The organism is Streptomyces sp. NPDC003943 (genome assembly GCF_053605265.1).
Genome location: NZ_JBSGIW010000055.1, coordinates 1 through 53,023 on the forward strand (window position 1 = coordinate 1; position 53,023 = coordinate 53,023).

General features: G+C 72.9%; 46 protein-coding genes and 2 pseudogenes. 28 read left to right on the plus strand and 20 right to left on the minus strand.

The window, feature by feature from the left end; genetic code table 11:
• Nucleotides 1–1,570, minus strand: a 1,570-nt coding sequence (locus ACWEV0_RS22110) for a hypothetical protein (RefSeq protein WP_453151093.1), incomplete at its 3' end; no start/stop codon positions are given.
• A 312-nt stretch (nt 1,571–1,882) separates the two neighbouring features.
• Between ACWEV0_RS22110 and lipB the strand changes: the two genes are divergently transcribed.
• From lipB to ACWEV0_RS22130, 4 genes are all read left to right on the plus strand, one after another.
• Nucleotides 1,883–2,716, plus strand: a complete 834-nt coding sequence (gene lipB / locus ACWEV0_RS22115) for a lipoyl(octanoyl) transferase LipB (protein ID WP_453151094.1) — start codon at nt 1,883–1,885, stop codon at nt 2,714–2,716.
• 101 nt (nt 2,717–2,817) lie between these two features.
• The gene (gene lipA, locus ACWEV0_RS22120; RefSeq protein WP_453151096.1) at nt 2,818–3,786 is read left to right on the plus strand and encodes a lipoyl synthase; all 969 of its coding nucleotides are present in this window, start codon (nt 2,818–2,820) and stop codon (nt 3,784–3,786) included.
• Between the two features lie 165 nt (nt 3,787–3,951).
• Nucleotides 3,952–4,161: an SCO2195 family GlnR-regulated protein gene (locus tag ACWEV0_RS22125; protein ID WP_453151097.1), complete on the plus strand. Its 210-nt coding sequence runs from the start codon at nt 3,952–3,954 to the stop codon at nt 4,159–4,161.
• Between the two features lie 10 nt (nt 4,162–4,171).
• Nucleotides 4,172–4,885, plus strand: coding sequence for a DUF4191 domain-containing protein (locus tag ACWEV0_RS22130; RefSeq protein WP_453151098.1), 714 nt, complete (start codon nt 4,172–4,174; stop codon nt 4,883–4,885).
• Nucleotides 4,886–4,996: 111 nt separating this feature from the next.
• On the opposite strand, the gene ACWEV0_RS22135 is transcribed toward ACWEV0_RS22130, so the two are convergent.
• Nucleotides 4,997–5,464: an RDD family protein gene (locus ACWEV0_RS22135; protein ID WP_453151099.1), complete on the minus strand. Its 468-nt coding sequence runs from the start codon at nt 5,462–5,464 to the stop codon at nt 4,997–4,999.
• Between the two features lie 221 nt (nt 5,465–5,685).
• On the opposite strand from ACWEV0_RS22135, the gene glnA reads away from it, so the two are divergent.
• The 3 genes from glnA (at nt 5,686) to ACWEV0_RS22150 (ending at nt 9,300) form a co-directional block, all read left to right on the plus strand.
• Entirely contained in the window at nt 5,686–7,110 is a 1,425-nt protein-coding gene (glnA, locus tag ACWEV0_RS22140) for a type I glutamate--ammonia ligase (RefSeq protein WP_453151101.1), read from the plus strand.
• A gap of 262 nt (nt 7,111–7,372) precedes the next feature.
• Nucleotides 7,373–8,092: a tRNA-dependent cyclodipeptide synthase gene (locus ACWEV0_RS22145; RefSeq protein ID WP_453151103.1), complete on the plus strand. Its 720-nt coding sequence runs from the start codon at nt 7,373–7,375 to the stop codon at nt 8,090–8,092.
• Nucleotides 8,089–9,300: a cytochrome P450 gene (locus ACWEV0_RS22150; protein ID WP_453151104.1), complete on the plus strand. Its 1,212-nt coding sequence runs from the start codon at nt 8,089–8,091 to the stop codon at nt 9,298–9,300. The genes ACWEV0_RS22145 and ACWEV0_RS22150 overlap by 4 nt, the downstream gene beginning before the upstream one ends.
• Nucleotides 9,301–9,356: 56 nt before the next feature.
• On the opposite strand, the gene ACWEV0_RS22155 is transcribed toward ACWEV0_RS22150, so the two are convergent.
• Entirely contained in the window at nt 9,357–9,632 is a 276-nt protein-coding gene (locus ACWEV0_RS22155) for a hypothetical protein (RefSeq protein WP_453151105.1), read from the minus strand.
• A gap of 218 nt (nt 9,633–9,850) precedes the next feature.
• Between ACWEV0_RS22155 and ACWEV0_RS22160 the strand changes: the two genes are divergently transcribed.
• Complete coding sequence (locus ACWEV0_RS22160; RefSeq protein WP_453151107.1) at nt 9,851–10,210, plus strand: arsenate reductase family protein; 360 nt, start codon at nt 9,851–9,853, stop codon at nt 10,208–10,210.
• A gap of 53 nt (nt 10,211–10,263) precedes the next feature.
• Here ACWEV0_RS22160 and ACWEV0_RS22165 read toward each other — a convergent pair whose 3' ends face one another.
• A complete protein-coding gene (locus tag ACWEV0_RS22165) occupies nt 10,264–11,133 on the minus strand; it encodes an alpha/beta fold hydrolase (protein ID WP_453151108.1) in 870 nt (289 codons plus the stop codon).
• A gap of 69 nt (nt 11,134–11,202) precedes the next feature.
• On the opposite strand from ACWEV0_RS22165, the gene ACWEV0_RS22170 reads away from it, so the two are divergent.
• Nucleotides 11,203–11,691: a MarR family transcriptional regulator gene (locus ACWEV0_RS22170; protein ID WP_453151109.1), complete on the plus strand. Its 489-nt coding sequence runs from the start codon at nt 11,203–11,205 to the stop codon at nt 11,689–11,691.
• Here the strand turns inward: ACWEV0_RS22170 and ACWEV0_RS22175 are convergent.
• The gene (locus ACWEV0_RS22175; RefSeq protein WP_453151110.1) at nt 11,630–12,550 is read right to left on the minus strand and encodes a Gfo/Idh/MocA family protein; all 921 of its coding nucleotides are present in this window, start codon (nt 12,548–12,550) and stop codon (nt 11,630–11,632) included. The genes ACWEV0_RS22170 and ACWEV0_RS22175 overlap by 62 nt on opposite strands.
• A 341-nt stretch (nt 12,551–12,891) precedes the next feature.
• On the opposite strand from ACWEV0_RS22175, the gene ACWEV0_RS22180 reads away from it, so the two are divergent.
• The 5 genes from ACWEV0_RS22180 to ACWEV0_RS22200 all read left to right on the plus strand — a co-directional run bounded on the left by ACWEV0_RS22180 (nt 12,892) and on the right by ACWEV0_RS22200 (nt 18,488).
• Nucleotides 12,892–14,307, plus strand: a complete 1,416-nt coding sequence (locus ACWEV0_RS22180) for a hypothetical protein (RefSeq protein WP_453151111.1) — start codon at nt 12,892–12,894, stop codon at nt 14,305–14,307.
• Nucleotides 14,304–15,467, plus strand: coding sequence for an ARPP-2 domain-containing protein (locus tag ACWEV0_RS22185; protein WP_453151112.1), 1,164 nt, complete (start codon nt 14,304–14,306; stop codon nt 15,465–15,467). Before ACWEV0_RS22180 ends, ACWEV0_RS22185 begins: the two co-directional genes overlap by 4 nt.
• A gap of 136 nt (nt 15,468–15,603) precedes the next feature.
• Entirely contained in the window at nt 15,604–16,635 is a 1,032-nt protein-coding gene (gene glnII, locus ACWEV0_RS22190) for a glutamine synthetase (RefSeq protein WP_453151113.1), read from the plus strand.
• Nucleotides 16,636–16,726: 91 nt separating this feature from the next.
• Complete coding sequence (locus ACWEV0_RS22195) at nt 16,727–17,641, plus strand: DUF6891 domain-containing protein (protein ID WP_453151114.1); 915 nt, start codon at nt 16,727–16,729, stop codon at nt 17,639–17,641.
• A gap of 310 nt (nt 17,642–17,951) precedes the next feature.
• Nucleotides 17,952–18,488 (plus strand): winged helix-turn-helix domain-containing protein, encoded by a 537-nt coding sequence (locus tag ACWEV0_RS22200; RefSeq protein ID WP_453151116.1) that lies wholly within the window; start codon nt 17,952–17,954, stop codon nt 18,486–18,488.
• A 7-nt stretch (nt 18,489–18,495) separates the two neighbouring features.
• Here ACWEV0_RS22200 and ACWEV0_RS22205 read toward each other — a convergent pair whose 3' ends face one another.
• Both ACWEV0_RS22205 and ACWEV0_RS22210 read right to left on the minus strand, forming a co-directional pair.
• Nucleotides 18,496–19,929 (minus strand): PepSY-associated TM helix domain-containing protein, encoded by a 1,434-nt coding sequence (locus tag ACWEV0_RS22205; RefSeq protein ID WP_453151117.1) that lies wholly within the window; start codon nt 19,927–19,929, stop codon nt 18,496–18,498.
• A 46-nt stretch (nt 19,930–19,975) separates the two neighbouring features.
• The gene (locus tag ACWEV0_RS22210; RefSeq protein WP_453151118.1) at nt 19,976–20,686 is read right to left on the minus strand and encodes a hypothetical protein; all 711 of its coding nucleotides are present in this window, start codon (nt 20,684–20,686) and stop codon (nt 19,976–19,978) included.
• Between the two features lie 130 nt (nt 20,687–20,816).
• On the opposite strand from ACWEV0_RS22210, the gene ACWEV0_RS22215 reads away from it, so the two are divergent.
• From ACWEV0_RS22215 to ACWEV0_RS22230, 4 genes are all read left to right on the plus strand, one after another.
• Nucleotides 20,817–21,617 (plus strand): tyrosine-protein phosphatase, encoded by an 801-nt coding sequence (locus ACWEV0_RS22215; protein WP_453151119.1) that lies wholly within the window; start codon nt 20,817–20,819, stop codon nt 21,615–21,617.
• Nucleotides 21,618–21,731: 114 nt separating this feature from the next.
• Nucleotides 21,732–23,669 (plus strand): hypothetical protein, encoded by a 1,938-nt coding sequence (locus tag ACWEV0_RS22220; RefSeq protein ID WP_453151120.1) that lies wholly within the window; start codon nt 21,732–21,734, stop codon nt 23,667–23,669.
• An 85-nt stretch (nt 23,670–23,754) separates the two neighbouring features.
• On the plus strand, nt 23,755–24,642 hold the full coding sequence (locus tag ACWEV0_RS22225) for a metal-dependent hydrolase (RefSeq protein ID WP_453151121.1): 888 nt from the start codon (nt 23,755–23,757) through the stop codon (nt 24,640–24,642).
• Complete coding sequence (locus tag ACWEV0_RS22230; protein ID WP_453151122.1) at nt 24,642–25,715, plus strand: PDR/VanB family oxidoreductase; 1,074 nt, start codon at nt 24,642–24,644, stop codon at nt 25,713–25,715. Before ACWEV0_RS22225 ends, ACWEV0_RS22230 begins: the two co-directional genes overlap by 1 nt.
• A gap of 3 nt (nt 25,716–25,718) precedes the next feature.
• Here the strand turns inward: ACWEV0_RS22230 and ACWEV0_RS22235 are convergent, their stop codons facing one another.
• Entirely contained in the window at nt 25,719–26,039 is a 321-nt protein-coding gene (locus tag ACWEV0_RS22235) for a hypothetical protein (RefSeq protein WP_453151123.1), read from the minus strand.
• A gap of 38 nt (nt 26,040–26,077) precedes the next feature.
• Here ACWEV0_RS22235 and ACWEV0_RS22240 point away from each other — a divergent pair, with 38 nt between their 5' ends.
• Nucleotides 26,078–26,803 carry a TetR/AcrR family transcriptional regulator gene (locus ACWEV0_RS22240; RefSeq protein WP_453151124.1) on the plus strand — a complete coding sequence of 242 codons (726 nt, stop codon included), beginning with the start codon at nt 26,078–26,080 and terminating at the stop codon, nt 26,801–26,803.
• Here the strand turns inward: ACWEV0_RS22240 and ACWEV0_RS22245 are convergent.
• Nucleotides 26,788–27,120 (minus strand): 5-carboxymethyl-2-hydroxymuconate Delta-isomerase, encoded by a 333-nt coding sequence (locus ACWEV0_RS22245; RefSeq protein WP_453151125.1) that lies wholly within the window; start codon nt 27,118–27,120, stop codon nt 26,788–26,790. The two genes, ACWEV0_RS22240 and ACWEV0_RS22245, sit on opposite strands and share 16 nt — an antisense overlap.
• 59 nt (nt 27,121–27,179) lie before the next feature.
• Between ACWEV0_RS22245 and ACWEV0_RS22250 the strand changes: the two genes are divergently transcribed.
• Nucleotides 27,180–27,701 carry an N-acetyltransferase family protein gene (locus ACWEV0_RS22250; RefSeq protein ID WP_453151126.1) on the plus strand — a complete coding sequence of 174 codons (522 nt, stop codon included), beginning with the start codon at nt 27,180–27,182 and terminating at the stop codon, nt 27,699–27,701.
• A gap of 34 nt (nt 27,702–27,735) precedes the next feature.
• Here ACWEV0_RS22250 and pulA read toward each other — a convergent pair whose 3' ends face one another.
• The 6 genes and pseudogenes from pulA to ACWEV0_RS22280 all read right to left on the minus strand — a co-directional run.
• A complete protein-coding gene (pulA, locus tag ACWEV0_RS22255; RefSeq protein ID WP_453151127.1) occupies nt 27,736–33,045 on the minus strand; it encodes a pullulanase-type alpha-1,6-glucosidase in 5,310 nt (1,769 codons plus the stop codon).
• A 74-nt stretch (nt 33,046–33,119) separates the two neighbouring features.
• Entirely contained in the window at nt 33,120–34,823 is a 1,704-nt protein-coding gene (locus tag ACWEV0_RS22260; protein WP_453151128.1) for a carbohydrate-binding module family 20 domain-containing protein, read from the minus strand.
• 160 nt (nt 34,824–34,983) lie between these two features.
• The gene (locus ACWEV0_RS22265) at nt 34,984–36,063 is read right to left on the minus strand and encodes a LacI family DNA-binding transcriptional regulator (RefSeq protein WP_453151130.1); all 1,080 of its coding nucleotides are present in this window, start codon (nt 36,061–36,063) and stop codon (nt 34,984–34,986) included.
• Nucleotides 36,051–37,727 (minus strand): glycoside hydrolase family 13 protein, encoded by a 1,677-nt coding sequence (locus ACWEV0_RS22270; protein ID WP_453151132.1) that lies wholly within the window; start codon nt 37,725–37,727, stop codon nt 36,051–36,053. Before ACWEV0_RS22270 ends, ACWEV0_RS22265 begins: the two co-directional genes overlap by 13 nt.
• A gap of 81 nt (nt 37,728–37,808) precedes the next feature.
• The gene (locus ACWEV0_RS22275; RefSeq protein WP_453151134.1) at nt 37,809–38,687 is read right to left on the minus strand and encodes a sugar ABC transporter permease; all 879 of its coding nucleotides are present in this window, start codon (nt 38,685–38,687) and stop codon (nt 37,809–37,811) included.
• Nucleotides 38,684–39,634, minus strand: a pseudogene (locus ACWEV0_RS22280) (carbohydrate ABC transporter permease); the annotation flags it as partial. The pseudogene ACWEV0_RS22280 and the gene ACWEV0_RS22275, both read right to left, overlap by 4 nt.
• 379 nt (nt 39,635–40,013) lie before the next feature.
• Between ACWEV0_RS22280 and ACWEV0_RS22285 the strand changes: the two are divergent.
• The gene (locus ACWEV0_RS22285) at nt 40,014–40,736 is read left to right on the plus strand and encodes a carbon-nitrogen hydrolase family protein (RefSeq protein ID WP_453151136.1); all 723 of its coding nucleotides are present in this window, start codon (nt 40,014–40,016) and stop codon (nt 40,734–40,736) included.
• A gap of 95 nt (nt 40,737–40,831) precedes the next feature.
• On the opposite strand, the gene ACWEV0_RS22290 is transcribed toward ACWEV0_RS22285, so the two are convergent.
• On the minus strand, nt 40,832–43,024 hold the full coding sequence (locus ACWEV0_RS22290; RefSeq protein ID WP_453151137.1) for a M4 family metallopeptidase: 2,193 nt from the start codon (nt 43,022–43,024) through the stop codon (nt 40,832–40,834).
• Between the two features lie 144 nt (nt 43,025–43,168).
• Here ACWEV0_RS22290 and ACWEV0_RS22295 point away from each other — a divergent pair, with 144 nt between their 5' ends.
• The 3 genes from ACWEV0_RS22295 (at nt 43,169) to ACWEV0_RS22305 (ending at nt 46,714) form a co-directional block, all read left to right on the plus strand.
• The gene (locus ACWEV0_RS22295; RefSeq protein WP_453151138.1) at nt 43,169–44,134 is read left to right on the plus strand and encodes a LysR family transcriptional regulator; all 966 of its coding nucleotides are present in this window, start codon (nt 43,169–43,171) and stop codon (nt 44,132–44,134) included.
• A gap of 42 nt (nt 44,135–44,176) precedes the next feature.
• Nucleotides 44,177–45,397 carry a PP2C family protein-serine/threonine phosphatase gene (locus tag ACWEV0_RS22300; RefSeq protein ID WP_453151139.1) on the plus strand — a complete coding sequence of 407 codons (1,221 nt, stop codon included), beginning with the start codon at nt 44,177–44,179 and terminating at the stop codon, nt 45,395–45,397.
• A gap of 75 nt (nt 45,398–45,472) precedes the next feature.
• The gene (locus ACWEV0_RS22305; protein ID WP_453151141.1) at nt 45,473–46,714 is read left to right on the plus strand and encodes a serine hydrolase domain-containing protein; all 1,242 of its coding nucleotides are present in this window, start codon (nt 45,473–45,475) and stop codon (nt 46,712–46,714) included.
• A 39-nt stretch (nt 46,715–46,753) separates the two neighbouring features.
• Here the strand turns inward: ACWEV0_RS22305 and ACWEV0_RS22310 are convergent, their stop codons facing one another.
• The 3 genes from ACWEV0_RS22310 to ACWEV0_RS22320 form a co-directional block, all read right to left on the minus strand.
• Nucleotides 46,754–47,554, minus strand: a complete 801-nt coding sequence (locus ACWEV0_RS22310) for an EI24 domain-containing protein (protein ID WP_453151142.1) — start codon at nt 47,552–47,554, stop codon at nt 46,754–46,756.
• Nucleotides 47,555–47,682: 128 nt separating this feature from the next.
• Nucleotides 47,683–48,105, minus strand: coding sequence for an organic hydroperoxide resistance protein (locus tag ACWEV0_RS22315; protein ID WP_453151143.1), 423 nt, complete (start codon nt 48,103–48,105; stop codon nt 47,683–47,685).
• Nucleotides 48,106–48,197: 92 nt separating this feature from the next.
• Nucleotides 48,198–49,217, minus strand: a complete 1,020-nt coding sequence (locus ACWEV0_RS22320) for an NADP-dependent oxidoreductase (protein ID WP_453151144.1) — start codon at nt 49,215–49,217, stop codon at nt 48,198–48,200.
• An 89-nt stretch (nt 49,218–49,306) separates the two neighbouring features.
• Between ACWEV0_RS22320 and ACWEV0_RS22325 the strand changes: the two genes are divergently transcribed.
• Complete coding sequence (locus tag ACWEV0_RS22325; RefSeq protein ID WP_453151145.1) at nt 49,307–49,753, plus strand: MarR family winged helix-turn-helix transcriptional regulator; 447 nt, start codon at nt 49,307–49,309, stop codon at nt 49,751–49,753.
• Between the two features lie 28 nt (nt 49,754–49,781).
• Here the strand turns inward: ACWEV0_RS22325 and ACWEV0_RS22330 are convergent, their stop codons facing one another.
• Nucleotides 49,782–50,609: an SCO2400 family protein gene (locus tag ACWEV0_RS22330; protein WP_453151147.1), complete on the minus strand. Its 828-nt coding sequence runs from the start codon at nt 50,607–50,609 to the stop codon at nt 49,782–49,784.
• A 122-nt stretch (nt 50,610–50,731) separates the two neighbouring features.
• Between ACWEV0_RS22330 and ACWEV0_RS22335 the strand changes: the two genes are divergently transcribed.
• The 3 genes and pseudogenes from ACWEV0_RS22335 to ACWEV0_RS22345 all read left to right on the plus strand — a co-directional run.
• Entirely contained in the window at nt 50,732–51,307 is a 576-nt protein-coding gene (locus ACWEV0_RS22335; RefSeq protein ID WP_453151148.1) for a hypothetical protein, read from the plus strand.
• 330 nt (nt 51,308–51,637) lie between these two features.
• On the plus strand, nt 51,638–52,771 hold the full coding sequence (gene mreB / locus ACWEV0_RS22340) for a rod shape-determining protein MreB (RefSeq protein WP_453151149.1): 1,134 nt from the start codon (nt 51,638–51,640) through the stop codon (nt 52,769–52,771).
• A gap of 43 nt (nt 52,772–52,814) precedes the next feature.
• Nucleotides 52,815–53,023, plus strand: a pseudogene (locus ACWEV0_RS22345) (histidine kinase); the annotation flags it as partial.

A 53,023-nucleotide genomic window follows, 5' to 3' on the forward strand; every position in this document is an offset into this window, starting at 1 on the left:
CCCCGGGCGTGCCGGGGTCGCCGGGGCCGAGGATGACGTCCAGCCGCCACTCGCTCGCGTTGTCCAGCGGGATCAGCGCGCCGCGCACCCTGTCGCGGTACGTGCGGGCCGCCGGGGCGTCGCGGTAGGGCTCCAGGCGGCGCTCGAAGTCCCGGATGTATTCGACCGCGCGGGCCGAGCGCATCTCGGAGGCCTGTTGCGCCGCCTCCGCGCCGAGCGCGCACGCCTGGTCCAGTTCGCCGAGGGCGAGGCGGGCGGAGGCGAGGACGACGCGGCAGAAGAGGCGGCTGCGGGCGAAGCCGGGGCCGCGGAGCTGGAGGGCGCGTTCGGCGTGCTGGGCGGCGGCGCGGTACTGCTGGAGGTCGCGGTGGCAGTGGCCGAACTCGTCGGCGAGCTGCGCCTCGTCGAAGGAGCGGGCCCAGTAGGGCACCTCGTCGCCGGGCCGGGCGGCCTCCAGGGCGCGTTCGGCGCGGGCGAGCGCGGACCCGCAGGCGCGGGACTCGCCGAGGACGGCGTGCCCGCGCGCCTCGACGGAGTGCAGCAGGGCCTGCACGACGGGCGGCGCGGCGGCGCCGACGCCCTGCTGGGCGACCCGGGCGAGCTGGACGGCCTCGCGGCCGTGGCCGAGGTAGACGGCCTGGTGGCTCATGGTGACGAGGACGTACGAGCCGTAGGCCCGGTCCCCGGCTGCCTGGGCGAGCCGCAGCGCCTGCACGAAGTACCGCTGGGCGAGGCCGTGCGCGGCGATGTCGTACGACGTCCAGCCGGCGAGGCGGGTGAGGTCGGCCACGGCACCGAAGAGCCGGCGCCCGACGCTCTCGCCGTACGTACCGCGCAGCATCGGCTCGGCCTCGTGCTCCAGGTAGCGGACCAGGGCCTGCCGGGCGTGCCCGCCGCCGTACGCGTGGTCGAGGGTGCGGAACAGCTCGCCGACCGAGCGCAGCGCGGCGACGTCGCCGCTGGTCACCCGCTGCCCGGGGCCCCGGTCGGTGCCGCGCTGGCGGGGCACGGAGTAGCGCCCCTGCAGCGGCACCCGCGGTTCCGGGCCACCGGGGCCGCCCAGTCCGCCAGGGCCGCCCAGGCCGCCCGGACCTCCGGCGGGGCCGCTCGGTTCGCCGCGCGCCACCCGTTCGTCGGCCCGCCCGATCAGCCAGTCCCGGCTCGGCACGACGAGCCCGGCCGGCGTGAAGGCGATCTTGCGGAGCTCCGCGTGGCTCCCGGAGTCCTTGCGCCACAGCCCGCTGACGATGTCCACGGCCTCCTCGGGCGTCGCCGCGAACTCCAGGCCCGCGTAGACCGGCGCGCACGCGTCCAGCCCGAGGTCCTGCGCGGAGAGCCGGCGGCCGAGGCGGCGGGTGAAGACCTCGGCGATCAGGGCGGGGGTGGTGCCGCGCGGCTGCTGGCCGCGCAGCCAGCGGGTCACCGAGGTCTTGTCGTACCGCAGGTCGAGCCCGTGCTCGAGGCCGAGCTGGTCGACGCGTCTGGCGAGCCCGGCGTTGGAGAAGCCTGCTTCGGCGATGAGCGCGGCGAGCTGGCGGTTCGGCATGCGCTGCGAGGGTCGTTCCGTCATCAGCTGTGCGGTCTCCTGCCTTCCGGGCCCGGGGTGGCAGCCCGTACGGACCCTCGTGGCCCTCATGGAACGGCGTGAATTTAGCGGCACTAGCCGCCCTTACCGCCACCTTCGCCCCACATTCATCCGATCGTGTGAGGATTGGCTCGTCGCTGACGCAGGGGACGTAGGGGCCCTCACACACCTGCCGGAGGGCCGTCCGGCGTACCGCCGTACAGTGGCATGGGCGCGATTGACGCATGGTGCCGAGCCGGCTCCCGCCCCGGGACGATCCCCGGAACCCGGCCCCGGCACCCAGGAGGAGGCTTTGCCGTGAGTGAGCTGCGATTCGTCCGTCTGGGCTTCGGCGCGGACGCCGTCGACTACCAAGTGGCGTGGGACAAGCAGCGCGAGGTGCACGCCGCCCGGTTCGCCGACGAGGTCGAGGACACGTGTCTGCTCCTGGAGCACCCGCCGGTCTACACCGCGGGCCGGCGCACCGAGGACAGCGAGCGCCCGCTGGACGGGACGCCGGTGGTGGACGTCGACCGCGGCGGCAAGATCACCTGGCACGGCCCCGGCCAGCTGGTCGGCTACCCGATCATGAAGCTGCCCCGTCCGGTCGACGTCGTGGCCCACGTACGCCGTCTGGAGGAGGCGCTGATCCGCACCGCCGCCGAGTTCGGCGTGGAGACCAGCCGGGTCGAGGGCCGCAGCGGCGTGTGGGTGCTCGGCGACCCGGTCGAGCAGCGGCCGCAGTTCGGCGGGCTGTCGCTCGACTTCGACCCGCGGCTGCACGACGACGAGTTCGACCCGCGCATGAACGGCCCGGAGTACGCCCCGTCCAACGCCGGCCAGCGCCGCGAGGACCGCAAGCTCGCGGCCATCGGCATCCGGGTCGCCAAGGGCGTGACGATGCACGGCTTCGCCCTCAACGTGAACCCGGACAACACCTGGTTCGACCGGATCATCCCGTGCGGCATCCGCGACGCGGGCGTGGCCTCGCTCGCGAACGAGCTGGGCCGGGACGTCACGATCGAGGAGGTGCTCCCGGTCGTCGAGAAGCACCTGCGCGAGGTGATGGCGGAAGCGGTGCTGAAGCCGCGGGAGATCGAGCGCGACAGCGCGGGCGAGAGCGCGCGCGAGACGGAGCGGGCCTCGGCCTGAGGAATGCCCACCCATGGCCACGGGTTGGCCAACGGTGAAGGCATAGGAAGCAACGGGCGTACCCTGGTGTACGCCGAAGAATCGAAGCTACAGGAGCCGATGTGTCCGCAGTCGCACCCGACGGACGCAAGATGCTGCGCCTGGAGGTCCGGAACAGCCAGACCCCCATCGAGCGCAAGCCCGAGTGGATCAAGACCCGGGCGAAGATGGGACCGGAGTACAACAAGCTCCAGGGTCTCGTGAAGAGCGAGGGTCTGCACACGGTCTGCCAGGAGGCGGGCTGTCCCAACATCTTCGAGTGCTGGGAGGACCGCGAGGCGACCTTCCTCATCGGCGGCGACCAGTGCACCCGCCGCTGCGACTTCTGCCAGATCGACACCGGCAAGCCGCAGGCCCTCGACCGTGACGAGCCGCGCCGCGTCGGCGAGTCCGTCGTCACGATGGACCTGAACTACGCCACCATCACCGGCGTCGCCCGCGACGACCTGGAGGACGGCGGCGCCTGGCTGTACGCGGAGACCGTGCGCCAGATCCACCAGCAGACCGCCGAGCGCGCCGCCGGCCGCACCAAGGTCGAACTGCTCGCGCCCGACTTCAACGCGGTGCCGGAGCTCCTGGCGGAGGTCTTCGCCTCCCGCCCCGAGGTCTTCGCGCACAACGTCGAGACCGTGCCCCGGATCTTCAAGCGGATCCGCCCCGGCTTCCGCTACGAGCGCTCGCTCGACGTCATCACCAAGGCCCGCGACTACGGTCTGGTCACGAAGTCCAACCTGATCCTCGGCATGGGCGAGACCCGCGAGGAGATCAGCGAGGCCCTGCAGCACCTGCACGACGCGGGCTGCGAGCTGATCACGATCACGCAGTACCTGCGCCCGTCGGTCCGGCACCACCCCGTGGAGCGCTGGGTCAAGCCGGACGAGTTCGTGGAGCTGAAGGAGGAGGCCGAGGAGATCGGCTTCTCCGGTGTGATGTCGGGCCCGCTGGTCCGTTCGTCGTACCGCGCGGGCCGGCTTTACCAGCAGGCGATCGAGCGCCGTGGCGCGGTGGACAACGCCACGCAGGCCGTCTGAGCCGCCGCTTCGCGCATGACGCACGACCTGATGCGGCCTTCCGTGCTCACGGAGGGCCGCATCAGGCTTTCATCAGTGTTTGACCGCCGGGTCACGCCCTGGTAACACCGATCTGTGAGGCTGTTCTCACTCACCGCCACCGAGCGCTCACGGAGGCTCTCGCCCATGCAGGCCGCGCATATCCGAGCCCACGCGTTCCCGTCCGTCACCGATGCCCTCAGGGCCGTCGAGACCCTGCTGCTCGCCCGTGGGCAGCGCACCGCCCGGCGCAACGCCTGGACCTCCGTCCTGGAGGACCGTCGCCGCGCGAAGGACCGCGTGGAGGCCCAAAACGTGATGGAGGCCGTGGCCGGCCGGGCATCCCGGGCCACGTAGACTTCAGGACATGGCGAGGAAGGCAAACACGGGCGGCGCTGACGCCGCCGCGAACCCCGGGCGACTGAAGCAGATCGCCCTCACGTACAAGATGACCCGGAAGGCCGACCCCAAGGTCGGGCTCGTCGTCGCGGGCGTGGGCATCGTCGTACTCGGTGTCCTCCTCGGAATCGGCTTCGCGATCGGTCACCCGGTCTACCTGGGCATCCTCGGTTTCGTCCTGGCGTTCCTGGCCATGGCGATCGTCTTCGGCCGGCGTGCCGAGAAGGCTGCCTTCGGCCAGATGGAGGGCCAGCCCGGCGCCGCCGCGGCGGTCCTGCAGAACGTCGGGCGCGGCTGGACCGTGACCCCGGCCGTGGCGATGAACCGCAGCCAGGACGTCGTGCACCGCGCGGTCGGCCGCGCCGGCATCGTCCTGGTCGCGGAGGGCAACCCGAACCGGGTGAGGTCGCTGCTCGCGGCCGAGAAGAAGAAGATGGCCCGGATCGTCGTCGACGTGCCGGTGACCGACATCGTCGTCGGCAACGACGAGGAAGCCGGCCAGGTGCCGCTCAAGAAGATCCGCACGAAGATGCTGAAGCTTCCGCGGGTCCTCGCCGGCCCCCAGGTGACGGCGGCCAACGACCGGCTGCGCGCGATGGGCGACCTGATGAGCAACATGCCGCTGCCGAAGGGCCCGATGCCGAAGGGCATGCGGATGCCGCGCGGCGGAAAGATGCGCTGAGCGTACGGGTCGAACGAGTCACACGAGTCGTACGAATACGAGAGGGGCGCCCCGGACTGTTCCGGGGCGCCCCTCTCGTCGTTCTTTCGTGGGTCCAGACGCGTACGTGGGTCAGACGCGGACCTGGACGGCGCCGGAGAAGCGGTCGTGCAGGCCGCGCCCGTCGCGGTCCCAGATGAGGGCCGGGATCGCGAGGCAGACCAGGGCGCTGCGCAGGGCGACCCGGAGGACGCCGAGGCGGCCACCGTGCACGGAGACGACGCGCAGCCGGAAGAGCAGCTTGCCCGGCGTGGCGCCGACGGTGCCGACGGTCAGCGCACTCAGGACGAACAGGATGAGCACGGCCCAGTTGCCGGTCGACTGTCCGTAGTGGTGGGTGATGAGACCGTATGCGATCAGCATGCAGAGGGCCCAGTCGACGGCGAGTGCGCCGAGACGGCGGCCGGGGCGGGCGATCGAGCCGGGCCCCTCCTCGGGCAGACCGAGCTGCTGCCCGCGGTAGCCGAAGTCCACGCCTGCTTCTTCGGCCGCGGCGCGGGGGCCGGAGAGCCATGATCCGAGTGCTTGCCTGTTGTCCACCCGACCACGGTACTGCGCCCGTTTTTGATCACTTCGGCCTGGGTCGGCGGGCGCGCGCGGCGCGGTTCGGCACACCCGGGCCGGTTAACTTCGACGAAACAAATGGGTCATGCTTGAGAAATGCCGCATGCCTATGGTCGGGTCCAGCGTGAGCCACCGCACTGGCCACATGACCGAGCTGCAACCCCGCCCCTCCCCGGGCCGGGAGTAGGAGGAGTTGGATGTCCGAGAAGCACGGGTTCCAGAACGCCGACGAGGTCAACAAGTTCATCAAGGACAACGACGTCAAGATGGTCGACGTCCGGTTCTGTGACCTTCCGGGCGTGATGCAGCACTTCACGATCCCGGCGACGGCCTTCGACCCGGCGGAGGAGCTCGCCTTCGACGGTTCGTCGATCCGCGGTTTCCAGGCCATCCACGAGTCCGACATGGCGCTCCGCGCCGACCTGTCGACGGCGCGCGTGGACCCCTTCCGCCGCGACAAGACGCTGAACATCAACTTCTTCATCCACGACCCGATCACGGGCGAGCAGTACAGCCGTGACCCGCGCAACATCGCGAAGAAGGCCGAGGCGTACCTCGCCTCCACCGGCATCGCCGACACCGCGTACTTCGGCCCCGAGGCCGAGTTCTACGTGTTCGACTCGGTCCGCTTCGAGACCTCCGCGAACCAGGGCTTCTACCACATCGACTCCGAGGCCGGCGCCTGGAACACCGGTGCGGAGGAGAACAACCGCGGTTACAAGGTCCGCTACAAGGGCGGCTACTTCCCGGCCCCGCCGGTCGACCACTTCGCCGACCTGCGCTCGGAGATCTCCCTGGAGCTGGAGAACGTCGGCCTGAAGGTCGAGCGCCAGCACCACGAGGTCGGCACCGCCGGCCAGGCCGAGATCAACTACCGGTTCAACACACTGCTCGCCGCGGCCGACGACCTGATGCTCTTCAAGTACATCGTGAAGAACGTCGCCTGGCGCAACGGCAAGACCGCGACCTTCATGCCGAAGCCGATCTTCGGCGACAACGGCTCGGGCATGCACGTCCACCAGTCGCTGTGGTCGAACGGCGACCCGCTGTTCTACGACGAGGCCGGCTACGCGGGCCTGTCGGACACCGCCCGCTACTACATCGGCGGCATCCTCAAGCACGCCCCGTCGCTGCTCGCCTTCACCAACCCGACGGTGAACTCGTACCACCGCCTGGTCCCGGGCTTCGAGGCCCCGGTCAACATGGTGTACTCGCAGCGCAACCGCTCCGCCGCCATGCGCATCCCGATCACGGGCTCGAACCCGAAGGCCAAGCGCGTCGAGTTCCGCGCGCCGGACCCGTCCTCGAACCCGTACCTCGCCTTCTCGGCGCTGCTCCTCGCGGGCCTCGACGGCATCAAGAACAAGATCGAGCCGCTGGAGCCGATCGACAAGGACCTCTACGAGCTGGCTCCGGAGGAGCACGCCAACGTCCCGCAGGTCCCGACCAACCTCGAGGCCGTCCTCTCCGCCCTGGAGGAGGACAACGAGTACCTGCAGGCCGGCGGTGTCTTCACCTCCGACCTGATCGAGACCTGGATCGACTACAAGCGGACCAACGAGATCGCCCCGATCCAGCTCCGCCCGCACCCGCACGAGTTCGAGCTCTACTTCGACCTCTAAGCCGCGGCTGCAGAGACCGTCTGACGAGGGCCGTCATCCCGGAGACTCCGGGGTGGCGGCCCTCGCCGCTTGCCGGAGGCGCGAGGTGGAGCAGGCGGGCTCCGACGTGACGAGAATGCGAACGGACGACGAAATCATGTGCCTACCCGCGAGTAGTAGTTTCACTCTCCGCGACTGATCGCTAACGTGTGGTCGTCGCTGCCGCCACACCCGGAGCACAGGGCTCCGCTGGGACTAGTGGCGCGATGAGGATTTGCCGAACGTGACTCAGGCGGCACTTGCCCCTGCGGAGACGCTCAGACTTCAGCCGTATACCGACCACTGCCGCGTCATCGCCGACGAGGGCGCGCACGTGGTCATCGGCGTCTCACCGGGGAACAGCTATTTCACCGCTCAGCGACTGCGCGATCTGGCGCGCTGGGGGTTGGACCACTTCGAGAAGGTCGACTTCGTCCACACGGATCTGCATGTGGCGGAGATGTACGAGGCACTCGGGTACGGGGCCGACGAGGCACGGCGGAAGGCCGTGAAGAACCTGCGGGGGGTGCGGGCGAAGGTCGCGGCGGCCGTGGCGGACGTGGATCCCGAGGGGCGGCGGCTGCGGGCGCGGGGGATGTCGGAGTTCGAGGGGATTCCGGCGTACCAGGAGCTGCACCGGCAGGTGCTCGCCGCGGTGGCCGAGGACGCGGTGGTACGGGAGACGTGTGACGCGCTGACCGGGATCTTCCTGAAGGGGAAGGTCGGTCCCGGTCAGGAGGTCACCGCGCGGCAGCGGGAGGTGTGCCGGGCGTACATCTGCGCCGAGGTGCCGCTGTTCCTGGACACGCCCGCGATCCTCGGGGTGCCGTCCTCGCTGAACTGCTACCACCAGGCGCTTCCGCTGGCCGACCTGCTGTACGCCCGGGGGTCCGGGCTGCGGGCCTCGCGCAACCAGGGCCACGGCATCGTCACACCCGTCGACATCGAAGGAGATCCGCGATGAGCACCATGACCGCGAACGGCGCGCCCACCGCGAACGAACCGCTCGCCTTCCCCTTCGACTGGGACGGCACCCGGCTGCCCGCCGAGGTCGAGGCGCTGCGCGCCGCGCCGGTGACGAGGGTGCGGACGATCGCCGGCGCGGACGCCTGGCTGGTCTCCTCGTACGGGCTGTGCAAGCAGGTCCTGGAGGACCCGCGGTTCAGCCTGAAGGACACCTCGGCGCCGGGGGCGCCGCGGCAGTACGCGCTGACGATTCCACCGCACGTCGTGAACAACATGGGCAACATCACCGGGGCCGGGCTGCGCAAAGCCGTGATGAAGGCGCTGAATCCGAAGGCGCCGGGGCTTGAGGAGTGGCTGCGGGAGCGGGCCGGGACGCTGGTGGACGCGCTGGTCGCCGAGGGGGCGCCCGGGGAGCTGCGGGGCGGCTTCGCGGATCCGTACTCGGCGGGGCTGCACTGCCGGATGCTGGGCATCCCGGAGGAGGACGGGCCCCGGCTGCTGCGGAGCCTGGACGTCGCCTTCATGAACGCGCCGCGCGAGATCGAGGCGGCGCGGCTCAACTGGGACCGCGACATCGCGTACATGACGGAGCGGCTGGACGATCCGGCGACCGGCGGGCTGATGGCGGAGCTCGCGGCGCTGCGCGACGATCCGGAGTACGCGCATCTGACGGACGAGATGCTGGCGACGGTCGGCGTGACGCTGTTCGGCGCCGGGGTGATCTCGACCTCGGGCTTCCTGACGATGGCGCTGGTGTCGGTGCTGACCCGGCCGGACGTGCGGGAGGCGCTGGCCGGCGGTGGCGGCCGGGTCGCCGGGGCGATGGACGAGCTGCTGCGGGTCAACCTGTCGATCGGGGACGGGCTGCCTCGGCTCGCCCTTGAGGACGTGCAGCTCGGGGACGTGCTGGTGCGGGCGGGTGAGCTGGTGCTCGTGCTCGTGGAGGCGGCGAACCACGATCCGGAGCACTTCGAGGACCCGGCCGTCTTCCGGCCGGGCCGGGAGAACGCCGCCGACCATCTGTCGTTCGGCGGCGGCCGGCACTACTGCCCGGCGACCGCGCTCGGCAAGCGGCATGCCGAGATCGCCCTGGAGACGCTCCTGGAGCGGCTGCCGGACGTGCGGCTCGCGGTGCCGGTCGAACAGCTGGTGTGGCGCACCAACTTCATGAAGCGGCTGCCCGAGCGGCTGCCCGTCGCCTGGTGACACCGCGGTGGTGAAGGGGTGCTGCCCGGCGCGAGGCCGGGCAGCACCCGCGGGGGTCAGCGGCTGTAGCGGATCAGGGCTCGGACCATGTGGCAGGTGGTGTCGGACGGCGGGTGGATGCCGAGCTGGGCGGCGGTCGTGCGTATCCGCGCGTTGGTGGCCCGGGACGGCAGATAGACGCCCGCGTCGAGCAGGGCGATGGCGAGGCGCATGGCCTTCAGCCGGCGGTTGTGGGTGACGTACCACTCGCGGGGGCGGCCCGCGGGGAGCGGCTGCTTCCGGAGGGGCTTCCAGGGTTCGATGGACGGTGTCCTGAGCGTGGCTACGGCCATGGGCGACCTCCTGACGAACGGGGGTGGGGGCCCTCCCCGGGACCCTCACCTTCACCCTCGATTTTACTGGCCACCACTGACAATCGCCCCTGGCCAGACGGGCTTTGGCGGTGTGTTTGCAGGGCGGCGCGGGGGCGCGTCGGGGCGGTCCGGGCCGCATGGGGAGGTGCGTTACGAGGGGTGCGTTCGGGGATGCGGCCGGCGGTACGTTGGAGGGCATGGAGATCTGGATCAACCCCGCCTGTTCCAAGTGCCGCAGCGCACTGACCCTGCTGGACGCCGAGGGCGCCGACTACACCGTGCGCCGCTACCTGGAGGACGTGCCGTCGCCGGACGAGATCCGGGCCGTGCTCGACCGGCTCGGTCTGGAGCCGTGGGACATCACGCGCACCCAGGAGGCGGACGCCAAGGAGCTCGGGCTCAAGGACTGGCCCAAGGACGCGGCGAACCGCGACCGCTGGGTGGAGGCGCTCGCGAAGCACCCGAAGCTGATCCAGCGGCCGATCATCACCGCCGAGGACGGCACGGCCGTGGTCGGGCGCTCCGAGGAGGCCGTGCGGGACGCGCTGTCCCGCTGACCGTCCTCCCTTCTCCCTCCTTCCCCCTCCTTCTCTCTCCCTCTCCTCTCTTCTCAGTCCGTGAAGTGGCGGGCGATCCGGGCGTGGGTTCCCGGTGGCGCCGACACGGGGAGCGTGAAGTGGGTCGCGTCGGGCAGGACCGCCGTCTCCGCGCCGGGGACGGCGGCCCGGGCCCGGCGCTCCACCGCGCGCGGGTCGTGGACCCGGGAACGGCCGGCGAACAGGACGAGCGTCGGCTGCCGGAGCGCGGCGAGCCGCTCGGCGGTGGGGCGGGGACCGGACACCGGTCGCGCGGTACGGAACTCCGCGCCGCGGGCGTACAGTTCGCGCCATTCCGGATCGACCGCCGCGCCGCCCGTCTCCCAGTCGAGGAGCGCGGCTCCGCGGGCCGGGGTGGGCCGGAGCAGCACCGGCAGGGCACGCAGCAGGAAGCGCGGGGAGAAGCCGGCGAAGCAGTCGGTCGGGTCGAGCAGGGCGAGCCGGCCGGCCCGGGCGGGCGACGCGAGCGCGTACTGGAGGGCGAGCCACGCGCCGTAGGAGTGGCCGACGAGGCCCACCGGGCCGGCGGGCGGGACGCCGAGCGCGTCGAGCAGGGTGTCGAGCCACCCGGTGAGGTCGGCGACGCTACGCATCGGACGCCGGGGGTCGGGAACACTGCGGCCGGGTTCGCCGACGACGTCCACGGCGTGCACCCGGTGGCTCGCGCCGAGCGCCTCGGCCGTCCCGTACCAACTGGTGGCGGTGGCCCCGCCGCCCGGCAGGAGCAGTACGGGCGGAGCGTCGGCGGGGCCGTGGCTGATGACGTGGGTCGATCCGTACGGGGTGGGCAGGGTGGCTGTGGTGGCGCCGGCCGGCCAGTGGGCGAGGACGGCGTCGTAGGCGCGCCCGTAGGCGAGGACGGAGTCGCGCGATTTCCGGGGCACGCAGGGATCCTCTCGCTCGGCGATAATCTCGCTGAGCGAGATAATAGGCGGGAAGGCAAGGACACCTCCATGGCTGAGTCGGAAGAGCTGCGGATCTTTCATCTGCTGCGTGCGGTGACCGTCGAATTCGGCCTGCGACAGGCCGAGTTCGCCGCCCGGAACGGCATGCACACCACGGATGTGCGCGCACTGATCTGTCTGCTCGACGCCGAGCGGGACGGCACGCCGGCCACCGCCGGCCGGCTCGGGGCGCAGCTCGGCCTCAACTCCGCCGGCACCACCGCCGTCATCGACCGGCTCGAACGGCTCGGTCACCTCGCCCGGGTGCGGGACGAGCGCGACCGGCGGCGGGTGCTGCTGCGCGTCGAGGACGGGGCGAAGGAGCTCGGCCGCGCCTGGTTCGGGCCGCTGATCGACGGCACGGTGGCGCTGCTCGGCGACTTCGACGACGGCGAGTCGGAGGCCGTACGCCGCTTCCTCTCCGGCGTACGGGACCTCATGGCCGCCGGTGGGTCTCCGTCGGCACCTGTGCCTCCGCCTCCGCCAGGATCTCCGTGAGCCGGGCCCCGAAGCGCACGTCGCAGGCGTGCGGCCTGCCGGTGCGTATCGCATCGAGCAGGGCGTCCACCGCGCCGCCGAAGGCGCCCAGCGCGCCGTCCCAGCCCGGCATCGTCACCCGGCCCCGCTCGCCGTACAGGGACAGGGCGGCCTCGGAGGCGGCGGGCGGGGCGCTGAGCGTGAGCGTGGCGGTGCTGCTCGCGCCCGAGGTGTGGCGAAGGACCAGATGGCGGGTGTCGGCCGGCCCGGCGACGCAGCTCACCGAGGTGACGTCACCGAGGACCGGGAGGTAGACGGAGAGGACGTGCGGGCCGACGTCCCACAGGCCGCCCTTCTCGCGGCGCCAGGGCGAGGCCGCGTACGCGCTGTCCGAGCCGGCGGCGAAGAGGGAGCCCAGCCAGTGCGCCTCGCCGAGGAACCAGTCGCCGGCCGCGGCCTGTTCGTCGATCCAGCGGGCGGTGGGCTCCGCGAATCTGAGCGTGCAGAAGACGATCGACGCGACCCCGGCCGCCGTCACCGCGTCGGCCAGCTCCCGGGCCGCCGGCACCGAGGTCGCCACCGGCTTGTCGAGGATCACATGGCACCCCGCGGCCGCCGCGCGCGCCGCCAGCGGGGCCTGGACGTCCGGCGGCAGGGCGATCGCTATCGCGTCGCTCGCCGCGAACAGCGCGTCCACGTCCTCGTACGCCCGGGTGCCGCACGCCGCGGCCAGCGCGGCCGCCGGCTCCGGCCGTCTGCCCCACACCCCGCTGAACTCCACACCCGCGTGCGCCGCGAGGGCGGGCGCGTGGGTGCGCTCGGCCCAGGGGCCGGTGCCGAGGAGACCGATACGGGGCTTCGTGCCCAGGAGCTTCGTCATGCCCTCCAGTCTGCCGGGCGGCGCCGACAAGGGGATCCGGGATGACCCGCAGACGCCCCCGGCCCGGCCCCGAGCGCACGCTCCGGGCGCACCCCCGACCCGCCTCGCACGCCCCCAGGCCCCGGCCGGCCCAGCCTCCGTCCGCCCTGCCGCGGGCGCGGGCGCGGGCGTGCGAAACCCGGTGGCGTCCCTCCCCTCCCCCGGTGTTAGCGTCGGCGGGCCGGCCGCGGGACTCCGGCGCGACTTCCGGGACCTGCCTCTACAGCAACGTATTCGTTGTTCGCGCCCCCATTCCCCGGCCGGCACCGGGCGCCGGTACGGGCGAAGGAGCAAGGAAGCCGATGTCGGACCTCATCGCCGCCGAGGACGTGCTGCTCTTCGTCAACGCGGCCGTCACGGCCACCGGCCAGCGCGAGTTCCGCGCCACAGCCGAGGAACAGCGCCTGTCCCTCGACTTCCTCCACGAGTACGTGCGCGTCAACTACCGGCCGCTGTACGCCGCCGCGCTCGCGCTCGACATCAACGACCACAACGCCGCCCTGATCGCCGAGCAGCTGCTGCGCACCCCGCGCGAGGCGGGCCCCGGCGAGGGCCGGCTGATCGCGGCGCGGCTCGCGGTGATGCCGCCGCAGCGGGTGTACCGGCTCTTCCGCGCCCTGCGCGCCGCCGGGGTCAACAACCGCCGCACGCGCGCCATCGTCCGTGACTGGCTGGCGGCCCGGCCCGATCTGGCCCATGACGCCGTGAAGTACCGGCCCGGGCTCAGGGCCGCCGTCCGGCACGCCCATCTGCCGTTCCCGGACGCGCCGGAGACGGGCGACTTCCTCTTCGCGCCGCGCCGCCGCGCCCGTTACGCGCACCGCACCCTGGAGGCGTACCGCAGGGCCCACCACGAGCACGGGGCGCAGTCGGCGCTGTACGAGCTGCCGTTCACGGTCGCCGAGGGGCTTGCCGCGAAGCACGGCGTGCCGCGCGCGGTGTTCCTGGAGCGGATCGCGCCGCGCATGACCCGCCTGGAGCGGCTGCGGACCCGCCCCGCCGGGGCGGGCACCGATCTGTCCGTGATGCCGCTGACGCGGCTCGCGCTGTACGTGCTGTCTCTCCCCTTCGGGGAGAGAAGGGAGCGGCGCGCCGAGCTGACCGGGGCGCTGCGGACGGCGGCGCGACGGGTGGCCGGGCCGCATGCCGGGAGCTGGGGCCGGGTGGCGGCGGTGCTCGACGACAGCTTCTCGGCCTCGGGTTCGGCGGTGAAGCGGCGCCGGCCGCTGGCTGTCGCGCTCGGCTGCCACTTCCTCCTGGAGGCGCTGGCCGCGCCCGGCGCGTACACGGCGCACTGGACCTCGGGCGCCCGCGATCCGCTGCTCGTCCGGCCGTGGGGGGCGACGCCGCTCGGGGAGCGGATCATCGACGCCCTGGAGGGGACGCCGGAGCGGCTGGTGATCGTGTCGGACGGCTGGGACAACGCGCCGCCCGGGCTGGCGGGCGAGGTGCTGCGGGTGTGGCGGACCCGGCTCGATCCGCTGCGGCGCACGAGCGTGGTGCACGTGAACCCCGTATACGACGCCGATGTCTTCGACGTGCGCCGGCTCGCGCCCGGGGTGCCGGCGACCGGCATCCGGGACGCCGAGGACCTGCCGGCGCTGGTGGAGATCGCCCGGTTCGCGGAGGGGCGCGAGGGGCTCGCCGCGCTGCGGGCCTATCTGGACCGGCGGGTGGAGCTGTTCCTGGCGGCGCACTCGGGGGAGGCGCGGGCATGACGCGGATCGACCTGACCGGGCTCGCCGTCCGGCCGGCGCAGGTGTGGGGCGGGGTGCGGCTCGTGCCGCTGGTGCGGGACGAGCCGGTGGCCGGGCTGCGGCTGCGCCGCGAGGTGTACGCGCACGCCTGGGACGGCCCCGACACGGTCGAGGTCGGTGACGGCACCGTCTACACCTCGTACATCCCGCACGGCTTCGTCGCCGACTGGTCGGACGCGGGGACGGGCGGGGCCGCGGGCGCGTCCGGGGAGGCGGCCGTCTACGGGACCCGGCTCGGGGACGAGCGGCCGGTCGCGGTGCCCGTGCGGCGGCTCGCGCGGCGCCGCAGGGGCGAGCCGCGGCTGCGGTTCCTGCCGCTCCATCTCGCCCTGGAGGGCTATCTGGCGCTGCACTTCGGCGGCCCTTCGGTCGTGTGGGACGAGTGGTCCCGTGAGGCGGTGCGGCGCGGTCTGTCGCCGCGCGCGGAGGCCGCGTACGCGGGGTGGGCGGTGCCGGGGCTCGCGGAGGCGCTGCGGGTGTTCGAGATCCATCCGGGACAGTGCGGGATGCTGCTGTACGTGGCGGACGCGCTGGCCGCCGCCTTCGTCGTGCCGCATCCCGACGACTACCGGCTGCTGCACCCGACGCTGGTGGAGGACCTGTTCGGGGAGCTGGTGCACCAGTACGCGCACTACGGCGCGCCCGTGCCGGAGTTCCGGGCCGCTCTGGGGAGCGGCGCTTTCCATACGCTCGGCGATCTGCGCCGGGCGGCGCGGGCGCAGGAGCGGGCGTGGGCCGAGGCGCACGACGGTCTGATGGCGCGGGACCTGCTGGAGACCCCGTACGCCTTCGAGCGGGTCCACGACCTGGGCGGCTTCCGGCTGTTCCGCTTCCTGCCGCCGTTCCTGCGCTCGGGGCAGGAGCAGCACATCGGGGAGCTGATCAGCGACCGCCGGGGGCGGACGGCCTATCTGAAGACGTTCCGGCTGTCGGAGGCGCAGATCCGGCGCGGGTACCTGCTGCGGCGGCTCGCGGACTGCGACTGGCACCTGGGGCGTACGGCGGAGGCGCTGGGCACCTCGTACGCGGAGCTCGTGGCGCGGATCACCCGGGCCGGGTTCGGTTCGCTGCTGAACGCGCACGAGATCGCACGGCGGACGCGCGTTTCCGAGGAAGGCTGAGTAACACGGGGTTCACAAACGGGCAACCGACGGGAAATCCCGTGTTGCGAAGCTGCGCTCAGACGACACCGCCACCGCAGCTCTCGCAAGTCGCGAGCCGCCACCGGCACCCGCAGCACGCCAAAGGATGAGGCACGTGACCTTCAAGGCTGAGTACATCTGGATCGACGGCACCGAGCCGACCGCCAAGCTCCGTTCGAAGACGAAGATCATCCCGGGTGCGGCGCTGTCCCTGGAGGAGCTGCCGATCTGGGGCTTCGACGGTTCCAGCACGAACCAGGCCAAGGGCCACGCCTCGGACCGCGTCCTCAAGCCGGTCTTCGTCTGCCCCGACCCGATCCGCGGCGGCGACGACGTCCTGGTGCTGTGCGAGGTCCTGAACACGGACATGACGCCGCACGCGTCCAACACGCGTGCCGCGCTGGCCGAGGTGTACGCGAAGTACGCCGCGCAGGAGCCGATCTTCGGCATCGAGCAGGAGTACACCTTCTTCGACGGCGAGCGCCCGCTCGGCTTCCCGGTCGGCGGCTTCCCGGCCCCGCAGGGCGGCTACTACTGCGGTGTCGGCGCGGACGAGATCTTCGGCCGTGACGTCGTCGAGGCGCACCTGGAGAACTGCCTGAAGGCGGGCCTGGGCATCTCCGGCATCAACGCCGAGGTCATGCCCGGCCAGTGGGAGTTCCAGGTCGGCCCGCTGGCGCCGCTCGAGGTCGCCGACCAGCTGTGGGTGGCCCGCTGGCTGCTCTACCGCACGGCCGAGGACTTCAACGTCTCCGCGACGCTCGACCCGAAGCCGGTGAAGGGCGACTGGAACGGCGCCGGCGCGCACACCAACTTCTCCACGAAGGCGATGCGCGAGGGCTACGACGCGATCATCACCGCGTGCGAGGCGCTGGGCGAGGGCTCGAAGCCGCTCGACCACGTCAAGAACTACGGCGCCGGCATCGACGACCGTCTGACCGGCCTGCACGAGACCGCCCCGTGGGACCAGTACTCCTACGGCGTCTCCGACCGCGGCGCCTCGGTCCGCATCCCGTGGCAGGTCGAGCAGGACCAGAAGGGCTACATCGAGGACCGTCGCCCGAACGCCAACGTGGACCCGTACACGGTGACCCGTCTGCTCGTGGACACCTGCTGCGAGGCGCTGGCCAAGGCCGGCCAGGTCTGATCCGCCTGTTCTCCGGGAGGGGCGTCCGCCGTACTTCGCGTACGGCGGGCGCCCCTCCGGTGTTGTCAGTGGTGCCTGCCACAGTGGACCCATGCTCGACATCACGGTGCAGACCGAGAACTGGGAGAAGCACGTCCGGCCGTCCGAGGAGGACCTGGCCGGGCTCGTGCGGCGCATCGGCGCGGAGGGGGACCGCTTCGTGATCGCGCAGCGGATACCGGACCTGCCGGCCGTCTTCGCCCAGGTCTGGCACGCCGACGACGGCGACTACCAGCTCGAGCACCGCGCCGGGGCGCCCGAGCTGCACTTCGGGACGCGGGTGGACACGCCGGAGCGGGTGGCCGGGGTCCTCACCGCCTGGGCGCGCGGCGACGACGACTGGGACGCGGGGCTCGTCTGGCAGAACCTGGGCTTCCCGCCGGCGCCCGAGGTGCCCGAACTCCCCGGGGAGGTACGGGATGAGCTGGCGGCGCGGGTGCGCGAGCTGCTGGTGTGCGGCTACGAGGACCGGGAGCGGCTGACCCGGATCGCCCAGGAGGAGGTGTTCTCCCCCGACGAGCATCCGGTCTCCCGGGAGCAGGCCGAGCGGCTGGTGGACCGGCTGTGGCTGGAGCGGGTGGCGGAGATGTCGGAGTGGGAGGGGACGACGGACCCGGAGCGGATCACGGCCGCGTTCGAGGGGCTGGACGCCGCCGGGATCGTGGCCCGGGAGAACTTCACGTGCTGCCGCTCGTGCGGCACCGGGGAGATCGGCGCGGAGGACGGCGCCGAGGAGGCGCGCGGGTTCGTCTTCTTCCACTACCAGTGCACGGAGGGCGCGGCGAGCGGCGGGCCGTTGTACCTGCTGTACGGCGGGTTCGACGGCTCGGCGGAGACGACGGCGGCGGTCGGCGCGGAGGTCGTCGAGGCGCTGCGCGGGCACGGGCTGACGGTGGAGTGGGACGGGGATCCCGGGCAGTCGATACGGGTGACGGAGCTGGACTGGCGCAGGCGGCTGGTGGGTTGAGGGGGCGGCCGGCGGACTCGACCGGACATGGGGGTGCCCAGACGAATTCCCTGCTGGTTTAATAGGGATATGGCCCGCATCCAGAACGACACCGCTTCGAGGCACTTCGACCTCGAGCCGTTCTGGCCTTCCCGGCAGCACCATGACTTCGACCGGTGCTGTCGGCGCGTGAGGAACGCGTCGGCCCTCTAAAGCCCGATCGGATCCGATATCCGGTCGCTGCGGCCTTCGGCCGACGCGCATGACACATGACGCACGACGTACGACGTCCACCGTCCGTTTGTGACTCGCGCGAAAGAGCTGAGCTTTCATGGCCCACACCCAGACCGCCGCCGCCCCCGCTTCCCTCACCGCTCTCAACGCCCCTGCCCGTCCCCGGCTCCGTGCCGTCGCGCCCGACGAGGTCGCCGGTCTCGCGCGGGTCGCCGAGTACCTGCCGCCGGGTGCCACGCTGCTGCCCGCGCCGCAGCACACGCTTCCGGCGCTGCCGGGCCGGCCTCCGATGATCGGGTACCTGGTGCTGCTGCCCGCCGACAACGAGCCGCCGGTGCCACCCGTCGCCGAGCAGGGGCCGGTGGTGATCGACCCTGTGCAGCGGATCGCCCGGGTCGACGGGCAGGCACTGGACCTGACGTACCTGGAGTTCGAGCTGCTGGCCCATCTGGTCGCGCATCCGCACCGGGTGCACACGCGCGACCAGCTGGTCACGACCGTGTGGGGCTACGGGCACGTGGGCGACGGCCGGACCGTCGACGTGCACGTGGCCCGGCTGCGCCGGAAGCTGGGCGCCGAGCACCGCCACACGATCCAGACCGTGCGGCGGGTCGGCTACAAGTACACCCCCTGACCGGAGGTCAGGCAGTACGCCTCGACTTCGCCCGGGCGGTGACCGCCAGGGCGAGGTCGACGGCCAGGAACGCCACCAGGCTGAGGCCGAGGAGCGGCACGAACCAGCCCACCAGGGCCGTCGCCGCGAGCAGCGGCAGCAGCAGCGCGGGCGGGACGCGGCGCCAGGTGCCGCGGGCGACCGGGCGGCCCCAGCGGCCCTGGCCGCGCAGCCACCACATGCGGTAGCCCCAGACGGTCAGCAGGATCAGGGCGAGCGCCAGGGCGGCGAGGGCGAGCTGGTTGAACAGGCCGAGGAAGACGCCCGTGTGGGCGTCGATGCCGAAACGGGTGAGCTTCGCGAGCAGCGGGTAGTCGGCGAAGCGCAGCCGGTCGAGGACCGTGCCGTCGGCCGGGTTCAGGGCGACGGAGTCCAGCTCGACCGGGTACTGCTTGTCCGTCTCCTTCACCACATAGCCGCTGCCCTCGGCCGGCAGCACGACGGAGACCGACGGGCTGTCGATGCCGGCCGCGCGGGCGGCGGCCACGGCCCTGTCGATGCCGATGTCCGCGCCCTGCTCGGGCGCGGGCCGCATCGCATGGTGCCCGGTGTGGCCGGTGTGGCCCGCGTGCTCCCCGCCCGAGCCCGTGCCGCCCACGGACACGGCCGCCGACAGCGTCGGGGTCGCGCCGCCGAGCGCGTCCTGGACGGCGCCGATGCGCTCGCCCGCGTACGTCGACCAGGTCAGCCCCGTCGCCGAGAGCGCCACGAGCCCGGCCACGGCCCACAGGCCCACCGCGCCGTGCCAGGAGAGCGTGCGGCGGCGGGACTTCGGGCCGCGTTCGGGCAGGAGGAGGGCGCGACGGTTCCTGCGGCGGCGGCCCAGCCAGAGCAGCAGACCGCCGAGGGCGATCACCCACAGCCAGCTGGCGGCCAGTTCGCTGTAGAGGCGGCCGGGTTCGCCCAGGTGCAGATCGCGGTGGAGGCCGTCGATCCAGGTGCGCAGCGGGAGCGCGCCGGTGCCGCCGTAGCTGGGCAGCCGGCCGCGTATGTCACCGGTGTACGGGTCGACGAAGACGGCGAGCGAGGTGCCCTCGGGCGCCTCGGGGTCGGCCATCAGGACGCGGGTGGTGGCCCCGGGTTCGGCGCCGGGCCAGACGGCGGTGACGGTGCCGGCCGGCTCGGCGGCCCGGGCGGCCGCGACCTGCCGGGAGAGGGGCAGGGCCGGGGTGCCGTCCGGTACCGGGACTTCGAGCTCGTGCGCGTACACCACCTTCTCCGCCTGGAAGGAGAGCGCGTACAGCAGTCCGCTGACGGCGGCGACGAGGAGGAAGGGCGCGACGAGCACGCCCGCGTAGAAGTGCAGGCGCAGGAGGAGCGGGCGCAGGGCGGACCAGCCGCCGCGCGGTGATGACGGGGCGTCCGGGGCCGTTTCCGGGCGCGCGAGGTCGTCGAGTGTCATGACGGTCCTTGGAGTCGAGTGTCGACATGGGGAATCGGCCCCCGGGTCAGACGGTTCGGACTCCGAGGGCCGTGGCGCGGGATACGGGCGGGCGCGGCGGACCGCGCCGGGACACGGCCTGCGCGAGGAGGACACCCCGCAGGACGCAGGCGGGCGCGCGCGGCCGTACGGGACGGGGCCGCGGCGGTACGGGGACGAGCAGGCGTACGGCGGCGAGCGCGACCCGCAGCGGCGCGAGGGCCAGGGCCCCGGCGGTCCGGGCGAGCGCGAAGAGCGCGGCCTCGCCCCGGGCGAGCCACAGCCCGCAGGCCAGGGCGGCGAGCGCGTGCGCGGCGAGCATCCCGGCGCCGGAGCCCATGCCGGAGCCCATACCGAAGCCCATACCGGAGCTCGCGCCGCCGTCCACGGGCATGGACATGGGCATGGGCATGGGCATGGCGCTCGCCGTGCCGGTCATGCCGGCCATCCCGGCCATGTGTCCGGCAGCGGCAGCCCCGCCACCGGCCTCCCCCGCCCCGAAGATCAGGTGCAGCACGCCCTGCACGGCCGCCAGGCCGGGCACGAGGGCGACCGGGCCGCGCCGCCGGCCGGCGGCGGCCCAGGCGAGGGCCGTCGTCACGGCGAAGGCCGTGAGGAGGGAGGACACGGGGACGGAATGGGCGGACATGGACGAATGGCCCACCGCCGCCAAAGTGACGCACACCGCCGCGAAGAGTGCGGCTCGCAGGGCGCGCAGCGGCGAGCGGGGGTGCGTCATGGTGAGGTCATCGTGTCATCCCGGTACCGAGCGGGACAGACCGCCTCCCCCCGGTGCTTCGGTCGCGGTTCGCGGAGATCTGGGGGACATTCGATGCGTAACGCTGCCGGAGGGTCGGAGGAGTCGCCGTATGCCCGCCATTCCCGCCGCCACCGTCGCCAACCTGCGGGATCTCGGCACGCTCCCGCTCGGCGCGGGGCGCAGTGTGCGCGAGGGGTTGGTGTTCCGGTCGGCGCAGCTGGACCGGCTGGAGACGGAGGACGGGGTGGTGGCCGGGCTCGGGATCCGCACCGTGATCGACTTCCGCACCGATGCCGAGCGGGCGGAGCGGCCCGACCGGCTGCCGGCGGGGGCGCGGTCCCTCGTCGCGGACGTGCTCGCGGACTATCTGGCGACCAGCGGTCTGCCGCCGGCCGCCCGGCTGAAGACGCTGCTGTCGGATCCGGCGCTCGCCGAGGAGCATCTGGGCGGGGGCCGGGCGCAGGCGGCGTTCGCGCGGACGTACCGGGCCTTCGTGAACACGGACTCGGCGCGCGCCTCCTACCGGGCCTTCCTCACCGAGGTGGGCGATCCGTCGGCCGGTCCGCTGCTCTTCCACTGCACGGCCGGGAAGGACCGCACCGGCTGGGCGGCGACGGTGCTGCTCTCGTTGCTCGGCGCGGACGAGGAGACGATCATGACCGAGTACCTGGCGGTCAATCCGGGGGCGCGGGAGGCCTTCGCGCCGCTCATCGAGGGCTTCACGCTGCAGGGCGGCGACCCGGAGCTGGCGCTCGCGCTGCTCGGGGTGGTGCCGGCGTACCTGGAGGCGGCGTTCGACGAGGTCGAGGTGCGGCACGGGACGATGGAGAAGTACGTACGGGAAGGGCTCGGCGTGCCGGACGAGGTCACCGACGTCATCCGCGAGCGGCTGACGGTGTACGCCGCGTAGGCGCCCCCGAGGGCGGGCCGGGCCGTCCCCGAGGTGACCTCCGGGCCGCCCCTCGGGGTGATCACGGGGTCGTCCCCGGGGTGACCATCGCACCATTCGCTCGTTCTGCTGAAGGTGAGCACCCAGGAACTCGCCCCCGCTCCCGTAGACGTCGAGCACGCCGAGGCCGCTCTCGTCGAGCACTATCCGCGGCTCGTCCGGATCGCCTATCTGGTGCTGCCGCCCTCGCTGGGGCGCAACCGCCGGGTGCTGACCGCGCACGCGCTCGTGCAGCGCTCGCTCCCCCGCCGCCGCACCTCCACGCCCGCCGCCAAGGCGGCCGTGCCCGCCGCCCGGCAGGCGGCGGAGGACGCGGTGGATCCGGGGTACGCGTACGTACGGGGCGAGGTGCTGCGGCAGGCGCTGATCGCGGGGCTGCCGCTGCGGCGCCGGGCGCTGCCGCGGCGGGCGCAGTTCCCGCCGCTGCTGCCGCACGTGTGGGGACTGCGGCTGTTCCCGCGGGCCGGCGGCGCCGACGAACTGGCCCTGGACCAGCGGCTCTCCGCGCTCTCCGGGCCCGGCCGGGCGGCGTACGTGCTGCGCGGTCTGGAGCGGCAGGGCGACCCGGAGGTGCTGCGGGTCCTGGCGGCGGCCGGGGTGGCGGACCCGGCGGCGGCGCTCGCCGAGGCGGACGGGATGGAGGCGTCCGGGGGGCCCGGCGGGGCCGCGCTGCTCGACTCGCCCGAGTTCGACCCCTGTTCGCTGCAGGCCCGGCCGACGGACCTGATGCGGCGGCGGCAGCACGGCAAGGCGGCGCTCGCGGCGGCCGCGGCGGTCCTCGTGTGCGGGGCGCTGCTCGGGCTGCCGGGCGACGGCTGGGGCAGAAACGGTGCTGCGGCCCCGTCGTACGCCCGCAACCCGGCGGCCGAGGCGGCGCTCGACCCGGCCGGCCTGAAGCGGGTCGGGCCGGACGACTGGCGGCTCTCGTCCCGTACCGACTTCTCCGTGTGGCCGGCCCGCGGCGAACTCACCGGCGACTCGGCGCTGTTGCGCCGGGCGCTCGCCGTGTGGGCGCGGCCCGGGCCGACCGTACAGGCGTCGGCGACGCCCGGCACGCCGCCGGGACCGCCGATGGGGCCGGCCCAACTGCTGTTCGCCGGGGAGGTCGACGCGGCGCGCGTGGTGCTCCTCTACGACGGGCTGCGGGTGGTTCGGTACGCGGAGCCGGTCGGCGACACGAGCGGCGCGGCGCTCGACTTCGCGCGTACGGACGGGGCCGACGCGGTCGGCTCGGCGGCGCTCGTGGTGTCCCGCGCGGCGGGCAACGTCCGCTATGTGACGGCCCCGTGGGTGACGGAGGCGGCGGTGCGGGACCTCCTCGCGCCCGGCGGGACGGCGCGGGCGCTGGTGCGGGACGGGTACGGGGTGACGGAGCCGATCCCGAGTCCGGTGACGGCGCGGGCGCCGGGCTGCACGCGCTGGAGCGTGCTCCAGGTGCGGGACGGGGAGGGCGTCCAGGTGCTGACCGACCTCGGAGAGCTGGCCCCGGCCCGGCTCACGTCCGGCCCGCCCGGGCACGTCGCGGACGTGACGGGAGCGGCGGCGCGGGAGCGGTGGGCGCGGTCGGCGTGCCAGCTGGCGGCGGTGCGGTCGCACGGGGTGCGGTCGGTCAACGCCTGGGCGTACGCGACGCAGCGGCTGCCGGAGGGGGCGGGGCGCGCGGAGTGGGTGTGCGCGCGGGCGGAGACGTGGCGGGGGACGGGGAGCCGGAGCCTGGCGCTGTTCCGTGCGACGGGGACGATGCGGGTGGCGGTCCTGGCGGCGCGCTCGGAGGGGTCGCCGGCGTGCGGGGCGCGGGAGCCGCGGGTGCTGGCGGGTGTGGTGTGGCAGGCGCGGAGCGGTGGGTGGTACGTGCTGGCGGCGGGGTCGGACGACGTGGCGTCGCTGGAGGTGTCGGGGGCTGTGCGGGGGCGCGCCGAGGGGAACCTGCTGGCGGTGAAGGCGGTCCAGGGGGCGCGGGCGGATCTCAGCGGGACGCTGGGGGACGGGACGCGGGTGGAGGCGTTGCGGTAGGCGCGGCGCCGTCGGGGTGCCCTTAATGGGAATTCGGGCTGCGTGACCTCTAGTCGTCCCGCTTACCGCTCAGTACATTGACGCCATGTCTAATACGCAGCCTGCACCGGTGGCGTCCGAGCACATCGAGCTCAAGGCCCGCAAGGTCTCCTTCGACTGGGAGGACACCCCGCTTCACTGGGTGCCCGACGACCCGTTCACCACGCACACCATCAACGTGCTGCATCTGCTCCTTCCGGCCGGTGAGCGCTGGTTCGTGCACGTGTACAAGCAGGTGTTGCCGTACATCACCGACGAGCGGCTGCGGGCGGACGTCATCGGGTTCATCGGGCAGGAGGCGGTGCACTCGCAGGCTCATGACGACGTGCTCCCGCACCTGAGGAAGCTGGGGCTCGACCCGACGCCGTACACCGCGCAGGTGGACTGGTTCTTCGAGAAGCTGCTCGGCGACCGGACGCTGCCGCCGGGGCGGGCGCGGCGGTGGTGGCTGATGGAGCGGGTGGCGCTGATCGCCGCGATCGAGCACTACACGGCGTTCCTGGGCAACTGGGTGCTGAACGCCGACGAGCTCGACCGGGTCGGGGCCGACCCGGTGATGCTGGACCTGCTGCGCTGGCACGGCGCGGAGGAGGTCGAGCACCGGTCGGTGGCGTTCGAGCTGTTCCTGCACCTGGACGGCGGTTACCGGCGGCGCGCACGCACCTGGGCGCTGGCCTTCTCCGCGCTGGTGTTCCTGTGGCAGCGCGGGGTGCGGTTCTTCATGGAGAACGATCCGACGATCCTCGACGCCAGGCCGAGCGTCGGACAGTTCGTGCGCAAGGGCCGCGAGGGCGTGCTGCCGTCGACGCCCGACATGCTGCGCTCCATCCCCCGCTATCTGAGCCGCGCCTACCACCCCACCCAGGAGGGCAACACGGCCCAGGCCGTGGCCTACCTGGCGAGCTCCCCCGGCGCCAACGGAGGTCACGTCTGATGGGCACCCTCCCCCGCCTCCGTACCGTCGTCCTCGTCGCCGGGGGCGCGCTCCTGGTCAAGCGGGCGCTGCGGCGCCGGATCCACTCCTCGCCGCTGTGGCCGCTGCCCGCGCTCGAGGAGCCGATCTCGGGCCACGGCAGCCGGCTGGCCACCGTCACCCGGCGGGTCCTCGTCGCCGAGCGGACCGAGCCCGCCGAGGGCGTGGTCCAGCTGCGCCTGGAGGGCGCGGGACTGCCCGCGTGGCAGCCGGGCGCGCACATCGACCTCGTCCTCCCGTCCGGGACCGTGCGGCAGTACTCGCTGTGCGGCGATCCGGCGGACCGGGACGGCTACACGATCGCGACCCGGCTGATCGAGGCCGAGCAGGGCGGCCGGGGCGGCTCGCGCGAGGTGCACGAACAGCTGCACGTGGGCACGGAGATCGAGATCCGCGGGCCGCGCAACCGCTTCCCGCTCGCGCCCGCGCCCGCCTATGTCTTCGTCGCGGGCGGCATCGGGATCACGCCGGTCCTGGCGATGGTCCGCGCGGCGGAGGCGGCCGGGGCCGACTGGCGGCTGCTGTACTGCGGGCGCAGCCGCGCCACCATGCCGTACGCCGACGAGGTCGAGAGGCTGGGCCGCGGCCGGACGACGGTCGTGGCCGAGGACACCGAGGGGCGGCCGGAGCTCGCCTTCCTCGGCGGACTCCCCACCGAGACGGCCGTGTACTGCTGCGGGCCCGAGGGCCTGATGGACGCCGTGACCGCCGCCCTGCCCGAGGGGCGGCCCCCGCACCTGGAGCGCTTCTCGGCCGCCAGGGCCGAGGGCGGGACGGCGTTCGAGGTCGAACTGCGGCGCACCGGGCGCACGTTGACGGTGGCGGCCGACCAGTCGGTCCTGTCCGTCGTGCGCGAGGCCGTGCCTGGTGTTCTGTACTCCTGTCGGCAGGGGTTCTGCGGGACCTGCCAACAGCGTGTGGTCGAGGGCGAGATCGACCACCGCGACGAGCTGCTCACCGACGCCGAGCGGGCGGACTCGATGCTGATCTGCGTCTCGCGCTGCGCCGGTGAGCGACTCGTGCTGGACCTCTAGGAGTTACGGCAGGATCCAGTCGAAGGCCAGGGTGGCGAGCAGGCCGCCGCCCAGGAGCCAGGTGGCAAGCCGCGTACGGCCGTTGCGGGAGAGTTCGATCACGACGCCGCAGAGGATCATGGCGAGCCCGTACACCCCGACAACCAGGACGGACGTGTGGGCCGCCAGGCGCACCACGAGGACGACGCCGAGGACCACGAGCAGCACCGATCCGGCGGCGACGCGCAGGAGGCGGGCCTGCCGCGGGGTGAGGCCGGTCGACTCGTCCCGCGCGTCCGGCGCGTCGGGTGTGTCGGGGGTGGTGTCCTGCTCTGAAGCGCTCATATGCCGGGAGCGTAACGGACTCCCGTTAGGCTGTTCGCATGACGACCGGAGTGCGCCGCAGGATGGGCGTCGAGGAGCGCAAGCAGCAACTGATCGGGGTGGCCCTGGAGCTGTTCAGCCACCGCTCCCCCGACGAGGTCTCCATCGACGAGATCGCCGCGGCCGCGGGCATCTCGCGGCCGCTGGTCTACCACTACTTCCCCGGCAAGCAGTCGCTGTACGAGGCGGCGCTGCGGCGCGCGGCCGACGAGCTGGCGGCCCGCTTCGTCGAACCGCCGCAGGGCCCGCTCGGCGCGCGTCTGCTGCGCGTGATGGGCCGGTTCTTCGACTTCGTCGACGACCACGGGCCGGGCTTCGCGGCGCTGATGCGGGGCGGCCCCGCGGTGGGCTCCTCGACGACGAACGCGATGATCGACGAGGTGCGGCAGGCCGCGTACGAGCAGATACTGGCCCACCTGGAGGTCGACAAGCCCTCCGCGCGGCTCGAACTGGTCGTCCGTTCCTGGGTGTCGCTCGCCGAGTCGACGGCGCTGCTCTGGCTGGACGGGCGCCGCGTGCCGCGCGACGAGCTGGAGCTCCAGCTCGTGCACGACTTCGCGGCGCTCGCCGCCGTCAGTGCCGCGTACGACCCGGACATGGCGGAGATCCTGCTCCGGATCCTCGCCGACGAGCCGGCCGACGGGCCGTTCGGCGACCTGGTGGCGCGGCTCGTCGCGCTCGTGCCCGGGATCCCCGGTCAGGTCCCGGGTCAGCGCTTGGCGTAGGACGGGTCGAGGTCGCGGACCTCGGCGGAGAGGGTGACGCCGTCGGTCTCCTTCAGGAAGCCGGGCAGCAGGTCGAGGACGGCGGCCGACAGGCGGGCCTTGGCCTCGGGCGTACGGCCCGGCAGCAGGGCGATGTCGACGTGGACGAGGGCCGGGGCGCCGGTGCCGTCGCCGGTCACGGTCTCCTCGACCTCCCGGAAGCTGGTCACGCAGGCGGCGAGCCGCGCGTCGACCGTCTCCACGACGATCGGGTGCAGCGCGAGGGCGAAGCCGCGCCGGTCGAGGGGCGCGGAGTAGTCGACGGTGATGTGGGGCATGGCACTCGCTCGTTCCTGCTGGTACAGACTGGTCGGAAGACACCTTTACGGTGATCGTCATGACGGCACAAGTGACCTTCCGGCAGGCGGACACCCGCGATCTCGACACACTGGTGCGGCTGCACGACGGCGCCGCCCACTGGATGGTGGCGAACGGCATCGACCAGTGGCGGCCCGGGGCGCGCGGGCACGACCACTTCCGGGCGCGGATCGCCGAGGGCGAGGTGTGGCTGGCCCTCCACGAGGAGCGCGCGGTCGGCGCGTACGAGCTGTGGTGGGCGGACGAGGCGGTCTGGGGGACGCAGCCGCCGGTGGCCGGCTATGTGCACCGGCTGATGATCGACCGGGCGGCGGCGCCCGCCGGGACCGGGCGGGTGCTGCTCGCGCACGCCGAGGAGCGGATAGCGGCGGCGGGCCTGGGGCTCGCGCGCCTCGACTGCGAGGCGCGCGATCCGCGGCTGCGGTCGTACTACGAGGGCGCCGGGTACGCGGCGGTCGTCGACCGGCTCGACAAGGTGGCGGCGGACGGGCGGGAGTACTCCGTGACGCTCATGGAGAAGGCCGTGGCCCCCTCCCCGTAGGAGAGAGGGGCCACGGCCTCCTGCCGGTCGGTCCCTAGCGCGCCGTGAAGACGGCCACCGTGCGGGCCGGGACCGTGAAGGTGCCCGAACCCGCCTCGTAGGAGGCGGACTTCACCACGGCGTCGGAGCCGGCGGCCTGCACCGGGTGGAGGCGGTACGCGGTGCCCGCCAGGGCCGCGACCGTCTGCTTCCGTTCCTGCGGGGTGGCGTTGAAGACCACCACCAGGTCGCCGAGGCGCATGGTGATCACGCCCGGGGTCTCGTCACGGCCGGACAGCGGGAAGGACAGGGCGTCCTGGACCTGTCCCGCCGTGGCGAGCGAGAAGACGGGCTCGGTGCTGCGGATCCGCAGCAGGTCGCGGTACGCGGCGGAGGCGCCGTCGATCTCGGCGCACCCCGGTCGCAGGGCCGCGGCGCCCGGGGCGAGCAGCGGCTTCGCGTAGGGCCACTTGGACTTGTTGTCGGCGGCGGGCGGGAGGCCGCGGCCGAAGCCGTTGCCGTCGTGGCAGTCCCAGTGGATGGCGTTGAACCAGTCGCCGCTGTCGAACGAGTTGCGGTCGAGGGACTTCGAACGCAGCAGGTCGCTGCCGGCCTGGGCGAGCGCCGGGCCCTGCGAGAGCGTCGTCGTCGCCATGGCGAGGACCTGCATGCGGGCCCGGTCGGCGGCCGGCGTCGTGGCCGGCAGCTTGAAGGCGAGGGCGTCGTAGAGGCTCTCGTTGTCGTGGGCGTCGGCGTAGGCGAGGGCGTCGCCGGGGGCGGCCGCGTAGCCGGCCGGGGCGCCGTTGTAGTCGACCTCGGAGCCCTTGACCGTGCGCCCGGAGGTGTCGGTGAAGGAGTACGAGGCGAGGCTGCCGGACAGGCCGACCTTGATCAGGTCCTGGTAGTGGAGCAGCCGGGCCTTCTGCTGCTCCGGGCTGCCGTTGGCGGCGGACGTGTTCGGGTCGGTGTAGAGGCCGGATGCGAAGCCCTGGATGCCGGGGTCCTCGTCGAAGGGGCCGCCGCCGCGGACGGCGTCGCGGGCCCGGTCGGAGAAGGTCGCGATGCCCGTGCCGGCCATGTTCTTCTGGGTGGCCTGGACGAAGCGGGCGTCGTCGGCGACCTCGCCGAAGTTCCAGCCCTCGCCGTAGAGGATGATCGCCTTGCCGTCGACGCCGTCCTTCTCGACGGTCAGCCCGTCGAGAGCCTTGCGCACGGCGAGGATGTTGGCCTTGGGGTGGTGGCCCATGAGGTCGAAGCGGAAGCCGTCGACCTTGTACTGCCTGGCCCAGGTGACGACCGAGTCGACGACGAGCTTGCCCATCATCGCGTTCTCGGGCGCGGTGTTGGCGCAGCAGGTGGAGGTGGCGACGGAGCCGTCGGCCTGGAGGCGCTGGTAGTAGCCGGGGACGATCCGGTCGAGGACGGACTTGTCGGACTGTCCGGCGGCGACGGTGTGGTTGTAGACGACGTCCATGACCGTGCGCAGTCCGTCGCCGTTGAGGGCCTGGACCATGCGCCGGAACTCGACGGTGCGTCGGGTGCCCTCGGGGTCGGTGGCGTACGAGCCCTCCGGCACCGTGTAGTGCAGCGGGTCGTAGCCCCAGTTGTAGGCGTCCTTGGCCGCGGCGGCGGTCACGCAGGCCTGCTGCTCCTCCGAGTCGGGGGCGTAGACCTTCAGGTCGCAGGCGGGGGCGGTCTGCTCGGACTTCTTCTCCGGGACGGTGCCGAGGTCGAAGGCCGGGAGGAGGTGGACGTAGGAGGTGCCTGCGGCGGCCAGCGCCTTCAGGTGCCGGGAGCCCTTGCTGCCCTGGTCCGTGAAGGCGAGGTAGGTGCCGCGGTCCGCGGCGGGCACGGTGCTGTCCGCGATCGAGAAGTCGCGGATGTGCAGCTCCTGGATCTGTGCGTCGCGCAGCGGCACGGCGGCCGGCTTCCTCAGGCCCTGCCAGCCCTTCGGCGCGAGCCGCGGGTCGGCGAGGTCGACGACGAGGCTGCGCGCGGAGTCGGTGGTGAGGGCGGTCGAGTACGGGTCGGTGACCTTGTTCTCGACGACCCGCTGGACGCTCGGCGCCCAGACCTTCACGACGTACCGGTAGGGCTTGCCCGCCCAGGTCCGCGGCCCGGTCACCGACCAGACGCCGGAGGCGGCGTCGCGGCGCATCGGGACGCGCTTCCCGTCCAGTTCGAGGGCGACGGACTGGGCGGTCGGAGCCCACACGGAGAGGGTGGGACGGCCGGCGTGGAAGACCGGGCCGAGGGCCTTCCGGGTGGCCTGCGCCGCGTACAGGTCGTCGAGCACGCCCGCAGTCTGCACGCCGGTGGCGGCGAGCAGGGCGCCGTTCGCGGCGCGCTGGGTGGCGATGAGCTGGCCGCGCAGGGAGCTGCGTACGCGGTCGGCGTCGCGCGGGTCGACGGTGAAGGCGGGGTAGTCCTTGAGGTGCGGGAATCGGGCCTTCTGGGCGTCGGTGAGGGTGGCCGGGTTCAGCCGGAGCCAGCGGCCCTCGTCGCTCAGGGCGCCGTCGGTGACGGTGATGCCGCCGTCGGCAGCGTAGACCAGCTGCTGGCTGGTGGAGTCGGTCGCCTTCACCTTCCAGACGACGGTGTTCCGGTCGATCCACTGCGCCTCGGCCTTGCCGAGGTCGAGGTTCGGCGTGCCGCCGGTCTGCGGGAGCAGGTACTTCGGCTGCCCGGCGAGCAGCCACACCTCGTGGCCGTACGTGCCGAGGTCGAGGGACTGGTCGGTGGGCAGGTCCTTGGCGTCGCCCTTGTGCACGATGTACGAGAGCGAGCTCGCGCCCTCGGCGAGCGGCACCTCGTACACCGCGCCGTACGCGTCGAAGCGCGTCGGCGGCAGCGGCCGCGACCAGTCGGTGGGCTGGGCGGCACCGGTCCACAGGTGCAGGCCCCAGCCGTCGTAGTCGCCGTCCGGACGCTGGTAGTGGATGACGGCCTTGGTCTTGTCCTGCTGCACCGGGGCCGGGTCGGTGTCGGCCTGGCCGTCGGCGCCCTGCGTGATCCAGACCTCGCCGGTGCGGGCGAGGGTGATGCTTCGCTGCGGGCCGTCGGCGGCGCCGTCCTTCTCCACGGTGTACGGGACGCTGGACGCGCCCTCGGGCACGCGCACCCACGCGAACGCGCCGTAGGCGTCGCGGCCGGTGAAGGCCGCTTCCTGGTCCGCCGCCTTCAGCTTCCAGCCGTCGTAGTCGCCGTCCTGCCGCTTGTAGTGCACGACGGCGTACGTGCGCTCGACCGCCACCGGCTTCTCGGGGACGGCCGGTGCGCCGGACGTGGAGGCGGCGAGGGCGCTCGCGGTGCGGCCGGCGGCGTCGACGGCGACGGCCTTGTAGCGCAGGGCGGTGCCGGCGGGGGCGGTCACGGTCTGGGTGACCTTGTAGGGGGCGTGGTCGGCGGTGCCGAGGGTCTTCCAGGGGCCGTCGCCGACCTGGGCGGCGAAGACGACGCGGTCGAGGCCGCCGCCGCTGACGTCGGCGCCGATCTCGACGGTGCCGGTGGCGCCGGCGGCCGGGGCCCTGAGGCTCACGGTGGGCGCGGTGGCGGGGGCCGGGAGGGGCGCGTCGGCCTTGAGGACCAGGGAGGAGAGGGCCGGGACGGTGACGGTGACCTTTCCGTTCCCGTCGGCCACGGCGGTGCCCTCGCCCCCGTACAGGACGTGGAAGGCCGCCGAGTCGACCGGGACGGTGACGGTCTTCGGCTCGGTCGCGCTGTTGGTGGCGACGAGGTACTCGGTGCGCTGCCGGGCGTCCGTGCGCGAGAAGGCGTAGACGGATCCCGCCGCGTACCGCTCCTGCTGCACGCCGTCGCGCAGGGCGAGGTTCTCGCGGGTGAGCTTCGACAGCGCGGCGATGGCGCGGTAGACCGGGTGACCGGTGTCGTACGCGTCGGAGGCGTGCGTGCGGTCCGTGCCGAGCTGGTCGTCGTCCAGGTAGTCGGCGACCTGGGAGGCGAAGAGGGTCTGGCGGGCGTCCTTGTCGCCGCCGGCGCCGGTGAAGCCCTGTTCGTCGCCGTAGTAGACGACCGGGTTGCCGCGGGACAGGAACATCAGCTCGTTGGCGAGGCGGTCCCGCTGGACGAGTTCGGCGTCGGAGGCGCCCGGGTGGTCCTGCTTGAGGAAGGTCCCGACGCGGCCCATGTCGTGGTTGCCGAGGAAGGTGACCTGCTCGTAGGCGTTGGCCTTGTCGGTGGTGTAGCGGTAGTCCTCGGCGAAGACCTTCGCCAGGCGGTCGGCGCCGGCGCCCTGGGAGGCGAAGGCGCGGGCGGCGTCCTGGAAGGGGAAGTCGAGGGTGGCGTCGAGGCGGCCGCGGGTGACGTACGGGGCGGTGACGGCCGGGTCGGCGGAGTAGACCTCGCCGAACATGAAGAAGTCCGGCCGGCCCTGCTTCTTCGCGTAGGCGTCGAGGGCGGTGGCCCACTGCGTCCAGAAGTCGAGGTCCACGTGCTTGACCGTGTCGATCCGGAAGCCGTCCACGTCGAAGTCGTGGACCCACTTCTCGTAGATCTTCTTCATGCCCTCGACGACCTCGGGGCGCTCGGTCCACAGGTCGTCGAGCCCGACGAAGTCGCCGTACTCGGCGGACTCGCCGGCCCAGGTGGAGTCGCCGCGGTTGTGGTACATCGTCGGGTCGTTGAGCCAGGCCGGGACCTTCGCGTCGGCCTTGTCGGGCGCGACGACCGGGGTGTACGGGAAGGAGTCGGCGTCCACCTTCCCCATCCGCTGCCGGTCGTCGAAGGGGCGGCCGGTGGTGTCGAGGTACGGGTAGGCGCCCTTGGGGCGGTAGCCGTACTTCTTCTCGGCGTAGTCGACGGTGTCGGCGGTGTGGTTGGTGATGACGTCGAAGAAGACCTTCATGCCCTTGGCGTGGGCGGCGGCGATGAGCCGCTTCAGGTCCTCGTTGGTGCCGAAGTGCGGGTCGACCTGGGTGAAGTCGGTGATCCAGTAGCCGTGGTAGCCGGCGCTGGCGTCCTTGCCCTCGCCCTGCACGGGCCGGTTCTTGAAGATCGGCGCCATCCAGATGGCGGTGGTCCCCAGCCCCTTGATGTAGTCGAGCCGGTCGGTCAGCCCCTTGAGGTCGCCGCCCTGGTAGAACCCCTTGTCCGTCGGGTCGAAGCCGGTGGCGGTGCGGCTGCCGGTGAGGCCGCCGCGGTCGTTGGCCGGGTCGCCGTCGGCGAAGCGGTCGGGCAGCACGAAGTAGAACTGCTCGCGGGTGAGGTCGTGCCGGGCGGGGGTGGCGGCGAGGGCCCGGTCGGAGGGCGGCGGAGGCGGCGCGGCGGCCGCCGCCACCGGCAGGGCCGGCACGAGGGCGGCGCACAGGGCGGCGGCCGTCACGACCGCCGTTCTCTTGCGTATCACGAGGGTGCTCCCAGGAGGTACGGGAAAGAGAGGGCCGCCCCGGCGGGGCGGCCCTGGAACACGGGGAGGCGTGGCTAGTTGCGGAAGGTGTCGTTCAGGACGACCTGGCCGGAGGCGGGGACGGTCGCGGTGCGGTTGGCCCCGGACTCCCAGGTGACGTTCCCGGCCGCGTCCTTGCGGATGTACTTGTACTCGAAGGCCGTGCCGGCGGGGAGGCTCACGTCGAGCTTCCAGACGGGGTACGAGGCCGGGTCGAGCTTGAGGGCGGCGGTCGGGGACCAGTTGCCGAGCTCGGGGCGGTTGCCGGCGACGTAGATGTTCTGGCCGGTCACGGTGGTGGCGTTGACGTTGAACGAGGCGCCGGTGGCGGTGGCCGGCGGCGTCGTGCAGGTCATGGCGCCGGTGTGCAGCGCGAGCGCGGTGTTGGCGCCCAGGGTGGCCGTGAACTGGCCCGCGGAGTTCACCGTCACCGGGTTGCCGGACTGCACGTCGCAGTAGGTGCCGGCGGCCAGCGAGGTCTGGAAGGTGCGGGTCAGCGCGGCGGACTCGTGGTTGATGGCCACGTACGCCTTGCTGCCCCGCCCGAAGGCGATCGCGTTGTTGCCGTTGTCCCACCAGTTGGTGACCGCCTGGCCGCGGGCCGTGTTGCGGAAGGCGACCATGGAGGCGATCTCGCGCCAGGCGTGCTGGCACTTCCAGCCGTCGCTGTAGCAGGCGTTGACCTGGTGGTTGTTGGGCGCGCCGGCGTCCTTGTCGGTCCACTCGTAGCCGGAGTGGACGTCCGGGGAGCCGTAGGGCCAGGCGAGCATGAAGACGGCGGCGAGGGTGTAGTTCGCGCCGTCCTTGTAGTTGAGGGTGTCGCCGCCGCGTTCGGTGTCGTGGTTGTCGACGAAGACGCCGGCCTGGCCGCTGGGCATGTAGCCCCATGCCTCGCCGAAGTTGTTCAGGTAGGCGAGCTTCTCGCCCTGGAAGACGCGCTTGAGGTCGCGGGCGTAGCGGAACTCCTGGACGTCACCGTTGCCGAGGTACTCGCTCGGGGAGACGGCCTCGCCGGCCCCGTAGATGGCCTCCTGCTTCCAGTAGACGGAAGGATTCGTCAGCCGGGACTTGATGTTCGCGAGGTCGGCGGCCGGCATGTGCTTGGCGGCGTCGACGCGGAAGCCGTCGACGCCGAGCGACAGCAGGTCGTTCATGTACCCGGCTATCCGGCCGCGGACGTACTCCTCGCCGGTGTCGAGGTCAGCGAGGTTGACCAGCTCGCAGTTCTGGACGTTGGCGCGGTCCTGGTAGTTGGAGATGGCGGCGCGGCAGTCGTCCATGTCGGCGCCGGAGTAGACGCCGGGGTAGTTGTACTTGCTGTAGGAGGACCCGCCGGTGCCGGTGTAGGTGGCGTTCGGGTCCGAAGGGCCGGCCATGTGGTTGATCACGGAGTCGGCGACGACCTTCACACCCGCCGCGTGGCAGGTGTCGATCATGCTCTTGAAGGCGGCGCGGTCGCCGAGCGGGCCGGCGATCTTGTAGCTGACGGGCTGGTAGGCGGTCCACCACTGGGAGCCCTGGACGCGCTCCTGGGGCGGGGAGACCTGCACGTAGCCGTAGCCGGCCGGGCCGAGCTGGTCGGTGCACGCCTTGGCCACCGACGCGAAGTTCCACTCGAACATCACCGCGGTGACGTCCTTGGCGCCGGGCGGGGCGGCCTGGGCGGTGGGGGGTGCCGTGACGGCCACAGCGGCTCCTGCCACAAGGGCAAGTGCAGCGGCCACGGTCTTTCTTGCCATGTCTCCTCCTGTACGACGTCCCTGTCGCAAGAGATCCGCGATGAGCGGTTCGCAAGAAGTTGCCGAAAATTCAAGCAACTGTTTTCAGCCGTGACCGTAGGGGCGTACAGGTGTGCGGTCAACCCCCCGCACACCCCGACGCAAGCAATTGCGCAAAGAGTTACGCGACGGCGTGCGGCGACCGCGCCGGCGGCTGCGCCGTCGAGCCCCGCACCACCAGCTCCGGCTGGAACACGAACTCCGTGCGCTGGACCGGGTTTCCCTCGATCTCCTCGATCAGCGCGCCCACGGCCGCCGTCGCCATCGCCTGCACCGGCTGACGGACCGTCGTCAGCGGCGGGTCGGTGAACGCGATCAGCGGGGAGTCGTCGAAGCCGACGACGGACACGTCGGTGGGCACGTCGAGGCCCCGGGCGCGGGCGGCCCGCACCACGCCGAGCGCCATCAGGTCGGAGCCGCAGACGATGCCGGTGCAGCCCTCGGCGAGCAGCAGGTCGGCGGCGGCGTGGCCGCCCTCGACGCCGAACAGCGTGGGCCGCACGAAACGTTCGGCCTCCGCCCGCTCGACGCCCAGCAGGGCCCGCAGCTCGGCGGCGAAGCCCTCCGCCTTGCGGCGCGAGGGCACGTAACGCGTCGGCCCGATGGCGAGCCCGATCCGCTCGTGGCCGAGTTCGACCAGGTGCCGTACGGCCATCCGGGCCGCGGCCCGGTCGTCGGGCGAGACGAAGTTGGCGTCGATGTGCTCGTTGAAGCCGTTGATGAGGACGAACGGCACCCCGCGGTCGGCGAGCCGGGTGTAGCGGGCCGGGTCGGCGGTGGCGTCCGCGTGCAGCCCGGACAGGAAGACGATGCCGGCCACCCCGCGCTCCACGAGCTGGTCGACCAGCTCGTCCTCCGTGGCGCCGCCGGGCATCTGGGTGCAGAGCACCGGGGTGTAGCCGTGGCCGGCCAGGACCTGCTCGACGACCTGGGCGAAGGCCGGGAAGATCGGGTTGGTCAGCTCGGGCACGACCAGGCCGATCAGGCCGGCGCTGCGCCGTTTGAGCCGTACGGGGCGCTCGTAGCCGAGCACGTCGAGCGCGGCGAGCACCTTGTGCCGGGTCGCGCCGGCCACGCCCGCCTTGCCGTTGAGGACGCGGCTGACGGTGGCCTCGCTCACCCCTGACTGGGCCGCGATGTCCGCGAGCCGCGGGGCGCCCCCTCCGGCGCCCCGCGGCAGGGGGATCGTCACACCGCCCACCAGACAGTGGTGTCGGCGGGCAGCTCGACGACGGCCTCCCCGTCATGGGAGACCGGCTCGTTGGCGAGCAGGAACCGGCCGGGCAGCGGGACGGAGATGGCCCGGCCGGTGGTGTTGGCGGTGCAGACGAATCCGTCGCGCCGGAAGGCCAGGACGCCCTCGGGGGCGTCCAGCCACTCGACGGACTCGCCCGCGCCGAGCCCCGGCTGTGCGCGGCGCACGGCGAGCGCGCTGCGGTACAGCTCCAGGGTGGAGGTGGGGTCGCCGGTCTGCGCCTCGACGCTGAGCGTGCCCCAGGTGGCGGGCTGCGGCAGCCAGGAGCCGCCGGTCCCGAAGCCGTACGAGGAGCCCTCGACGGTCCACGGGATGGGCACCCGGCAGCCGTCCCGGAAGCCGTCCTGGCCGGACGCCCGCCAGAACGACGGGTCCTGGCGGACCTCGTCGGGCAGGTCCGTGACGTCGGGCAGGCCGAGCTCCTCGCCCTGGTAGACGTACGCGGAGCCGGGCAGCGCCAGCATCAGCAGCGTCGCGGCGCGGGCCCGGCGCAGGCCGAGTTCGCGGTCGCCGGGGGTGCGCAGCTGGGTGCCGAGGCCCGCCGGGTTGGCGAAGCGGGTGGCGTGCCGGGTGACGTCGTGGTTGGAGAGCACCCAGGTGGTGGGGGCGGCGACGGGGCGCATCGCGGCGAGCGAGGCGTCGATGACGCCGCGCAGCTCGGCGGCGTCCCAGTGGGTGCCCAGGTACTGGAAGTTGAACGCCTGGTGCATCTCGTCGGGGCGCACGTAGTTGGCGGTGCGGTCGACGGTGGGGGTCCAGGCCTCGGCGACGAGGACGCGCTCGCCGTCGTACTCGCCGAGGACCTTGCGCCAGGAGCGGTAGATCTCGTGGACGCCGTCCTGGTCGAAGAAGGGCATGACGTCGTTGCCGAGCAGCTTCAGCTGGTCGTGGCCGCCGATGTCGGGCAGGCCCTCGGCCTTGACCAGGCCGTGGGCGACGTCGACGCGGAAGCCGTCGACGCCCATGTCGAGCCAGAAGCGCAGGATGGAGCGGAACTCGTCGCGGACGGCCGGGTGCTCCCAGTTGAAGTCGGGCTGCTCGGGCGCGAAGAGGTGCAGGTACCAGTCGCCGGGGGTGCCGTCCGGGTTCTCCGTACGGGTCCAGGCGGGGCCGCCGAAGATGGACTCCCAGTCGTTGGGCGGGAGTTCGCCGTTCACGCCCTTGCCGGGGCGGAAGTGGTAGCGCTCGCGCAGCACCGAGCCGGGGCCCTCGCGCAGCGCGCGCTGGAACCACTCGTGCTGGTCGGAGGAGTGGTTGGGGACCAGGTCGACGATGATCCTGAGGCCCAGTTCGTGGGCCTCGCGGATGACGGCGTCGGCGTCGTGGAGGGTGCCGAACATGGGGTCGATGGCCCGGTAGTCGGCGACGTCGTAGCCGGCGTCGGCCTGCGGGGAGGCGTAGAAGGGGGAGAGCCAGACGGCGTCGACGCCGAGCTCCTTCAGGTACGGCAGCCGGCTGCGGATGCCCATGAGGTCGCCCATGCCGTCGCCGTCACCGTCGGCGAAGCTGCGCGGATAGACCTGGTAGATCACCGCGTCTCTCCACCAGCCCGACTGAGTGCCGGTGGTCGGGGCGGCGTCAGCGGCGGCGGTGGCGAGGTGCTGGGTCATGTCTTCCTTGCGTCGTAAGGACATTCGTACGGTCTCCGTACGGGGCAGGGGCCTGGGGGTTCGGGCTCAGCCCTTGACGGCTCAGCCCTTGACGGCGCCGGCGGACATGCCGGTCACCAGGTGGCGCTGGGCGAGGAGGAACACCAGGGCGGCGGGGATGGCGATGAGCACGGAGGCCGCGGTCATCGGGCCCCACTGGGCGCCGTACTGGTTGACGAACTTCTGCAGTCCGCCGGCGAGGGTGAGGTTCTCGTCGCCGACCATGAAGGCGGAGGCGTAGGCGACCTCGCTCCAGGCGGTGATGAAGGAGTAGAAGGCGGTGACCGCGATGCCCGGCTTGGCGAGCGGCAGGATCAGCCGCCAGAAGGTGCCGAAGGGCGTGAGGCCGTCGACGTAGCCCGACTCGTCGATCTCGCGCGGGATGGTGTCGAAGAAGCCCTTCATCATCCAGGCGCAGAACGGGACGGCGATGGTCAGGTACGTGACGACCAGGCCGGTCGGGCTGTTGAGCAGGCCCATCGACGCCATGATGTTGTAGATCGGCACGATGAGGACGGCGACCGGGAACATCTGGGTGACGAGCAGCGTCCACATCAGGCCGCGCTTGCCGGGGAAGCGGAAGCGGCTCACGGCGTAGCCGGTGGTGGAGGAGACGAAGACGCCGATCACGGTGGTGAGGGCGGCGACGAGCAGCGAGTTGCCGAACCAGGTGAGGAACGGGGTGTCCCGCAGCAGGCCGGTGTAGTTCTCGAGCGTCGGCTCCTTGACGAAGTCCGTGGTGGTGGCGAACTTCGCGGGCTTGAGCGAGGTCAGCAGGACCCACAGCACCGGGAAGACGGCGATCACGGAGGCCGCGATCAGCGTGAGGTGCAGGCCGACGGAGGCGAGCGGCGAACGCCGGCCGCGGCGGTACGCGGTGGTCTTGGCGGGCACGCGGGCGTGCGCGGGGGCAGTGGTCACCAGACTTCTCCCTGCTTGCGGAGGACCCGCCGGTAGACCGCGGCGAAGACCATCAGGAGGATCAGGATCAGCACGCCCCAGGTGGACGACTGGGCGTAGTCGCGCGGGCTGATCTCGAAGGAGAACTTGTACGCCTGGGTCACCAGGATCTGCGTGGCCTCACCGGGACCGCCCCGGGTGAGCAGGAAGATCACCGGGAACATGTTGAAGGTCCAGATGGTGCTCAGCAGGATCACCGTCGTGCTGACCGACCGCAGGCCGGGCAGGGTGATGTGCCGGAAGCGCTGCAGGGCGTTCGCGCCGTCCATCTCGGCGGCCTCGTACAGCTCGCCGGGTATGGACTGCAGGCCGCCGAGCAGGGCGACCATCATGAACGGGACGCCGAGCCAGACGTTGACGGCGATGACCGAGAACTTGGCCCAGGTCGGGTCGTTGAGCCACGGCACGGCGTCGATGCCGCCGCCCGCGAGCAGCGAGTTGAGGATGCCGCGGCGCTCGTCGTAGAGGAAGCGCCAGGCGAAGACGGAGACGAAGCCGGGGACCGCCCAGGGCAGGATGAGCAGCATCCGGTAGACGGAGCGGCCGGCGATCTTCCGGTTGAGGATGTTGGCGAGCGCGAGCCCGAGCGCGAAGGTCACCGAGACGCAGGAGACCGTCCACAGCAGCGTCCAGCCGAGGGTGGCGAGGAACTGGCTGCCGGTGAGCGCGTCGACGTAGTTGTCCACGCCGACGAACTTGTAGGTCGCCGGGATGTGGTTGACGCCGATGGAACGCTCGACGTTGCGTTCGTCGGCGTCGGTCAGCGACAGCCAGATGCCGCGGACCAGCGGGTATCCGATGATCACGCCGATCACCAGCACGACCGGGGCGACCATCGCCCAGGCGTACCAGTGGGTGGAGAGGGAACGCCTCGGGGCGCTCTGCCGCTTGCCAGTGCCGCGGCGGCGGGGGGCGGGGGCGGGGGGGGGGTCTGTCTGCGGCGGGGTGGGGCGGCCCCCCCCCGACGGCCGCCGGGACGGCCGTGGCGGGGGCCGTCGCGAACGGGGCCATGACGGAGGCCGCGAGCAGTGTGGCGGCGAGCAGCCGACGGCGGGGGGTACGTGGCATGGTGGGGCGCCTCTTCCAGGTTCACGGGGTCGGACGGCCACAGACCACCACCGGAACCCGCGCCGGACCGCCGCCCGTGGTCCGCGTTCCGGTGAGTCCACTCGTTCGGCGCCCCGGGCGCCCCGGATCCCGCCCTGCCGCGCCACCGCCTGCCCCCCGAAAGCTAAGACCCCCAACCCGCTATTGATCCTTACAGGAGGGCATGGGAAGCTGAAGGCCATGATCGTCGCCGCCACGCAGTTCACCCCGGTCGCCGGGGACATCGCCGCCAACGTCCGCGCCGTCGCCGGTCTCGTCCGCGCCGCCGGTGCCGACGGTGCCCGGCTCGTCGTCTTCGCCGAGCTGTCGCTCACCGGCTACGAGCCGAGCCTCGTCCGGGATCACCCCGAGCTCGTCCTCACCGAGGACGACCCGCGCCTCGAACCCGTACGGGAGGCGTGCCGGGCGGTCTCGGCGGCGGCCGTGGTCAACGGGCCGGTACGGACCGCCGGTTCGCGCCCCGGCGTCACCAGCCTGGTGATCGGCCCGGACGGCACGCTGCTCACCCGCTACGACAAGCAGCACCTGTACGGCATCGAGGCGGAGGTCTTCGAGCCGGGCACGGCCGACGGGCGCTTCGAGCTCGACGGCCTCCGGTTCGCGACCGCCACCTGCTACGACAACCGCTTCCCGGAACTCGCCGAGCGCGCCGCCGCCGACAACTGCGCGGCCTATCTGGCGAGTTCGGTGCTGGACGCCGACAACGACTCCTTCGAGGCGGTGTATCCGGCGCGGGCCCGGGACTTCGGTCTGCACGTCGTCCTGGCCAACGTCCTCGGGCCCAATGAGGACGGGGTGGCCTGCGGTCTGGCCGGCGCCTGGGGCCCGGACGGCGAGCGCCTCGCGGACGCCGGACCGGACAAGGCGGGTCACGTGCTCGTGGACGTGCCGGACGGCCGGTGATCGTCTCACCGGCCGTCCGGCTCTGACGGCGAGGTCACGGAACCCCCGGCCCGTGACCCGCCGCCGCCCCCGTCAGGGGCTCTCCGGTCCTCCCCCTACGGGGCGCTCAGGCCCAGCGTGTACGCGCCGGAGCCGCTGTAGGCGTGGACCACATAGCGGTAGTAGCCCGCGGTGCCGTTGTACGTGATGTCCTCGTCGGCGCTCGCCGTGCCGCCGACCGCCACGTCCGCCCAGCCCGACCCGTTCCACTTCTGCAGGTACAGGTCGAAGTCGGCGCCGGCCGGGCCGCGCAGGCAGCCCACGTGGGCGCCGGAGGTCGCCGAGTAGTAGTACGAGCCGTCCGGCTGGGCCTGGGCCTGGCCGTCGGCGAGCGTGCCCTGGTACGTGTACTCGGTGTTGTCGCAGCCGGTGGGCGGCGTGGTCGTGCCGCCGACCGTCAGCTGGTAGGTCACGGAGTGCGTGGCGGAGCCCGTACCGGTGACGGTGATCGGGTAGGTGCCGTTCGCCGCGCCGGAGGCGACCTGGACCGTCATGGTCGAGGAGCCGCCGGAGGTCACCGAGGACGGGCTGAAGGAGACGGTGACGCCGCTCGGGGCGCCGCTCGCGGTCAGCTGCACGGTCTGCGCGCTGCCGCCGGTGGTGGCCGTGCTGACCGTGGAGGTGGCCGAGCCGCCGGCCTGGACCGAGCCGGAGGCCGGGTTCAGGGCGAGCGAGAAGTCCGGCGTGGTGGTGCCGCCGCAGTCGGTCTCACCGGACTGGGCCGGGACGCCGACGGCGTTCCAGGCGGCCTTCACCGCGTTGCACTCGGCGCTGCCGTAGGTGTTCTTCGCGCTGGCCAGGGTCGCCTTACGGGCGGCGAGGTGGTTCCAGGAGGAGGTCTTCATGAGCAGCGCGCCCATGAAGATCTTGCCGGCCTTCTGCACGCCGATGCCGGTGACCGAGGACGGGCCGCCGGAACATATCGGGCTGGCGGGCTTGCCGCCGCCCGGGTTGGAGCCCTCGGCGAGCAGGTAGAACCAGTGGTTCTGCGGACCGGCCGCCGCGTGCACCTCGGTGCCGGAGGTCAGCTGCGGGTAGCAGTTGGGGTCGCCGGCGAGCGAGGGGTTGTACATGTAGCGGATCGGCTTGCCGTCGCCGAAGAAGTTCACCTTCTCGCCGACGGTGTAGTCCGGGGTGTCGTTCGCGTTGTTGGCGAAGGCCTCGGTGAGCGCGCCGAAGATGTCGCCGGTCGACTCGTTCATCCCGCCGTTCTCGTTGGACGAGCCGGAGCTGCCGGGTGTCTTGTCGAAGATCTCGTGGCCGTACTCGTGGGCGACGACGTCGATGGCGGTGAGCTGGTTCGCGTTCTGCTGGTTGTGGCCGAACGTGGTCTTGGTGCCGTCGTAGTAGGCGTTGACGTCGCCCAGGCCCGCCTGGGCCGGGACCATCCCGCCCTGCCCGTTCTGGCCGTTGTAGCCGAACCACTGCTTGAGCATGTCGTACTCGCGCTGGGCCGCGTACATGATGTCGACGCAGGCCGTCACCAGGTCGTTGGCGCCGCCGTTGCCCCACGGCGAGGAGCCGGTGTACGTGCCGCCGTTCTGTCCGCCGCAGCGCAGGCCGGAGCGGTTCGGGTCGGTCATCGAGGTGGCGGCGGTGTCGATGGTGACGTTGCCGTTGTGGTACCCGCGGCCGTCGGCGTCCACGACCTTGTCGTGGACGCGGGCGACGGCGCCGGTACGGGCGTCGACGTAGGTGTCGAGCGAGCTCGGCAGGCCCGCGGCGGTGCGGCCCACGACCAGCGTGTGCCAGGCGAGGACCGGCTTGTTCCCCTTGAGCAGCACGGCCAGTTCGGGCGTGCTCGCGCTCTCGACGCGGGCCAGGCGTGCCTTGGCGGTGGCGAGGGCGGCGGACGGGGTCACCGTGGCCCTGGTGGACAGCTCGAAGGCCGCCGGGGTGGGTGCGGCGGCGATGTCGCGGACCTTGCCGGCGCTGTCGGAGACGACGACGGCGTCGCCGCCGGCCACCGGCAGGCCCTTGTAGGTGCGCTGGTAGGCGGCGTAGTAGAGGCCGCCGGCCCACGGGGTGACGGCGGTGCGGACGAGTTCCTCGTCGGCACCGTGGCGCAGCCCGTCGAGTCCGCTGTCCGCGGCCTTGTCGGCGGCGGCGAGCGCGAGGGACCTGCCGTGCCCGGGCGGTACGGGCTGCGCCTGCGGGGCCGCGGCGGTGGCGGTGGCCGCGAAGGTGCCCGCGAGGCTCGCCGTCAGGGCGAGCGCGGCCAGGGCCGCCGGGAGTCTGGTGGGGTGCACGTCTGCTCCGTTCGGGTGGGGGGAGACGGTGGGACGCGCCGAGTATGGGTGTGGACATGGCAAGCCGGGGACCTCTCAGCCGCCATAAGACCGGAGTTATGCCGAACCCTGTCCTCCGTCCTCGCCCCTGTCTAACCTGGCGAAATGCAGCTGGAGTTGAGGCATCTTGAGGCCGTCTGCCGGATAGCGGAGGCGGGCAGTCTGGGGCGTGCGGCGGCCCGGCTCGGGGTGTCCCAGCCGGCCCTGTCCGCTCAGTTGCGGCGGATCGAACGGGCCGCGGGCGGCGAGCTGTTCACCCGCGGGCGGCACGGCGTCGAGCCGACGCCGCTGGGCGAGTTCGTGCTCTCCAAGGCGCGCCGGGTGCTCGGTGAGATGGACGCCCTCGCGGCCGGCGCCCGGGCCGCCGCCCCGCACCCGACGCTGCGGCTCGGCTGCATCCTGCTGGTCCTCGTGGACCGGCTGATCGAACGCCTGGACGAGGAGCTCTCCGGGCAGGAGATCGCCGTCAGCATCGACGTCGAGCACTCGGTGACCACGCTCAGCCGGATGCTCGGCGCGGGACAGTACGACGCGATCGTGTACGGCGAGGTCGACGACCACGAGGTGCCCCTGCCCGAGGGCGTCGCGGCCCGCACCCTCGTCCCGAAGGAACCGTTCTGCGTGCGCATGTCGGCGGCGCACCCGCTGGCCGGCCGGGACCGGATCGACCTCGCCGACTTGGCCGGCGAGACCTGGATGACCATGGTCGAGGACGACGACGGCGGCCCGGAGGCGCTGGTCGAGGCCTGCCGGAAGGCCGGCTTCACACCCTCGCTGCGCTACCGGATCGCCGACCGCAAGATGCACTACGACCTGATCGCGGCCGGCCGCGCGATCTCCGTCTCCCAGCCGACCGCCCCGCCCGCCGAGGGCACCGTGCTCCGCCCGCTGGCCGGCGACCCGATCACCGGCCGGGTCCGCCTCGCCTGGAACCGCGCCGCCGTCTCCGAGCGCCGGGCCCGTCTCCTCTACCGGGCGGCCGGGCTCGCGTACCTGGACAACGTGGCGCACAACGACTTCCACCGCATCTGGTGGGAGGCGCGTCCGGAGCTGCACCCGGTCCTCGACTGAGCGACGCTGGTGTCAGGGCGCGGCTGGCAGAGGTGAGCGACGGTGACCGACTACGCGAAGGTGTTCCGGGCGCTGCCCGGCATGGTCGCGCTGCTCACCCCGGACCTGGTGTACGTGGACGCCAACGACGACTTCCTGCGCCTGTCGGGCCGCACCCGGGAGCAGCTGGTCGGCCACTACCTCTTCGACGTGTTCCCCGACAACCCGCGGGACCCGGCCGCGACCGGGGTGCGGAACCTGGCGGCGTCGCTCCGGCGGGTCCTGGAGACCGGCGAGCGGGACTCCATGGCGCCGCAGCGCTACGACGTCGAGTCGCCCGAGCGGCCCGGGGAGTGGGACGTGCGGTACTGGAGCCCGGTCAACGCGCCGGTGCTCGGTCCCGACGGGCGGGTCGAGCTGCTCGTCCACCGGGTGGAGGAGATCACCGAGCTGATCCGGTCCCGTGGCGGGGGCGCCGGCGACAGCCGCGCCCGGGTCCTGGAGGCGGAGGTGTACGCGCGGGCGCGCGAGCTCCAGGAGGTCAACGAGCGGCTGCGCGCCGCGCACGCCCGGGAGCGCGAGGTGGCGCTCACCCTCCAGGAGGCGATGCTGCCGGCGCCGGCGCCGATCGGGCCGCACCGGGCCGCGGTCCGCTACCGGCCGGCGGCGGGCTCGCTCAACGTGTGCGGCGACTGGTACGACCTGGTCGCGCTCGGCGACGGCGACCTGATCGGGGTGGCCGTCGGCGACGTCGTGGGGCACGGCCTGGCCGCCGCCGGCGTGATGGGTCAGCTGCGCAGCGCGCTCAGCGCCGCCTCGCGCGTGACGAAGGGGCCCGCGCAGGCCCTGGACGTGCTCGATCTGTACGCCCGGTCGGTGGAGGGCGCCGAGAACTCCACCGCCGTCGAGACCTGGATCGACTACGGGCGGTGCGTCGTCACGTACAGCAGCGCAGGGCACCTGCCGCCGGCCCTGCGGCACCCGGACGGCGGCGTGGAGTTCCTCGACCGGGCGACGGATCCGCCGCTCGGAGCGCAGCCGGCGCACGTCCACAGGCCGCAGGCCGAGGCCCCGTTCGCGGCGGGCGCCGCCCTGGTGCTCTACACGGACGGCCTGGTCGAGCGGCGCGACGAGGACATCGACGCCGGGCTCGCCCGGCTCGCCGAGGCCCTGCGGCGGCACCGTGAAGCGGACCCAGAGGCGCTGGCGGACGCGCTGCTGCTCGACATGCTGCCGGTGGGCGGCGCGACGGACGACACGGCGCTGATCGTGGTCGGACTGTGAGGCGTCCGGGCGGGTCCCGCGCCCCGCGCGGAGTGTTCGACGGGATCGGGCGGGCCGTGCGGACATAGTGCGGGCATGGCACCCACCCCCCGCATCCGCGCTGCCCTCCTCGCGGCCGCCCTGCTCGCCGCCGCGCTCCCGGCCACGGCCACGGCCGCCGTCGCCCGTACGCGTCCCGGGCCGCCCGGTGACCACGGCCACGGCAGCCACGGCGGCCACGACTGCGTCCGCACCCGGCACCCGGACGACAAGGGCCGCCTGGTCCTCGACATCGCGCGCAAGGCACAGAAGGACCTCAGGCTGAAGGCCGTGCTGCTACGGGTCACCGAGGACGGGCGGGAGGTCGTCACCGACGCGCTCGGCGAGTCGATGACCGGTGTCCCGGCCGAGCCGGACATGCACTTCCGGGCCGGTTCGGTGGCCTTCGCGCACATCGGCACGACCCTCCTCCGGCTGGTCGAGCAGGGCCGGGTCGACCTCGACGCCACGGTGGAGCCCTGGCTGCCGGAGGTGCCGCGGGCGAACGAGATCACGATCCGCATGCTGGCCGACAACACCAGCGGCCTGCACGACTACGTGACCGACCCGAAGTTCGGGAAGGAGCTGACGGCGCACCCGTTCCGCCACTGGACGCCCGACGAGCTGCTCGCGTTCCCCTTCTCGCACGACTTCTGGTACGACCCGGGGACGAACTGGAGCTACTCGCACGCCAACTACCTGCTCCTGGAGCGCGCCCTGGAGCGGATCACCGGGCAGCGGATCGACGAGCTGGTGGAGGAGCAGGTCACCGGCCCGCTCGGGCTGCGCGACACGCAGAACAACTTCACCCCGGAGATCCCGCGCCCGGCGCTGCACGCCTTCACCTCGGACCGCGGTCTGTACGAGGAGTCGACCTTCTGGAACCCGTCGTGGACCACCGGCCCGGGCGCGGTGATCACCTCGGACGTCTGCGACATGACCCGCTCCGCGCAGGGCATCGGCAGCGGTGAGCTGATCTCGCGGCACTCGTACCGCACCCTGCTGAACCCGGGCACGGTCGGCCTCGGCGTGCCGACCAAGAAGTGCCCGGCCGACATCTGCCTGAAGCAGACCGAGGCGAAGCACTTCGGGCTCGGGGTCATCGTCGCGAACACCTGGCTGCTGCAGAACCCGTCGTTCTCCGGGTACGCGGCGATCCAGGCGTATCTGCCGTCGAAGCGCCTGGCCATCGCGGTCTCCGCGACCAAGACGCCGGACACCGCCGAGGGCAACATGGCCGAGGTGGTCGCGGAGCGGATCGCGGCGGCGCTGGCCCCGGAGCACCCGCTGCAGCCCTGACCGGTGAGGGACCGGGGTCAGGCGGCGGTCGGACGACCGTCAGGCGGTCAGGTGCGTCACGCCGGTCGTCTCGTCGGCGTCCTGGCCCTCGCCCTCGGCCGCCGTCTCGCCGTTCAGGTCGCGGGCCATCAGGGTGGCCCCGGCGACCGCGCCCGGCATCAGCAGGACGGCGACGAAGGGGACCAGGAAGGCGAGGGTGAGCGGGACGCCGAAGCCGAGGGCGGCCATGCGGCGGCCGCGCAGCAGTCCGAGGCGCTCCCTGAACTCGACGCCCCGGCGCTGGAGCGCGACCGCCGTCAGCTCCTCGGTGAGGAAGAAGCCGGAGACGCAGAAGCCGATGGCCGGCACGACGGTCTGGCCGACGACCGGGACGAACCCGGCCGCGAAGAGCAGGATCCCGTAGAACGCGACCCGCACCAGGACCCGCAGGCTGTCCCGGGCCGAGATCCACAGCTCGCGCCAGAGCGGCAGCCCGGACTCGGGCACCTCGCCGCCCTCGGTGCGGTCGACCGCCTCGGACAGCGACTCGTAGAAGGGCTGGCCGACGAGGAGCGTGACGGCGGTGAAGCTGATCACGGCGAGGAAGAGACCGAGCGCGTAGACGAGGAAGTCCAGCGTGCCGCGGAGCAGGCCCTGCCAGGGCGAGCCCCAGTCGTCGGCGAACGGGGTGGCCCAGGTGGTCAGGTCGTCGACGCCGTAGAAGAGGCCGACGAGCGCCGCCACGTACAGCACGAAGGTGACGAGCCCGGGCAGCAGCCCGAACCCGAACCACCGGCCGTGCCTGCCGACCCACTTCTGGCCCTGCAGCAGGTAACCGAATCCCGCCCCGAAATCACGCATGGCGATCACTCTAGGGCTTGGCCTCGCCCGGCCCGTACGAGGGAGCCGTACGAGCGGGCCGCACGTGGGAGGGCCGCACCCTGGTCGGTCAGGGTGCGGCCCTCGTCCACAGTCTGCCGGGATACGGCTCAGATCGCGAGCTCGACCGTGATGTTGCCGCGGGTCGCCTTGGAGTACGGGCAGACCTGGTGGGCCTTCTCGATCAGGCTCTTCGCGGTCTCGGCGTCCACGTTGGGAATGGCCGCCGAGATCTTCACGATGATGCCGAAGCCCTCGTCGTTCTTGCCGATGCCGACCTCGGCGGTGACCGTCGAGCCGGAGACGTCCGCGTTCTCGTTGCGGGCCACGACGCCCAGCGCGCCCTGGAAGCAGGCGCTGTAGCCGGCGGCGAAGAGCTGCTCGGGGTTGGTGCCGGCGCCGGAGCCGCCCATGGCCTTGGGCGGGTTGACGACGACGTCGAGCTGGCCGTCGTCAGTGGCGACCCGGCCGTCGCGCCCGTTCTCGGCGGTGGCGACGGCGGTGTACAGGACGTCGGACTGCTGAATCGACATGCTGTTGTCTTCCTTTTTCGTTCGCCGCGACTCGCGCCCACGATCGCGACGGCTGAGGGAAGACTAACGGGTCGCCCGGCGGGCCGGTCGAACTAGCGGGCGATCGAGACGACCATCTTGCCGGTGTTGTCACCGCGGAGCAGGCCGAGGAAGGCGTCCACGCCGTTCTCGATGCCGTCGACGACGGTCTCGCCGTACTTGAGCTCGCCGGAGCGCAGCCAGCCGCCGACCTCCTGGACGAACTGCTGCTGAAGGCCGTAGTGGTCGCCGACGAGGACGCCCTGGAGGCGGAGCCGCTTGCCGATGATCATGGCCATGTTGCGCGGGCCGGGGACCGGCTCCGTGTCGTTGTACTGCGCGATCATGCCGCAGATGGTGGCGCGGCCGTGCACGTTGAGCGTGGAGATCGCGGCTTCCAGGTGGTCGCCGCCGACGTTGTCGAAGTAGACGTCGATGCCGTCCGGGGCGGCCTCGCGGAGCTGGTCCTTGACCGGGCCGTTCTTGTAGTTGAAGGCGGCGTCGAAGCCGAGCTCCTCGACGAGCCACTTGACCTTCTCGTCGGAGCCGGCCGAGCCGATGACCCGGGACGCGCCCTTGAGCTTCGCCATCTGGCCGACCTGGCTGCCGACGGCGCCGGCCGCTCCGGACACGAAGACGGCGTCGCCCTCCTTGAAGGAGGCGACCTCGAAAAGGCCCGCGTAGGCCGTCAGGCCGGGCATGCCGAGCACGCCCAGGTACGTGGAGAGCGGGGCGAGCTCCGGGTCGACCTTGGTGGCGTGCTGCGCGGGCACGTCCGCGTACTCGCGCCAGCCGAGGCCGTGCAGGACGTGGTCGCCGACCGCGAAGCCCTCGGCGTTCGACGCGATGACCTCGCCGACCGCGCCGCCGTCCATGGGGTGGTCGAGCTTGAAGGGGGCGATGTACGACTTCACGTCGTTCATCCGGCCGCGCATGTACGGGTCGACCGAGAAGTGCAGGTTGCGCACGAGGATCCGGCCCTCGGCGGGCTCGCCGACCGGCACCTCGCGCAGGGCGAAGTCCGTGGGCACGGGCCAGCCGTGCGGACGGGAGACCAGGTGCCACTCGCGGCTGGACGCGGGAAGGACGGACATCGGCGGGACCTCCAGAAAAGCTTCAGGTACTGAAACAACCATGCTCCTGAATATTTCAGGTTGTCAAGTATCGGAGTACGATGGTGGGCATGCCCGCAACGCCCATCCCGCGCACGGACCCACTGACCCTCGAAGTCGTCGAGCTGATCGGCACGGTCGTGGCGCGGTACCACGAGGAGTACGAGGAGGCCGCCGCGGCGCACGCGCTGACCGGCGCGCAGGCGCGCGTGCTCGGCCTGCTCGCCCTGGAGCCGACGCCGATGCGGAAGATCGCCGACAAGCTCAAGTGCGAGCCGTCGAACGTCACCGGGATCATCGACCGCCTGGAGTCCCGCGGCCTGGTCGAGCGCCGCCCCGACCCCGCCGACCGCCGGGTCAAGGTCGCCGCCCCCACCGACGAGGGCCGCGCCACCGCCCGCCGGCTGCGCGAGTCGCTGCGCTTCGCGCGCGAGCCGCTGGGCGAGCTCACGGCGGCGGAGCGCACGCTCCTGCGCGACCTGCTGAAGCGGATGCTGGGCGAGGACGCCGGAAACTAGCCGACGGCTGGACAGGGCTGGACGCGGGCTAGACGCACCACCACAGGAAGGGCGTGCACGCCTTCGTCGGGGTGGGGCTCGGGCTCGGGCTGCCACTCGGGCCGTCGCCGCCCGGGGCCGGCGTGCCGGTGCGCGGGCCGGAGGCCGTGCCGCTCGCGGACGGCGAGGCCGTGCCCGAGGGCGCGCCCGACGGCGTCGCGTCGCCGGGGCCCGCGGTGCCGCTGGGGGGGGGCCCGGTCCCGCCGCCCGCGCTCGTACCCGTACCGGAGCCCGTACCCGTGCCCGTACCGGCCTCCGAGCCGTCTCCCGAGCCGGTGCCACGGCCGGAGCCGCGGGTCGCGTGGCCGCTGTTCACCGGGCGCGGCGAGCCGGAGTCGACGGGGGCGGGACCGTCGGACGACCTGGTGGACTCGGCGGGGGCCGGCGGCGCCGGGTCGAGGGTCGTCCGGGAGACGTCGTCCTCCTGGACGGCGGTCGCGGCGCCGTCGTCGACCGACGGCTCCAGGGCCGCCTTGGCCAGGCTCAGCGACCCGGCCGCGAGCGCGACGCCGAGCGCGCCGAACAGCACCGCGCGCCCGCCGCGGGAGCGCCCGCGGCGGCCGCCCTTCCGGTCGGCCCGCTGGTTCCGGCGGCGCGCGGCGGCGCGCCCTCCGGTGGGGCGGGGCGGCTCGACCGGGTCCAGTTCGTAACTGAACTCCGGCGCGACGGGCGGCAGGGTGTCGGCCGGTTCCGTGAGCGCCTGGGGCGGGGAGGACGGGTGGGGGGAGAAGTACCGCAGCTCCTCGGCGGGGGTCCCGCAGCCGGCACAGGCCAGGGCGCCGTTGAGATGCCGTCGGCACTGGTGGCAGTAGTCCATGGCGCCCGCAGGCTATGCGGCCGGGCGGGCCCGGCTGAAGGCGCGGAGGTGAGGATCCTGTGAGGAAACCGCAGGTCGGCGGCGTGGCGTCGCGAATCTCCCCGTTCGGGCAGGATGGGCGCATGACCCCTGCCGCCCCCTTTGGGCCGTACGAGTTCCAACTCGTCCTGCTGCGCCGGATGGCCGACCACCAGCCGGGGCTCGTCGAGGACGCGCTGCGGGAACTGGGCGCCACGCGAGGCGAGATGCGGGAGGCGAACAAGCGCTGGCAGGCATGGGCGCACGCGGGGCGCGGTCCGGGCGAGTTCGAGCGCTACCGGCAGGCCCTCGGCGAACCGGAGAACCGCGAGGCCGCGCCCGGCTTCCCCGGCAGCGAGGCGTGGACCTGGCCGGTGCCGCTCTGGCCCGAGCTGCGCTTCACCGTCCTGGCCGGCCCGCCCCGCCGCACCGTCTGGGCCCGCTCCCTGACCCGCGCCCCCGGCGCCCCCGTACCACCGCTGCGCACCGCGGCCGATCTGATCCCCTGGCAGGTCACCGCCGACGAACTCTGGCGCGCCACCGAGAACCCCCGCCCCCGCGAGGGCGTCTCCCCCGCCCTCACCCGCCTCGACTTCACCCTCCCCGACGGCACGGAACACGGCGCCGAGTTCGCCTGGGGGCTCCTTCAGCGCCTGCTGCCGCCGCTGGGCGCGCGGTAGCGCGGCGCGACGGCGCGGGGCGGGCGCCGGCTCGACAGGGCCGTTGCCGCGCGGCAGCGGCAGCGGCGCGCAGGCTCGGCCGCCGGGGCGCGCAGCGCTGACGGGCCGCCCGCCCGAGGCACGCCACGGCGCGCCCCGCGATCGCCGGGCGGCCCCGGCCCCTCCCTCTGGCCTGACTTCCCGTCAGCACGAGCGCACCCCCCTGGCGGCTCAGTTCGGCGCGCGCCCCGGGCGGGGCGGCAGGACGATGCGAAGGAAGCAGGAAGCACAGGAACGCGCACTCCGCGCCGCCTCGCCGCTCGTGCCAGCACCGCACTTCGGAGGACCGCCGTGACCGTCAGCCTTGAGCAGCTGCGCCGCTGCCATGTCGCCGTCGACCTGGGCGCCGCCCGCACCCGGGTCTTCGTGAAGGGCGCCGGACTCGTCGTCGACGAGCCGTCCGTCGCCGCCGTGAACACCCGCACCGGCGCGCTCATCGCCGTCGGCGCGCTCGCCGAGAAGATGACCGGACGCACCCCGGACTACATCCGGGTGGTCAGACCCGTCTCCGGCGGCACCGTCGTCGACATCGAGATGGCCCAGCGGATGCTCCGTCACCTCCTCGGTGACAAGCTCCGCCGCCAGCTGCGCCGCAAGCCCCGGCTGCGCGCCGCCGCCTGCACCCCGCACGACAGCGACCCGCTCGCCCAGCGCGCCGCCGTGGAGACCCTGGTCGGCCTCGGCGCCCGCCGGGTCGAGCTGGTCGACACCCTGATCGCGGCGGCCGTGGGCTGCGGGCTCCCGGTCGAGCAGCCGACCGCGACCATGATCATGGTGTGCGGGGCCGCCACCACCCAGGTCGCGGTCCTCTCGCTCGGCGCGATCGTCACCGCCGAGCGCATCCCGGTCGGCGGCGACGCCATCGACCACGCGGTCATCCAGCACCTGCGCCACCAGCACGAACTGATGCTGCCGAGCCAGTCGGTCCGCCCGCTCCAGGTCGCCCTGCACGGCAACGGCCTGACGCTGCAGGGCCCGACGTTCACCGAGATCCACGGCCGCGACGTGGCCACCGGCCTCGCCCGCTCGGTGACCGTCGACACCGCCGCCGTGCGCCACGCCATCCAGACCCCGCTCACCGCCGTCCTCGACGGCATCGGCAAGATCCTCCGCGACTGCCCGCCCGACCTGGTGGCCGACCTCGCCGACCGCGGCATCATGATGGTCGGCGGCAGCGCCCTGCTGCCGGGCCTCGACCAGATGCTGCGCGAGGCGACCGGCATGCCCGTGCACATCGCCGAACGGCCGGACGTCTGCGCCGTGCTGGGGCTCGGCGCGATGCTGGAGGGCCGGGTCCAGTCGCTGGTCCTCGACCCGCTGGCCGAGGACCGCCCGGCCGAGGACCGCCCGAAGGAGGACCACCTGACGGGAGACCGGCTGGCGGGAGACCGGCTGGCGGGAGACCGGCTGGCGGAAGACGAGTAGCCCCACCAGGCAAGGTCAGGTCGTCTTGTACGACAATGACACCGTGTCGATCACGGGTGCGGGCGCCGGAACCGGGGACGAGCCGGAACCCCGCCTGCCCCTGCTCCTCGACGCCGTCCTCGGCGTCGGCAGCGAACTCGAACTCCACGCCACCCTGCAGCACCTCGTGGAGACCGCCACCGCGCTGACCGGCGCCCGCCACGGCGCGCTCGGGGTCGTCGACCCAGAGAGCGGCCGCGGCACCGAGCTGTT

What these genes read in the sequence shown, in the direction of transcription:
- ACWEV0_RS22175 (WP_453151110.1), bottom strand. Translation starts at nt 12,550, where the DNA reads ATGACGAAGCTCCTGGGCACGAAGCCCCGTATCGGTCTCCTCGGCACC.
- ACWEV0_RS22260 (WP_453151128.1), bottom strand. Translation starts at nt 34,823, where the DNA reads ATGGCAAGAAAGACCGTGGCCGCTGCACTTGCCCTTGTGGCAGGAGCC.
- ACWEV0_RS22240 (WP_453151124.1), top strand. Translation starts at nt 26,078, where the DNA reads ATGACGACCGGAGTGCGCCGCAGGATGGGCGTCGAGGAGCGCAAGCAG.
- ACWEV0_RS22155 (WP_453151105.1), bottom strand. Translation starts at nt 9,632, where the DNA reads ATGGCCGTAGCCACGCTCAGGACACCGTCCATCGAACCCTGGAAGCCC.
- ACWEV0_RS22230 (WP_453151122.1), top strand. Translation starts at nt 24,642, where the DNA reads ATGGGCACCCTCCCCCGCCTCCGTACCGTCGTCCTCGTCGCCGGGGGC.
- ACWEV0_RS22285 (WP_453151136.1), top strand. Translation starts at nt 40,014, where the DNA reads ATGATCGTCGCCGCCACGCAGTTCACCCCGGTCGCCGGGGACATCGCC.
- ACWEV0_RS22310 (WP_453151142.1), bottom strand. Translation starts at nt 47,554, where the DNA reads ATGCGTGATTTCGGGGCGGGATTCGGTTACCTGCTGCAGGGCCAGAAG.
- ACWEV0_RS22225 (WP_453151121.1), top strand. Translation starts at nt 23,755, where the DNA reads ATGTCTAATACGCAGCCTGCACCGGTGGCGTCCGAGCACATCGAGCTC.
- ACWEV0_RS22245 (WP_453151125.1), bottom strand. Translation starts at nt 27,120, where the DNA reads ATGCCCCACATCACCGTCGACTACTCCGCGCCCCTCGACCGGCGCGGC.
- ACWEV0_RS22160 (WP_453151107.1), top strand. Translation starts at nt 9,851, where the DNA reads ATGGAGATCTGGATCAACCCCGCCTGTTCCAAGTGCCGCAGCGCACTG.
- ACWEV0_RS22150 (WP_453151104.1), top strand. Translation starts at nt 8,089, where the DNA reads ATGAGCACCATGACCGCGAACGGCGCGCCCACCGCGAACGAACCGCTC.
- ACWEV0_RS22170 (WP_453151109.1), top strand. Translation starts at nt 11,203, where the DNA reads ATGGCTGAGTCGGAAGAGCTGCGGATCTTTCATCTGCTGCGTGCGGTG.
- glnA (WP_453151101.1), top strand. Translation starts at nt 5,686, where the DNA reads ATGTCCGAGAAGCACGGGTTCCAGAACGCCGACGAGGTCAACAAGTTC.
- ACWEV0_RS22210 (WP_453151118.1), bottom strand. Translation starts at nt 20,686, where the DNA reads ATGACGCACCCCCGCTCGCCGCTGCGCGCCCTGCGAGCCGCACTCTTC.
- ACWEV0_RS22125 (WP_453151097.1), top strand. Translation starts at nt 3,952, where the DNA reads ATGCAGGCCGCGCATATCCGAGCCCACGCGTTCCCGTCCGTCACCGAT.
- ACWEV0_RS22235 (WP_453151123.1), bottom strand. Translation starts at nt 26,039, where the DNA reads ATGAGCGCTTCAGAGCAGGACACCACCCCCGACACACCCGACGCGCCG.
- ACWEV0_RS22185 (WP_453151112.1), top strand. Translation starts at nt 14,304, where the DNA reads ATGACGCGGATCGACCTGACCGGGCTCGCCGTCCGGCCGGCGCAGGTG.
- ACWEV0_RS22295 (WP_453151138.1), top strand. Translation starts at nt 43,169, where the DNA reads ATGCAGCTGGAGTTGAGGCATCTTGAGGCCGTCTGCCGGATAGCGGAG.
- ACWEV0_RS22250 (WP_453151126.1), top strand. Translation starts at nt 27,180, where the DNA reads ATGACGGCACAAGTGACCTTCCGGCAGGCGGACACCCGCGATCTCGAC.
- ACWEV0_RS22180 (WP_453151111.1), top strand. Translation starts at nt 12,892, where the DNA reads ATGTCGGACCTCATCGCCGCCGAGGACGTGCTGCTCTTCGTCAACGCG.
- ACWEV0_RS22305 (WP_453151141.1), top strand. Translation starts at nt 45,473, where the DNA reads ATGGCACCCACCCCCCGCATCCGCGCTGCCCTCCTCGCGGCCGCCCTG.
- ACWEV0_RS22315 (WP_453151143.1), bottom strand. Translation starts at nt 48,105, where the DNA reads ATGTCGATTCAGCAGTCCGACGTCCTGTACACCGCCGTCGCCACCGCC.
- ACWEV0_RS22320 (WP_453151144.1), bottom strand. Translation starts at nt 49,217, where the DNA reads ATGTCCGTCCTTCCCGCGTCCAGCCGCGAGTGGCACCTGGTCTCCCGT.
- ACWEV0_RS22205 (WP_453151117.1), bottom strand. Translation starts at nt 19,929, where the DNA reads ATGACACTCGACGACCTCGCGCGCCCGGAAACGGCCCCGGACGCCCCG.
- ACWEV0_RS22335 (WP_453151148.1), top strand. Translation starts at nt 50,732, where the DNA reads ATGACCCCTGCCGCCCCCTTTGGGCCGTACGAGTTCCAACTCGTCCTG.
- ACWEV0_RS22325 (WP_453151145.1), top strand. Translation starts at nt 49,307, where the DNA reads ATGCCCGCAACGCCCATCCCGCGCACGGACCCACTGACCCTCGAAGTC.
- ACWEV0_RS22195 (WP_453151114.1), top strand. Translation starts at nt 16,727, where the DNA reads ATGCTCGACATCACGGTGCAGACCGAGAACTGGGAGAAGCACGTCCGG.
- ACWEV0_RS22270 (WP_453151132.1), bottom strand. Translation starts at nt 37,727, where the DNA reads ATGACCCAGCACCTCGCCACCGCCGCCGCTGACGCCGCCCCGACCACC.
- ACWEV0_RS22330 (WP_453151147.1), bottom strand. Translation starts at nt 50,609, where the DNA reads ATGGACTACTGCCACCAGTGCCGACGGCATCTCAACGGCGCCCTGGCC.
- ACWEV0_RS22200 (WP_453151116.1), top strand. Translation starts at nt 17,952, where the DNA reads ATGGCCCACACCCAGACCGCCGCCGCCCCCGCTTCCCTCACCGCTCTC.
- ACWEV0_RS22130 (WP_453151098.1), top strand. Translation starts at nt 4,172, where the DNA reads ATGGCGAGGAAGGCAAACACGGGCGGCGCTGACGCCGCCGCGAACCCC.
- ACWEV0_RS22215 (WP_453151119.1), top strand. Translation starts at nt 20,817, where the DNA reads ATGCCCGCCATTCCCGCCGCCACCGTCGCCAACCTGCGGGATCTCGGC.